Below are 57,671 nucleotides of genomic sequence, written 5' to 3' on the forward strand. Positions count from 1 at the left end.
GGTTCTGTATGGAAGGGCCATCGCTCAACGGATAAAAGGTACGCCGGGGATAACAGGCTGATCATTGCCAAGAGTTCATATCGACGCAATGGTTTGGCACCTCGATGTCGGCTCATCACATCCTGGAGCTGTAGAAGGTTCCAAGGGTTAGGCTGTTCGCCTATTAAAGTGGTACGTGAGCTGGGTTCAGAACGTCGCGAGACAGTTCGGTCTCTATCTGCTGTGGGCGTAGGAGATTTGAAGAGGGCTGTCCTTAGTACGAGAGGACCGGGATGGACGAACCTCTTGTGTTCCAGTTGTCTTGCCAAAGGCACGGCTGGGTAGCGAAGTTCGGTTGTGATAACCGCTGAATGCATATAAGCGGGAAGCACGCTCTAAGATGAGATCTCCCAACCCGTAAGGGAAATGAAGGGCCCAGGAAGACCACCTGGTTGATAGGCTGGATGTGGAAGCGCAGTAATGTGTGAAGCTTACCAGTACTAATCGCCCGTTCGGCTTGTCCATAGAATTTACTCTGCGCAGAAGAATATTCGCGCTAGAGACATTCAATACAAGCTTTGTAGTTATAAAGACTACGTAATACGCAAATTTGGTAAATGTCTGCTCAATCTATTCAGTTGTGGAGTATCGCGCGAGCGAAATTCTCAAGTTTGCCGGTGAGTTTACCGCGAGGGTCACACCCGTTCCCATCCCGAACACGGAAGTTAAGCCTCGTTGGGCCGATGGTACTGCACGCGTAAGTGTGTGGGAGATTAGGTGATCGCCGGCATTATTTTGAAAAGCCCCATCCTTGGATGGGGCTTTTCTGCGTTTTAGTGAAGCGTCCGGGGGGACAGCTAGAAAGTTTTCCCTTGAGGTGTAGTTCATGTCCGAGAAGGTGTGTCGCGCCTTCAGCGCTCTGGTTGATCGTCGGCCTGTAAACCTGGGCCTTCGACCCAGGCTGGTATGTTGGCGGGCCTTCGGCCCTGAAAGCGAGAACTACACCCTATAAGGGAAATACTCTAGTCGAATTCAGGATTGAGTCTCGGTAGCAATGCTGTGGACAAGACTGTTAGCGCCACTTCCCGGCCTAATCGCTTTCCTGCAACATGGTCGAAGCGGAAATGTTGTCCAGCATAGATTCTGCTCAGTCCAGCCTCCTCAGCCGCCTCTGAAAAGCCGGTAAAGTGGCGCGTTACTCCCGGTAGCGATTCCGACGTGACATCGAAGTCCATGCGGCGATGGAGGTATAGCTCCAGCACCTCGGTTGCGGCGGCGCTGATCGCGCTATGAGCGCCGGGGTACGATGGGTCGGGCACGGTTTTGGTTGTAAGTGGAAGCCAGGTCGGATTGGGATCCGTCTCAGGGTTGCCGTCGGTAGCCGCCATTTGAACGGCGGTGACAGGCCTCCAAAAGTCGTAGGTATACTTCGCCTCGAAGAAGGCGATGGTGGTGTCGGCGAGCGTGATATTCAGCAGGGCGAATAGATGAGCTGTTCGCTCCAGATCAAGGTGCTGTTGTAGAGCCGCGGTCTGCGCAATCTCATTCCAGAAGTCCTGAATGTTGCCATTCCAGAACTGCCCGATCTGCGTCTGCTCGGTCGTCCGCGTTGTGCTGTCCACAAACCCGCGGTCTTTGACCTCGTCGAACGAGCGCGTGTACTCATTGCTGTTTAGTTGCGGTGGCGGAAGCGGACGAAACTCGTTGGCGCGCGCGATGGCGAACGGAGTGACCTGGGGCCACTGAATGAAATCCGCCGGCGCATGATTTGGCGGTGTCAATTGGTACTGTCCCGGCCCCTGCTTTGGAACAAATGGAGGAAGCATCAGCTGCGATCCGTCCTTGCTCCGCGATGCCAGCGTCGCTGCAGCAACGGCCTTACCGACCTCGATGCCTTCGTTCTTGTCCTGCCCGTAGGAGATTTGGTCGAGGTCCTGTCGAAGCTCGGAGTCGAGCGTCGCTGCAAACGAAGGGTAGAGCGAGACCAGCACATCGTGAGCGGCCTGCTCTGCCGCGGCAGCAATCGAAGCCCTTCGCGAGGCATGAGGCAGTCGAACGGCATACGGCCTGAAGTCCCTGTCGATACTGTTGACGGCATCGAAGATGGCAATGTGCAGAATGGCGAAGTTGCGCGTTGAGTGGATTGTGGCCGGCTGCGCTCCCGGCGTCCTGACGATCTTCAGTAGTGTCCTGTTCCATTCGATGACTGGATTGACGGGCTGTGTGGATGAGAGCGCATCTGCCGCCACAACCTGGGGAAAGGCGGGGACGGAGATACAGAGACCGGCGCACAGAAGCGCGAAGCCTAACGATCGTTTTGTCATGGGGATACCTCGCTGTTGGATTCAGTGAGAAAGCCAGAGCGGGCCAGATATTGGTTGCAGTGGCAGAATCATTCCCACTACCAGTGGGTAACTGGGAATGGTCGGGTTTATTCCGAAGAATCTCAAGTACTCGTCTTTATCTCTCTATCGTTGGCGATACACCACCCCTGCCAGGTCATCCAGAATGATCCTGGGCGCACAGCCCTCTGGGCATGAAGGTATCCGTAGCAACTCTATGCAGTGAAGTGAGAAAATTCCTGCAAGCCCCGCATCTCAAAGCGGGATGTGGGCACCTGGCAACGATTCGGACGCGGTTCGCGCTTTCGCGCGAATGATCCCACATCTAGCGAAACGCCGCCAGATATGGGGCACCCAAATGTGGTAGATCTGTCAGATGTGGGCCACCCGTCCTGGGATAGTGCTGGCCACTAGAATGTGCCATTGTCCGAGAATGCAGCTTGCACCTGAGGTTGAAGTAGATGCACACGACTGCGGCATACGATAACGTCCAAAGCCAAAACGCTGTCCCGAACAAATTTCCTGAGACATACGAGTTGAACGCCATGGTCAGACACAGGCCCATTATTCGGCGTCCAAGTGGGATTCCTGTCGCGAGCAGGAGTGCCCATCGTGCCCAGCTTTTGAGCTGCCATAAGCCGAACCAATTGCGACAGAAGCACTTGCGACAAAAACCGAAAAGAAGGCGGTTACTGCCCCCTTATATGTATGAATGTCTGGAATCAATCGTTGAAGGGTTTCGACGTCACCTGGCCATATCGCGGGCCGAGCCATTTGAGTCGCCAGAATTAACACGTTGTAGACCGCATTCAAGAGAAGGAGAACAGTTAGAACTGTAACGCCTGCGGGTCTCTTCATAACGCCCTCAAGATACTCCGAGCCAATACCGAGCCAAGAAAATAGCGAGCAGCCAATCGTTCTAGGAATAAGCCAAAATGACACAGGATGCGCGCCTAATCCGAATCTCTCGATAGCCTGGTCTCTCTGTGCGCGAGGTAGGCTTCCATCTCATCTGCGCGCATTGGCTTGCCGAATAGAAATCCCTGAGCGACCTCACATCCTAATCGTTCCAGTAGCCGCGCCTGTTTTTCCGTCTCGACGCCCTCGGAGACGACGGTGATTCCCAGGCTGTGGCCGATGGAGATGACGGCGGTGGCCACGGCCTGCGCGTTGGGGTCTTCCTCGATGTTGCGGACGAAGCTGTCGTCGAGCTTCAGCTCTTTGACCGGCAGCCGCGCCAGCCGCGACAGGCTGGAGAAGCCGGTGCCGAAGTCGTCGATCGAGAGCGCGACGCCGATGTCGTGCAGCGCCATGGCGGTGGCGAGGCTCTCCTGGTTCTGGCCCACCATGACGCCCTCGGTGATCTCAATCGTCAGGCAGCTTGCAGAGAGATGGAACTCCGCAAGAATACCCGCGATGAAGGCCGTCAGGCTGCGGTTGAGAAAGTGCAGCGGAGACAGGTTGACGGAGACATTGGGAACAGCAACTCCTTCCCTGCGCCAGGCGGCCATCTGGCGGCAGGCTTCGCGCAGGCTCCAGTAGCCGATGGCTTCGATCTGGCCGATCTCTTCGGCAAGCGGGATGAACTTGCCGGGCGCGATCTCTCCCAGCAGCGCATCGTTCCAGCGGCTGAGCGCTTCGACGCCAGTCAGCTCCAGGGTTTTGAGCTGCACCTTCGGCTGATAGACGAGGTGGATCGATTCGCTGGCGAACGCCGAACGCAGCGCATTGCCAAGGATGAGACGGTCCTTCGCAATCTGGTTCTGCTCCGGGTTGTAGAAGTAGTAGCAGGCGCGGCCAGCGGACTTTGCCTGCTGCATCGCGGAGACGGCCTGCTCTGCGAAGATTCCCGGCGCCATCTGGTCCTGTGCAATGCTGATGCCAATGCTGGCTGAGGTTGAGAGTGAGAGGCCTGAGACGTTGATGGGCGCTCGAAGAGCATCGAGAATCCTGTCGGCCATCGCCGAGGCGCGCGACACGTTGCAGTTGGGCAGCACAATCATAAAGACATCGCCTTCGGTCCTGCTCACAATGCCGTGCGGGTGCGTAAGCTTCTGCAGGCGATATGCCGCCTCGATGAGAATGCGATCGCCAACGGAGTGGCCCAGCGTGTCGTTGATGTCCTTGAAGTGGTCGAGGTCGAGCGCGAAGAAGGCGGTCTCGTTGCCCTGTTCGACGGGAAGAAGGTCGCTGGCCTTGTCGTAGAGCGACTGCCGGTTGGGCAGGCCGGTCAGGGTATCGAAGTGCGAGAGCTGCGCGATCTTCTGCCGCGCGTCGTCGGTCTCGATCGCCAGCATACTGAGATGAAGACACGCCGAGACCAGCTCCATCTCAAAGGCGCTGGGGCCGCGCTTTTCCTTGTAGTAGAAGGCGAAGGTTCCGGCCACACGGCCGTCGCGCATCTTGATGGGCGACGACCAGCAGGCCTGAAAGCCCAGAAGCAGCGCCTGAGACCTGAAGTCGTCCCAAAGAGGGTCCGTGCCGATGTCGGTCACGATGACCGTCTTGCCCAGGTATGCTGCGGTGCCGCATGATCCGGCGCGCGCACCGATACGCCGGCCGCCGAGCGACGCTGAGTAGGCTTGAGGTAAACTCGGGCCGGCGAGCGGGTGAAGGCGTCCTTCATCGTCGACCAGCAACATGGACGAATACACCCCGGGCGAGATGGCTTCGACGCGGCGGCAGATCAGGTCGGCAACTCCTGCGAGCGGCAGACCGCTGGCCACGGCTTCGAGAACGACACGTTGCAGGTTTTGAATCTGCTTGGTCTCGGTGATGTCGACGAGGACGATGACGAGGTTCGTTGCCTGGCCGTCCTTGTCCCTGATGGGACTTACGCTGGCCGAGACCCAGATCTCGCGCCCCGATTTGCTGTACAGCAGCGTATCGCCATGGACGACCTGATTGTGCCAGGCGCCCTGTCGCAGGCGCTCGAAGGTAGCGGTGTCTGTGTCGGGCCCGGGAAGAAACTCGGAGGGGCGCTTGCCTGTAACCTCATCGCGCGTGTAACCGAAGAGATCGGTGAAGGCGTGATTCGCATAGATGATGCGCCGGTCTTCATCGAGGATCAGGATGGCGCGATTGGTCGCGTCGACGGCGAGCCCCAGAAGTCGAAGCTCCTCCGTTGGCTGCCCCTTCTCTCCAGCGTTGAAAGGAAAATCCATATCGTTTACCCATGGGCACTGCCGTACTTAAAGGAAACGGCAGCGTTGCTGCTCTGCAATTGGAAGGGGGCACCGGAATCTTCTACTGAGGTATTGATATATGTGTCAGGGCCGGGAGGAAAGAAAAATCGTGCAACGCGGCGAGATTCTCCTCTTATGAGATGAAGATGGCCTGATGGGGTTGCAGGAGACGGTCTCATTCCATGCGGTTAAAAGGCAGCTTGGGAAAATGTTCTTTTTGTGACGAATGCCGCAGCCCGTCAGCAGGGTGTACGTCTCAGTTGCCGATAACCTGATGCGATTTCAGGTCGATGGTCACCATATCCACGCGCGACTGCGGAACGGACTGGCCCACCTGATGGAAGCCGATTATAAGGCTGGATGGATCGACGGTAATCCGCAGGTAGCCGTAGTTCGTGTCGTCGTAGTGTTTCAGGATGAGCTGTTTGGTTTTGACGGCAGCAGTTTTTGACTCCATATAGGTGACGTCCGTACCGAAGTTCGGCTCCTGCGCAGGCGCGCCACGGCGGCCCTTCACCATGGTGTTGACATTGTGTCCGGCATCACCGCATACGATGAAGGGCACTTCGATGTCCTTTCCGCCAAAGGTAATGATTCGCGAGTAGCGCTGATAGTTGTGCGCGTGGCCAGAGAGGACCGCGTGCGGATAGACGCCTGCCTGCGCGCAGAGGGTGTCGATCTGCGCCAGCATGTTCGGGCTGCCGCTGTGGTTGCCGCCCGTTCCCGGTGTCTTCGGTGGAGGCGAATAGCTGAAAGGAGGATGGTGCATTGCAAGCAGCACCGCGCCCGCATACTTCTCCTTCTTGATGCGCGCCAGTTGCGCCGCAAGAAAATCCAGTTGCACGTCGGGAACGCCGGGCCACTTTCCTTTCTCGCTGGAGATGACGCCGGGATCTTCCAGCGCATTGCTGAACAGGCCGATGATGCGGACGAAGGGCGCATCGAGCGTGAAGTACACTCCCGGCTGCGTCATCGCCGTGCGATGCAGCGACGCGGCCTCGGGTGTGATGGTCGGCGCCGTGGCGCAGAAGTTCCGCGTAAAGGTGTCGAGCGGCGTGCTTCCCGCCGGTGTGTTCGGAATCACGAATGAGTCGTGATTGCCCGGTATGGCAAAGATCGGTCCGGGGTAGCTGCGGTACGGGTCGTAGAACTGGTCGTAGTAGTACTTCGACTCGCCGAAGTCGTAGACAACATCGCCGAGGTGGAAGAAGAACATGGCGCGATTGGCGGCGTCTGCAGTGCGGCAGTCCTGCGTAACCTGGTCGGCGACGTTTCTTTCGTTGCCGTACTTGCCCTCGTTCGAAGCGCCGGTGTCGCCAGCCGCGTGAAAGACGAGCTTCTTTGCGGCCTTGATGCTGGAGACGATCTCCGGGCCATGCGGGCCGTAGGCCTCCTGCAACGTGAACAGCGCGTCCGGCGCCACGCGCGAGCTCTCGAAGCCGACGGTGTCTTTCTTCAGCAGGTTCTGGATTGCCTTGTACTGCTGCGTGTCCGACGGATGCTTGACCTTGAAGCGCGTTGGGTCGGGGGTGATGTTGCCTTCGTTGAAGACTGGCTGGGGGAGTGTGGTGGAAAGATCTCTGGGCACGTCAAACCTCTTCGCTGGAGCAGATTGAGAGACGGGGCCGGAAGTGTAGGCAAATGTATCACGTCTGCTACGCCCGCGCACTACCTGCGCGAGAGCGGTAGTGCCGTGGGTCAATTTGGTTGTTGACGCCCGGCAACGAATGGGCGCGCTATTTCAGCGTCTCCCAACTGCGCAGCGTGTGCTCGTAGAGCGCCATATTGACGCGCCTGCCGCGAAATTTGACGCCCTCCATCTCCAGCAGCAGGCGCTGTTCGCCTGCTGCTTCGCCGCGCAGTTTGATCTCACCGCCTGCGCCGACAATGCGCTGCCAGGGCAGCCCTTGCAGCGGAGCGTTGCGCAGCAGCTTCGCCACGGCGCGATGGTACAGCGGATAACCCGCCGCCGCTGCAACCTTGCCGTAGGTTGTCACTTTGCCGCGCGGCACAGAGCGGATGATGCGGCGGAACGCATCGTCGCGCTGCTCGTCTTTGCGAAGGGCGTCTTTGAGGATGCGGCGCTTGAGGTCCTGCGAGACAGGCGGGCGTGGCATGAAGAGAACTGTATCAGGAACACAGGTTGGAACTTTCACGCGCATGCTGGTGTCAAAGTGAATCAGGAGGCACGACATGAGCATGTCATCCGGTGGCAGCCGAGGTTTGAGTGCGGAGATCAACGTCACTCCGCTGATCGATGTACTTCTGGTGTTGTTGATCATCTTCATGGTCATACAGCCTGCATTGGTTCAGGGATTGGATGCGTTGGTGCCGCAGCCTCCGAAGAACGAGCGAGTGGAGGCAACTCCTCAGCCTGTTGTGGTTCAGGTTGTCGCGGGCGGCAGCAACGGTGCAACGTACAAGATCAACGGGGTCGCCTTCGATAAAGCAGCGATTGAGCCGAAGCTGACGGAGATCTTCGCAGTCAGAAGCAGTAAGGTCATGTTCGTCAAAGGCGACGCCGGCCTGGACTTCTCAGCGGTTGCGGAGGTGATCGACGATGGTCATCGGGCAGGAGTCGATAATATCGGCATCGTGACTGCGCGCTCGAGTGCTGCGCTCCGTTGATTGGAGATGAATCCCTCGACAGATTGGGCACCGGTTTTGTGCGTCGTCACATTTAGTAGGCCAGAGCCACCGCATCGCAGCGCATCTCGCTGGCGGCGGAGTAGAAGCGGTCGTTGCCGCTCGTGCGGTGCTCGATGCACTCGTAGCGGCCGAAGCCTCCGTCGCTTGCGCCCATGGGCCAGCCGAGCGCGGCGAGCGCCTTCTGCGTGGCTTCGGGGACGCCGTGTTCGAGCTTGAGAATTCCCTTGGGCCCGAGGCCTGCCGGGTCTTCGCCCATCGACTGCGACGAGCCTTCGTGGTGCCAGCGTGGGCTGTCGCCTGCTGCTTGAATGTCGAGCCCGTAGTCGACGCGGTTGATGACGATCTGCGACTGGCCCTGCGGCTGCATGTCTCCTCCCATGACGCCGAAGGACATCCACGGTTTGCCGTCCTTGCAGGTGAAGCCGGGGATGATGGTCTGGAAGGGACGCTTGCCCGGCGCGTAGATGTTGGGGTGGCCGTCCTGGAGCGAGAAGAGCTGGCCGCGGTCCTGGAACATGAAGCCGAGTCCGTCGGCGACGAGGCCCGAGCCCATGCCGCGAAAGTTCGACTGGATCTGCGAGATCATCAGGCCGTCGGAGTCTGCGACGGTGAAGTACGTTGTGTCGCCGTGCGCGGGCGCCTGGCCGGGATAGATGGGCGTGAGGATGCTGTCTGGCTTGATGAGCTTCGCGCGCTCTTTCGCGTACTCCTTCGACTTGAGCCAGTCGATGGGGATCTTCGCGAAGTGTGGATCGGCGTAGTAGCGGGCGCGGTCTTCGTAGGCGAGGCGCTTGGCCTCGATCTGCGTGTGCAGCGACTGCGCGGACTGGAAGCCCATCTCGCGCAGGTCGAAGTTCTCGATGATGTTGAGCATCTGCAGCGTGGCGAGGCCCTGCGTGTTAGCGGGCATGGCGAAGACCTCGACCCCGCGATAGGTGGTGGAGAGCGGGTCGAGCCACTCGGCGTGCTGGTCCTTTAAATCATCCTTCGATAGCCAGCCTCCAATGCGTTTGAAGTAGGCGTCGATGGTGTCGGCGATGGGGCCGTTGTAGAAGGCGTCGCGTCCGCCCTCGGCGATGAGCTTGTAGGTGCGCGCGAGGTCGGGGTTGCGGAAGACGTCGCCTTCGCCGGGGGCCTTGCCGTTGGGAGCCCAGGTGTGGAAGGCGTTGGCGATCTCTTCGATGCCCGCGCCGGGACGCGCGAAGGCGGCCATGTTGCGCTTGATGTAATAGCCGATGGTCTGCGGCACGGGTACGCCCGATGTGGCGAGATGGATCGCGGGCTCGAAGAGATCGGCCCACTTCAGCTTGCCGTAGCGCTGATGCAGGTTCCACCACGCATCGACTGCTCCGGGAGTGGAGACGGCGACGGCGCCGAGCGCGGGCAGCGCGCCGTTCTTTGCGCGAGAGCGTGCAGTCTCAAGCGAGAGAGATTTTGGCGAGCGTCCTGAACCGGCGAGCGCGACGACCTTCGATTGCTTCGGGTCCCACGCGAGCACGTAGCAGTCGCCGCCGACGCCGGAGCTGACGGGTTCGAGGAAGCCGAGGCAGGCGTTGGCTGCGACGGCAGCATCGGCGGCGGAGCCTCCGCGCTTGAGGATCTCGATGGCGGTGAGCGTGGCGATGGGGTGCGCGGTCCCTGCGGCTCCGCTACGACCCATGGATGCGGAGCGCGTGGCGAACGACGCTCCGGAAGGGCGGTCGCCTGCGTGAACGTCGTGGCGCGTGAAGCGCTCTGCATTCGCGGGCTGAAATTTTTCGAGCGGCGGCGAGGCTACGGGCGCGCTGACGCTTTGAGCTTCGACGGACCTGGCGATGGATGCAGCCCCGGCGGCGGCGAGTGGAAGTGTGGCGATGAAGGAACGGCGGCGCATGGGTGCTCCTTGATGGGCGTGTGCAGATGATCTTCGCATAGTTGCGGGCGGGAAGGGGGTTTGGTTTCGAGCTTCGCTCGAATGCCCACTCATGCCGCGATAAAACTGCGTCATGAATGGTGCACCCGACGGAGGTCATACATTCCCACCCTTCGCGATGAGACTGCGAAGGATGGGGCACCCGGACCTAATTGAGGATGTCGAAGTCGATGTGACGAATGGTTCCGGTGAACGGGAACGGGCTCTCGTAGTCGCCGACTGGCGAGGCGCTGTCTTCGCCGATGTCGAAGGTGTCCTCGAAGGAGAAGCCGAGCGGGACGGTGCGCTCGATACGCGCCTTGTCGACGAGCTTGTCGTTGACGTAGAGCGAGGCGGTCGCGCCCTTGCCTATACCGCCGCCGTCGTAGTCGAACTGCATACGAATCTTCGCCGGGCCGGGAGGAAGCGGGTCATGCGCGGCGATGGTCGTGATCGTGCGCTGGAAGAAGTTGTAGGTGTAGGTGGGGCGGCCGTCCTTGAGGAAGAGCGAGAAGCCGCCGCCCTCGGCGCCATCGGCGAGCAGAACGCCGTTCGCTCCACCGGCGGGAATGTCGACGTAGGCGGTGATGGTGTGCGAGTGGTTCTCGTAGACGGGCGTGAGCGAGAGGTAGAGGTGCCCCGTCTTCGCGTAGTAGGTGAAGTGCTTCTGCTTCGGACGCTCCTGCCTTCCGGCGATGCGCGGGTCGAGCGGATAGACGTGGTTCTTCTTCGCCTCGGTGTCGAAGAGCGTCTGCATCGTGTGCAGCCTGGCGGGCATCCTCTGTGCGAGATCGTCGGCCTCGGAGTAGTCGTTGTCGATGTGGTACAGCTCCCAGGGCTGCTTCATCATGCTCTCGGGCTCGGTGGAGTAGACCCACGGCAGCAGGCCGCTGCGCGCGGCGGCGATCCATCCGTCGTTGTAGATAGCGCGGTTGCCCATCATCTCGAAGACCCGCGTTGTGCGCTTGCCGGGCGCGGTGGCCGAGTCGAAGGTCGACGTCATGCTGATGCCGTCCACCGGCTGCTGCTTTACGCCGTTGACGGAGACGGGCTGCGGAACCTTCGCGGCTTCGAGGATGGTGGGCACGATGTCGGTCACGTCCTCGAACTGGGTGCGAATCTCGCCGGCTTTTTTGATGCGGCTGGGCCACGAGATGACGAGCGGGTCGCGCGTCGCGCCGAGGTGCGAGCCGATGCGCTTGCCCCACTGAAACGGAGCGTCGCCGGCCCACGCCCATCCGACGGGATAGTGCGGCGTGGTGCGCGGGCCGCCAAGCTCGTCGAGCTTCGCGAGCATCTCGGCGGTGCTCTGATGGATGCCGTTGATCTCGCTCATGGCGTTGACGGCTCCGTTAAGCCCGCCCTCAAGGCTGGCGCCGTTGTCTCCTGCGATGTAGATGATGAGTGTGTTGTCGAGCTGGCCGGTCGCGGCGATGGCGTCGATGACGCGGCCAATCTCGTGGTCAGTCTGCGCCATGAACCCGGCGAAGACCTCCATCAGCCGCGCGGACACTTTCTTCTGATCGGCGGAGAGCGAGTCCCACGCGGGGATGGAGGCTGGTCGCGGAGTCAGCTTTGTGTCAGGCGGAACGACGCCGAGCTTCTTCTGCCGCTCGAGCGCGAGCTCGCGATAGCGGTCCCACCCCATATCGAACTGGCCCTTGAATTTGTCGATCCATGCCTTCGGCGCTTGCAGCGGCGTGTGCGTTGCGCCGGTCGCGAGGTAGAGGAAGAAGGGCTTGTTGGGCGCGAGCGATCGCTGCGAACTGATCCACTGGATGGCGTGGTCGGCGAGGTCTTCGTTGAGGGTGTAGTCGTCTTTGCGGCCGGGCGGCGCGACCATCTCGACGGGCTGGGTTCCAAGTGTGAGTTCGGGGAACCACTGGCTGGTCTCGCCGTTGAGGAAGCCGTAGTAGTAGTTGAAGCCCTGGTGCGTGGGCCAGTGATCGAAGGGGCCGGAGAGCGTGACCTCGCGCTCGGGGATGAGGTGCCACTTGCCGATGGCGGCGGTCGCATATCCGTTGTCGCCGAGCACCTCGGAGACGAGCGCGGCGCTCTTCGGAATGGCGGCGTCGTAGCCGGGATAGTCGGTGCTCCAGTTGGTGATGGTGCCCATGCCGACGTTGTGATGATTGCGTCCGGTGAGCAGCGAGGCGCGCGTGGGCGAGCACATCGCGTTGACGTGGAAGCGTGTGTAGCGAAGCCCGCTTTGGGCGAGGCGGTCGAGCGTCGGCGTGGGGATGAGGCCGCCGAAGGTGCCGGACTGCGCAAAGCCCGCGTCGTCGATGAGGACGAGTAGAACGTTGGGCGCGCCGGCGGGCGCTTCAACGAGAGGAGAGGACGAAGGCGTTGAAGTCGCGTAGGTGGTGCCGATGGTGCCGCGAAAGGGAGCTGGAGGAATGGGGAGCACAGTGCGGTCGATCTCCTGCGCCGTAAGCCAGGGCTGGTGGAGCGTGCAGAGCGCGGCGGCGGAGATGGATAGTAACGTGCGGAAGGCGCTGTAGGACATCGCTCACCTCAACACGGCGTAGCGCAATGATCGCACATGCCGGTGGAAGGTGATACATCCCACCCTTCGCTGCCGCGAAGGATGGGGTACCCGATCATTCTCGGCAGCACTGGGTGCTCCACACAAGCGGCTTTATCGCATGTGTGGGCATTCGAGCGAAGCTCGAATGCTGCCGTTCTTCTTCATTGAAACCCTGCAAGCCCACCTTAGCGACGATGAAGCCGTCGCGAAGATGAGGCACCCGGCTTATTGTTTTAGTGCCAGCAGCCAGGGGCTTGCGGGTGTTGCCAGCGGCTGGTGGTCGAGGTCCAGCGCGTCGTGCTCCGCTACGCGGTAGGTTGCGAAGAAGCGGTTGAGCACGGCCGTCATCTGCTCGATGCGAGTGGCGTGTTGCGGCTGCGCGTAGAGGTTTTCGGTCTCGCGCGGGTCGGCCTTGAGGTCGTAGAGCTCGTTGGGGAAGCCGACGCCGCGAAACGGATAGCGCAGGATGAGCTTGTAGCCTGCGCTGCGCATCATGCGGGCGTTGCCGTACTCGCAGAAGATGGTGTCGTCGTGGGGCGTGGATTTGCCGCGCAGGTGAGGGAGGTACGACTTGCCCGGCGAGTTGATTGTGCGCGCGGTCTCTGCGTTGGGAGATGCGCCTGCGACTTCGAGCAGCGTGGCGAAGAGGTCGCAGTGATTGACGGCGAGATCGGAGACGAGATCGCGCGGCACACCGCCGTTGGGCCATGCGATGGCGCAGGGAACGCGGATCGACTCCTCGATGAAGTTTTGCGGGATGGTGGCGTTGCCCTTCTCCCAGAAGCCGTGATGACCGGCGTTGAGGCCGTGGTCGCCGGTGTAGACGACGAGCGTGTTGTCGAGCTGGCCGCGCGACTCCAACTCGTCGAGGACGCGGCCGACCTCGCGGTCGATGGCGGAGGCCGCCGCGTAGTATTGCGCGTGCTTCGTCCGCTCGACGGCGGGATCGGACGAGACGGGGATGGCCGTCTTGCCGTGGGCGGCGGCGAAGCGCTCGCGAGGGATGTCGCGGAAGGTTGCATCGTTGTACTTTGCGACGATGTCGGAGGGCATGTCGGTGTGCGGCGAGTGCGTGTCGGTGTAGCCGACGAAGAGAAAGAACGGCTTCGTTTGTGTTTGCCGCTCCGCGTAGTGCGAGCGCAGAAAGTTGAGCGCCTGTTCTGTAAGCAGAGGCGACTGAAGGCCCTCGACGACGACCTGCTTGCCGTTGTCGGAGAACTGCTGCTTGCCGTTGTGCGGGTACTGGTTGATCCAGTAGCTGAACCAGGAGTCGAAGCCGGGGTGCGGCTCGCGCTCTTCGCCGCAGTGCCACTTGCCGACGAGGCCGGTGTGGTATCCGGCGCTGCGCATCAGCTCGGAGATGAGCGTCTGGCCCTTGAGCCAGGGATAGGCGTAGGCCTGCTTCGTCTCCTCGATCCAGTCATGGATGCCGTGCTGCGAGGGCATGCGTCCGGTGAAGAAGCTCGCCCGCGCGGGCGAGCAGACGGGGCACGTCGTAAATGCGTTGGCCATGCGGACGCCGCTGCGCGCGATGCGGCTCATGTTGGGCGTATGAACCTCGGAGTTTCCATACGCCTGCTGGAGCCACTGGCCGTGGTCGTCGGTGAGGAAGACGAGGATGTTGGGTCGCGCGGGAGATGGCGGCCTCTTCTTCGAGGCACTCTGCGCCTGAGTGTTGGCGGCGGCGAGGGTCGAAGCTGCTGCTGCCGCGCCTAACGATTTAAGAAGTTCTCTGCGTTGCACCTTCATGGCCCGCCCTCGATCTTATTCGACCACGATACTACGGAAGAGAAGGCACAGATGCCCGGCCCTCGTTGGGAGCCGGTTTATCTGTGCCTTAATAAGTTACATATCTTTGGGCCAGTGTTTGGTGGCCTCGAGGGCATCTCCGGTTTCGAGCAGGCTCTTGAGGCTCGACAGGATGGCGGGCCAGCCTCCGCCGATGGACTCGAAGAACTTCGGCGTGTTGGCGTCGGCGGCATCCATGGTGCCAAGAGCGTGCGTAACGGTGAGTTTGACGGCATCGGCGGCAGGCTCAAGTTCAAAGGTGCACTGTGAGTGGCCTTTGGTCTTGAACTGGGGCATCAACTCGTGCTGCCAGGTGACGACGAGCCGGCGCGGCGGATCGAACTCGACGACCTTGCCTGTGTCAGCGACGCGGCCGTCGGGAGTCTTGAGCGCCCACGGGGTTCCGGTCTTCCATGTGGTGTCGTGCGTGACCTCACACCAGTAACGGCGGGTGAAGTCGGAGCTGGTGAGCGCTTCCCACAGTTTTTCGGCGGTGGTGCGGATGTAGATGACGTAAACGAAGGGCTGGCCGGCGGCATTTTTGGAACTCATGAGGCATCTCCTTTGCGTGGGCGTGCGGATTCAAGTGAATGTTTGAGATCGGCGAGCGTGCGCAGGGGCATGCGCTCATACTTGTTGATCCAGCGATCGGCGATCTGGTGGATGGGTACGGGGTTGAGGAAGTGGAGTTTGTCGCGGCCACGCTTGCGGGTGACGACGAGGTTCGCTGTCTCGAGGATGCGGAGGTGCTTGGTCACTGCCTGCCGCGTCATGTCCAGACCGACACAGAGTTCGTTCAGCGTCTGACCGTTGCGAGCGAAGAGGCGGTCGAGAAGCTGACGGCGGCTGAGGTCGGCGAGCGCCTTGAAGACGATGTCGGCGTTCATGAGGAGATTTTATGCAACCATTTGGTTGCATGTCAAGGAGGGCAAACTGAATGATCAAAATGACACAAGGTACTGGGATCTCCAGTACCTTGTGTTCAGGTCGAACGTAAGAGCTAGCGTTTCTCTGCGGCGGTCCGTTCGGCGATGGCCTTTTTGACGAGGGCTTCGGCCTGAGCGAGGCGGGCCTTGATCTCGGCGTCCGTCAGCGAGTGACCGTTTGGGCTGGTGGCGTATTTGGAGCCGTCGGCGTTGAGGGTGATGTGTGTGCCGTCTTTGCCGATGTAGACCTTCGATCCGTCGGGGTGGGTGTCGTAGCGGGTGCCGTCAGGGCCGACGTAGCTCTTCGATCCATCGACCTGGGTCGTGAGCTTTGTGCCTCTGTTGATATAGACGCTGGAGCCATCGGGACTGGAGTTGATGCGCAGGCCACTCTTGTCGACGATGACGGCTGATCCATCTTCGCCTCGGATGTTGACGCCGTCTTTGCCGACGTAGACGGAGGCCCCGTTATCGCCGTTGATGGAGATGCGCGGCGGAGGCGGCGGTGCGGGTGGCAGCGGGGCGATGGAGGCCTTCTTCAGGTTGATGTCGCCCTGGCTGGTGGTGATGCGGACCAGCGGGCCGCCCTTGCCGACGGTGCCGGAGTAGGACTTGTGGTTGGAGTCGTCGCCGCCGGTCTGGGCGAGGTCGAAGTCATTCTCCAGGTCGCCGTTGGTGGTCTCGGCCTGAACGGTGAAGCCGGCCTGCTCCGGCAGCATCAGGCTTACCGAGCCGTTGCGGTTCTCGACGGTGACGTTGCCGAGTGGGGGCGCGCTGGTGATGTCGACCGAGCCATTGCGGTTGGTGACGGAGACGTCGCCGGCGACGCGGTCGAACGTGATGTTGCGGTTGCGCGTTGCCAGGGTCAGCGGGCCGACGGCCTGATCGACGGAGAGGTCGGCGTTGGGGCTGATCTCGACTTCGCCGTCGAGGCGTCCGAAGCGGAGGTCGGTGCGGCTGGTGTGGAAGCGGACGTTGCTGGTGATGTGCTGGAGGTGCGTGGTCCCGAAGAACTCGCCGTCCATGGTGGCGGTGCCGGTGATCTCGGAGAAGCTGAGGTCGCGGGCGCGGCCCTGGATAGAGACTGGCCCCGTGACCGAGTGCGCGGAGAAGGAGGAGTCGCCGTTGTTGATGCGGGCCATCACGGGGCCGGTGATGCCGGTGATGGTGATGTCGCCGTGATTGGATGTGACGTTGACTGGCGCTTTGATGGAGGCGACGTGGACGTCTCCGCGGTTGGAGAAGACGGTTGCCGGGGCCGACGCCGGGACGGTGATGGAGATGTCGGCGCGGCTGCCTTCGATGGAAGGCAGCGAGACCTTGACGACGTCGCCATCGGTGTCGATCTTCGGCGAAAGCTGTTGTGCGCGGGAGTCGGCCTCGGAGTCCGAGCGCGTATAGACCTGCTTGTGCACGTCGATGTGGATCTGGTTGTCGTCGCTGGTGCCGGAGACGGTGACATCGCCGCGCGGGTTGTCGACAGTCAGGGAGCCATTGGCGGGAAAGGCCTGCGCGAGGGTCTGATCGCTCTCGTGCTTGTCGCCGAGGAACTGGTCCATGTTGTCGGGATCGATGTGCCACCGGCGCGCCCATGATCCGTCGTGTACGCCGCTGAAGACGATGCCGGTGATGCCGAAGATCAGCAGCAGGGCGAAGACGCCTCCGCCGAGCGTGCGGCGGCGAAACACGGGTTCGTCGCCGTGAAAGTAGCTGTCCCATCCCCACTCCAGCAGCATGATGCCGCCAACGCCGACCAGCAGCAGCGGCCACCAGCGTGAGTACCAGCCCCAGAAGAAGGTCGAGGAGATGTGGCCGGTCTGGATGAGCAGAAAGACGACGCCGACGGCGATCATCAGCAGCGGGCCGACGATGGAGGTGCGGCGGCTGCCGCGCATCTGCGCGCGGTAGGCCTGCTGCTGGGCGCGATAGTAGTCGCGCTGGAGGCGGGCCTGCTCGCGCATGACGCGGCGCTGGTAGCGCCAGTCGCCCTGTGGCGGAGGATACTGACCGGGAGGCGGCGGGTACGGTGGTGGTTGGGTGGCCATGGTCGTCTAGCGCCCTTCCTGGTCGTTCTGGTTCGGATGGCTTTGGCCGGGCGTGTCTTCCAGCGTCGAAGGCGGAACAACGGAGCTCGTGGAAGCGGCGGGAGGCGCCTGGTAGGGAGGGTACGCCGGTGTCGCCGGTACTGAGCTGTAGACCGTCTTCTCCGCGAGAACCATGAGGCCGGCGACGATGATGAACAGCGGCCAGCTTCTTCCAAAGGGCAAGATACGGAACTCGGCGAGGAAGAACATGACGCCGACGAGGATGACCCAGATGGAGCCGCGCAGGGCGCAGAAGAGGCGCATGCGGTAGAAGGCGGAGCCGTCGTTGGCGAGCGTAGAGCCGGTGGCGGTCATCTTGTTGTAGAAGATCCAGACGCCCAGCATGATGAGGAAGAGCGGAAGAAAGATGTGCGGGAAGCCGTGGAAGATTCCGGCGTTGCCGACGAGAAAGAGCACGCCCAGGCCGATGAGCCAGATGGCCCCGACGGGGAAGCGGTTTCGAGGCGCGGGGTATGCACCGGGGTCGAAGACCGGGGGATTCATGTAGGGGTTGGCCGCGGGGGGCGTGTAGCTCTGCCACGGCATCTCCCAGGGCTGCTGCGTTGCGCCCGGTGCGGGGGCGAACGGAGCGGCAGCGGGAGGGGTGTACGGATTGGCCGGGGGCACGTAGGCGTCGGCGGGGGGCGGCACCGGGGTGGAGGTTCCGCCCGAGGCCCACGACTTGCCGAAGCCGAGGCGCTCGCCGAGATCATTCAGGCCGAAGGGATTGGGCAGCGGGGTTCCATCGCGCCGCGCGACGGCGGTCTGATAGGCCTCGAAGACCTGGTAGAAGACCCAGCCAGCGACGAAGATGCCGAAGATGCTGCTGTTGTCGGCCAGCGAGACCAGGACGGCGAAGACGATGAGGTGGACGACTCCCTTGGCGAACTGGCCGTTGTACATGGCGCCGACGCCGGGGATGAAGCCGAGCAGGGCGGCGAGGCCGGGGTTGGGCGCGCCGGTTGGCGGCAGCGGAGGAATCGCGCCGGCGGCGGCATAGTTCGGGCCGGGGTCAGGGTAGGGGCCGGATGAAGGAGGCGGAGCCGCTCCCGAGATCTTCGAGGCGAGGCAGGGCTCGCAGTAGATGGCTGTGCCCACGACGCGGGTGCACTCCTGGCAGAGTGGTTTGCCGCAGTTCTGGCAGAAGGCGGTGCGTTCCCGCTCTGGATGATTGGCGCAGTTCATGCCTGGCCCCCTTGCTGGCGTTGCCTGAAGACGTTGGGAATAGAGACAAATGAGACCTGTTCAAGATGACGGGCCGGCTGGGGGGAGGGGCCGGACTGTTCGTTCTGCGATGCCGATGCCGTAAATTGCAGCGCGTGACGCGGCATGACGCTGCTGGAGCCGGAACGGGGACGCGGTGCGCTCTGCTTCTGCTGGGCGGGGGACTTCTGGTCGTCCTGATCGCCCTGCTTCTGGTCGCCTGAAGGGGCGTTCTTATTGGGAGCAGCTGCTGGCGCGGCGCTGGCCGGGGCTGTGCTGCCGCCGGAGTCGTCGCCGCGCAGGTCCTGCACGCGCGACTCAAGCTCGTAGACCACGCGAAGGTTGTCGACCGAACGCATGACGCGCGCGTTGGTGTCGTAGAAGCTGCGCTTCAGGCTCGAAGGCTTCAGGTCGCTCAGGCGAAGCTGCGTTACATGCACGCCGGTAAGGTTGAGCGTGACCGCAATCGAGAAGAAGGCCATCGCCGCCGTCATGGCCAGCCGTGGCTGCATGAAGGTGTGGCGGACGGACTGGAGGCGGAAGGCATTTGCGACGCGCTGGCGGAAGGGCAGCACGTTGCTCGCGGTGTAGACGGCGGGTGAGGCGGCCGCGGGGGTGAGCATGGGCTGCCCAAAGAGCGGATTGGCCTGCGTGGAGTTCGCGGAGACGGAGTTGGCGGCCGGGCCGGTGGCGGCAAGGATGCGCTCCAGCAGGTCGGCCGGGGGCTCGGGCTGCGGGGTCTTGAGCCGCATCAGCCACTCGGCGCCGCGCCGGGCGTCGATGTACATGCGGGAGCAGTCGGCGCAGGTGGCCAGGTGACGGTCGAAGACGGCCTGCTCGTCGGGCGTGAGGGCGCCGTCGATAACTTCGGCCAGCATGGCCTCGCACTGGGCGCAGATGGCCGAAGCGGCATCACCGAAAGGCTGCGCGTTACCGAATTTGTTGATGTCTGCCACCTTCAACCACCTCTCTTTCTATCACGCCTGTTTTCGACTGCTTTCAGGCTTTCTACATCTGTTTTTCTATACGTTGCAATAATCTTGCAAGTTCCCCGCGACCGCGGCTAATACGGCTTTTTACCGTGCCCTCGGGAATGCGCAGTACCTGCGCGATATCTTTGTAGTCCATATCTTCAAGGTCACGAAGAATCACAGCCTCGCGAAGCTCGGGCGAGAGCTGTTTGAGCGCATCCTGGATGCGTGCTTTTAGCTGAAGAGACGCGACATGCTTCTCCTGGGACTCGCGGGGGTCGGCGAGCCGGTCGGCCATGGTGGGGCCATCTTCTTCGCCGTCGAAGCTCGCGTCGAGCGAGTCGGAGGCGCGGTCGAGGCGGGTGCGGCGGAAGTGATCGACAAGCAGGTTGCGCGCCAGCGTGGTGATCCAGGTCTGAAAGCTGCCCTTTTGCAGGTCAAAGCTCGAAAGATTCTTGTAGAGCTTGAGGAAGACGTCCTGGGTCAGGTCCTCGGCGTCGCTCGAGGAGCCGGTGAAGCGATAGCAGATGCCATAGATGCGCCGGTGCTGGGAGACGACAAGCTGCTGCCACGCCTGGGAGTCGCCGGCGATACATTGGCGGACCAGTTTGGCGAGTGCTTCCTGTGCGGCTTCCTGTTCGGGCGTGCGCTCCAACGTTGCCTCAAATGATCTGGACGGTTGTAAGAGTGTACCGCGCGCAGGGGCTGTTAAAGACTGGGTAGCGACAGGGTTATCCGGGGTGGAACGAAGAACCTGCACCTGTTGTGACGGCCGGGGGGCGCGCCTGGGCCGGATGCTGTGGCCGGGGGCCGGAATCGCCATGTGAAGAACGCCCATGCGGATGGTATACGCATGGGCGACGGGAGTTGTTCACTGAGCTGTAAGATATTGAAAATAAGACGAATAGTAGCTGTTGTAACGAAGAACACCTCAGTTCGTGCCATCCTGAGCGGAGTGGCGTAGCCGTGGAGTCGAAGGACCTGCATTTTCGTTCTTTCCCCAGCGAAAATCTGCCCGCGCACAGGAAAAATGCAGGTCCCTTCGACAAGCTCAGGGCAAGCTCTTCGACTGCGGGTTCGCTAAAGCGCGACCCCTTCACTCAGGATGACACCCTTTAGCTACTCCCCGCCTCTCTGGCTCCGAATCACTTCCGTGTGTCGTCCATCATCGTCGGCGCGGTGATGACGCCGCAGGCGATGCGGTTTCCGGCGTTGCCGGTGGGGTCGGTCTTCATGTCGTCGGCCTTCTCGTGGACCATGAAGGAGGTTCCGCCATTGGCCAGGATGGAGTTAGGCGCATCGGGGGCGAGCGAGATGTAGTCGACGGTGAAGGTCGCCGAGCCGGTGCCATCGCCCGCTACGGTGATGTTCTTGGGCAGGTCGCCGTCGTGATGGCCCATCGGGTTCTGGAGGCCGTGCTGCTTGGTGGTGGGGTTGAAGTGGCCGCCCGCGGACTTGAAGTCGGGAGCTTCGCAGAGGGGCTTCTGGTGGATGTGGACGGCGTGCTCGCCCATGGGCAGGTTCTTGAGATTGACCTTGATGATGACTTTGTCGCCTTTGGAGGTGAAGGCGGCAGTACCGGCGTCCTTGCCGTCGGAGGTCTTGAGGTGGACGACCAGAGGTTTGGTCTTGGCCGCGAAGGCGGGCATGGCTACGAGGCTGATCGCGAGAGCTGCTGCGGAAAGGCGCATGGTGCTTTTCTCCTGAAAAGAGTTCGCTGAAGGTTGAGATGCCGGAAGTTGACGCAAAGAAAGAATAACCGAGTAAAGTCGGGATGGTTTAATAGCTGCGGTTGGGATGACAGAGCTTGCACCTGCGGGTAGGATTCATCCCACCCTTCACTGCGTGAAGGATGGGGCACCCGGGCTTTTGCAATGACTTCGCTCAGGATGACAGTTTTTGGGTGATTTGGAATGGAGGCGGAATGAAAGCGGTTCTGTTCAGCTTGATAACAGCGATGGCAGCGACGACGGCGTGGGGACAGCCTGCGGCCGAGAAAAGATGCGGTGAGCTAACAGGGGTGACGCTCGACCATGCGAAGGTGACGCGGGCGGCGCTGGGCACCGTTGCTGATTTGGAGGAGATGAAGGTCTCTAACGCAGCAAAGATTCCTGCCTTTTGCCGGGTGCAGATCGAGGACACGCCTTCTGCCGACTCAGAGATCAAGACGGAGGTCTGGCTGCCGCTCGCAGGGTGGAACGGCAGGCTACGCGCGCAGGGGAACGGCGGTTTTGCCGGGTCGATCTACTACGGCGCGATGGCCGAGACGGTGCGGCAGGGATATGCGACGGTGGGCACGGACACGGGTCACGTCGGCGGCAAGGGTGACTTTGCGCTGGGGCATCCGGAGAAGGTGAAGGACTTTGGCTGGCGCGCTGTGCATGACATGACAGTGCAGGCGAAGGAAGTCGTCAAGGCGTTCTACGGCAAGGCGCAGGAGAAGGCTTACTTCACGAGCTGCTCGGACGGCGGGCGCGAGGCGTTGATGGAGGCGGAGCGGTTTCCGGCGGACTATGACGGGATTCTGGCGGGCGCTCCGGCGTACAACTGGACGGGGTTGTTGTCGGGCGCGGCGGCGAACAGGCACGTGATCGAGACACACGCAGGGAGCGCTCTGCCTGCAGAGAAGGTTCCGGCGCTGGCGGCGGCGGTGAGGGCGGCGTGCGATACGAAGGATGGTGTGAAGGACGGCGTGCTCAACGATCCGCGTGCGTGCGGGTTCGATCCGGCGGCGATGTTGTGCAAGGCGCGAGATGCGAAGGACTGCCTGACGGCTCCGCAGGTGGAGACGGTGAAGCGGCTCTATCGCGGGACGGTGGATGACGCGGGCAAGGTGGTGTTTCCCGGGCTGCTGCCGGGAGCGGAAGAGGGGCAGAACGGCTGGACGCGGTGGATCACGGGCGACGACAAGGAGGCGGCCATGGTGTTTTACTCCAAGGGCTACTTCTCCAACTTCATCTTCGACGATCCGAAGTGGACGGCGAAGGACTTCGACTTTGACCGCGACTACAAGCTGGCTCTCACGAAGACGGCGGACGCGCTGGACTCGACGGACGCGAACCTGACGCCGTTTGTTGCGCGAGGCGGAAAGCTGGTGCTCTATCACGGGTGGAACGACCCGGGGATTCCAGCGCTGATGACGGTGGACTACTACAACGCCGCGGTGCGAAAGATTGGCCAGGGCGCAGCGGACGGTAGCGTGCGTCTCTATATGGTTCCGGGAATGCAGCACTGTTCGGAGGGTCCAGGAGCGACGGAGTTCGGCGAGGGGATGGGATCGCGCGGCGACGCGGAGCACGATGTGTTTACGGCTCTCGAAGGCTGGGTGGAGAAGGGAAGCGCCCCGGGAGTGCTGACGGCGGCAAAGATCGAAGGCAAAGGCGCGGAGAGGAAGACGGTGATGACGCGCCCGCTGTGTCCTTACCCGCAGGTGGCGAAGTATGACGGCAGGGGAGATGTGGCTAAGGAGGGGAGTTTTGTTTGTGTGGCGAAGTGGAGCCGTTAAAGTCAGACGCTATTCTTTGTCTTCATAAGGGCCGAGGAATCTTTCGCCATTGAAATGGATCAGATGAGTCGGAGCATCTGCGACCCACACCTCGGTCTCCCATGAAATGTCGTTCAGGTATTTCAACATGGCATGCCGGTCGAGGAATGCGGTGACGAAGACAAGGCCCGCGGAGCAATCTTTGAAAAGCTTCTTTAGTTCACCGCGTCGTTTTGGATTGACTGGTCCATGACTGGTGACTGCTTCAATAAGAACAAGCCAGTTTTTCTTCTCTACATAAACCGCCACATCAGGCATCTTGCCGTGAGCTTCGATCGCAACGCCCAGTTTTTTGAGCAGACGGTCGTCAAAGTAAGCCCATTTTTGACCGGTATCTCCAACGTAAATAAGCTTTCCGCCAACGGTAAAGATTTCGCAGAAGTCTTCAATGATCCTCTCGATGAGGATATTTTGCCCGCCTGGGGAAAGGGTGATTGTTTTGCCTTTGGCAACCTGGATAGGGATTCGTTTCATCTCGCGTTCGCGAGCGTATCTCGTCTTCAGGGTTTCAATAGACGCTAGATATGTCTCCAGTCCCTTCCGATATGCAGGTGTCCCGAAGGTTTTGAGCAGTTCGAGAAGGCCGGGCTCTATTCGATAGACCGTCTTTGCGCTATTGGTCGCGCGTTCAAGATCATCTGGGTTGATGGAGACGATTCCAGCGTCGAGGAACTGATGAATGGTTTGGCGGCGCACTGTTTCGCGCGTATTGGGGGCATACACTCTGCCGTAATATTCCCGGAAGTAATCCATCATTGGCGTGATGCCTAGTAGCGGGTCTTCGGCCTTCGACCATGATGTATCCGGCTTGATGTCCAGCAATGAAAGGAGCGTTAGCGCGGAACGCTCGTTCTGTTGTTCTCGCGGCAGGCCAAGATCTTTCAGTATTTCAAGAGCTTCGGCGATCTTCTTTTTTGCTTTGACGGGCTTGAGTTTTGTCATTGCCAAACCGAATATCTCCTGTTGAACATAGTCGTCGATTGTCTGTTGGTTGGGAAATACATCGCCGATTCTGTTGCCCAGTGCTCTGAGTTGGTGAGCGGTTGGGTACCGAAAGCTGCGCAGGTCCGTGGCGTTTACCTGTGTGTGTCCGTTGAACTGGCGGAAATACATGTCAACGAGCGTCGAGTTGAGAAAAGCGGTCAACCCTTTCGCAATGTCGAAGGGGATACCGCCTCCATTGTGATGGAAGTAATTCAGATGATTCTCGAAGCCGATTTGACCGGAGTTGATGCGAGTCGAGTCGTACACTGCGGCCACAATCCGCTTTTGTTCTTCTTTTGCGGAGAACCGTTTTACGAGTGTGTAGACTCCGCTGGGAATCAGTAACGCTTCGGCGCCGGGTAGCATTTTCATGGCCTGCGGTTTTTTGCCGGGTTCCTTTGGCCATTTGACATAACCATTCTCAAGATGCCGAGGATAGATCAGGGGAACGGTGTTCTCAGCAGGTTCCATCTCCAGAAATGAAGTAGCGCGAAAATCGACCACCCGTCCGGTGGATACCTCTAAATCCAGATCATTCAGTGTTGTCTCCAACGACGACATGTGCTCGGCGACTGAGGCTCCGAGCTCATCGGGAACGATATGAATAAAACAATCGGGATCGCCTTTGCGAGCCAGCTTCTCATAGGGAATCTCTCGAATGGTGATCTGCTCGTCTTCCGGGCCCGCGCCTGAAGATATCGTTACATTCGCAGGAGACGCCCCTTTAACACCATAGAAAATAACGTTCTCTTGTAGAACGCTGTCATCTTTGAACGCAACCTGACGGGATTCAAAGACATGAATCCGTTTGAGAGTCAGTGTCTCCAGCAGAAGTTGGCGGAAGGGCTTGAAGTAGGGACCGTTACAGAAACTGCGTGGTGTAATGGCAACAAGTTCGCCGCCTGGAGCAAGCAGTCTTAGCGCCACGGAGAGAAATCCTGTGTACAGGTTAGATGTTTCGATGCCGATTTCACGCAACATCAGCCGGCTCTCTGAGTCGCTCTCAATCTTTTTGTAGGGCGGATTGAGGATGGCGCAGTTGAACTGCCTGACTTCGCCGAACATCTCCTGTCGAAGCTGTCGAACACCATCGTCAATGAAGTCCTTTTCAAGGAGCTTCGACTCAAAAGCTATTCCGGCTTGTTCGCAAGTCGTTCGACATTGCGCGAGCGTGTCCAGCAAGTATCCACTGAGAACGGGATCAATCTCGTAAGTCGTGGATTGAATGGAGCGTGGCTTCTGCTGGCGGTTGCATATCTCACTTATGAACGCCGCCGTGAGGGACCCAACGCCAGCTCCGGCGTCCAGCAGTGTGATGTGGCTTTCTTCTGCATCGAACATGGATGCCATCAGCCGGGCCGTGGCTGGGGCAGTCATGAACTGTCCAAGATCGGTGCGACGTTCAGGCGCAAGTTTCCGATTTGCGTCCAATCGGAAGAAATCAACGCTCTGCACCAGACCTGCGACGCTCATTTGATCACCAGCATGTATTTTATGGTTCAACATCCCGGTCACAAAGCGCTAGTTGGAGTCAGCCGACCGTGGGTAACTCGAGCTGTTCGCTCTGGTGTTCGTCGATGAAGGGTTGGAAGTGGGTGCGGCAGCGGGCTTCGTAGAGGCCGGCGGCTCCTACGACGACGAGTTCCTGGCTTTGGCCGAGGCGCTGGGTGTGGATGGCGGGTGCTCCGCAGGTCATGCAGACGGCGGAGAGCTTCGTGACCTCGTCGGCTAACGCCATCAGGTTGGGGACGGGGCCGAAGGGCTCATTGGCGAAGGTGGTATCGAGGCCGGCGAGGATGACGCGCTTGCCCAGGTGGACCAGCTCGAGCGCGAGCGGGATGACGTCGTTGTCGAAGAACTGCACCTCGTCGAGGCCGATGACGTCGACCTCGCCGATCTTGCCGTTCGAGAAGAGGTCTTCGCGCAGTCGGTCGCTGTTGGGGGTGACGACGGAGGCGTCGTGGGTCTGCGAGCTGTGGCTGGCGATGGCGGTGCGGTGGTAGCGCAGGTCGATGTCGGGCTTATAGCAGGCGACGCGCTGGCGGGCGATGCGGGCGCGCTTGAGGCGGCGGATGAGCTCCTCGGATTTGCCGGAGAACATGGGACCGGTAATGATTTCGATCCTGCCGATCTCGATCCTGCCAATCTCGGTGCGGCCTGTGGTGTTGGGTTGCTGCATGGTGCGCGGTGCGGCCTCTCGCCTGGGGATGTGGCTATCGTAAACGGGCTGGCAGGGGAGAGACGGTGGATAACGGGGGACGAAACCCCCGGGAACTCTTTGTCAACGGGCAGTTTGTGTCGAGTTGTCTTGACATTGTGATGAGACGAAGTTAGCGTTTACGAATTCCAAAGAATAAAAAGCACTACCGATTTCAGGTTTGACCTGTTGCCGTGAGAAGGGTTTTTAAGACGCCCGGTTCTTCTGAACGTTTTTGGTTCTGAGTGCCGGGTTTGTGAGCAATTTAACCGGATTGACGGTTTTTTATGGAGACTACGATGCAATTGCGAAGGCTGTTGTCGTTATGCGTAACGGTTCTGGCGGTCTGTTCGATCGCTATGGGGCAGGGAACCACCAGCCGTATCTCGGGCGTTGTGACGGACACGTCGGGAGCGGTGGTTGCTAATGCTACGGTGACGGCCATCAACGAGGGCACGGCCGCCGTGTTTACGACGAAGTCGTCGACGGCGGGAACGTATGCCTTCGACCTGCTGCAGGTGGGGCGGTACACGATTAAGGCCGAGGGGCAGGGCTTCAAGCAGTATGTCTCGACGGGGAACGTGCTGGCGATCGGCGTGCCGACGAGTGTGAATCCGAGGCTCGAGATCGGCGGCAGCACGGAGACGGTGACGGTCGAGGGCGGCTACGACCTGGTGCAGACGGAGTCGTCGGGTAACTTCGGCGGAATGATCGACAGCGTGACGCTGACAGAGTTGCCGATCGTGGGCACGCGTGGACGCAACCCGCTGGGACTGGTGCAGTTTATGCCCGGCGTCGTGTCGAACGGCGCAAATGCGACGGGGGGCGGAATCAGCGTGAACGGCTCCCGCGACCGCGCGTGGAACTATGTTCTGGACGGCATCGACGCGAACGAGAGCTCGTCGGGCGGATCGAACACCTCGCCGCCGCACCAGAACCCGGACATGCTCTCGGAGTTTCGCGTGATCACGTCGGCTCCGACGGCGGAGTATGGCCGCAACTCGGGCGCGCAGGTGATTATGGTGACCAAGTCGGGAAGCAACCAGTGGCACGGCAACCTGTTCTGGTTCTATCAGTCGCCGTTTTTGCGAGCGAACTCGCCGCAGAACAAGGCGGCATCCCCGCAGTTGGGTCGCTCTCAGTTCGTTCAGAACATTCCGGGGGGCTCGATCGGTGGGCCGATCTGGAAGGACAAGGCGTTCTTCTTCTTCAACATCGAGCTTCTCCACGCGCTCTCTTCGTCGACGGTGACGAGGACGGTGTATACGCAGGCGGCGCGCAATGGGCAGTTCCGGTATGTCACCAGCACGGGCGGAGTTTTAAGGAACGCTCCCGTTGGGACCCCGGTCGTACGTGACAGTTCTAACAATGTCATCTCTGCGCCGTCCGTGGATGCGAATGGAAACCCGATCCAGACGTACAGCACCTATGACATGGTCGCCAACGATCCGTTCCATGTGGGGCTGGACCCGTCTGTGGCGTCGTTTCTGAAGCTGGCGCCGCTGCCGAATACCTACACGGTCGGAGATGGCCTGAACACTGGAGGCTATACGTTCGTCGCTCCTTCGACGGACAAGCAGGTCGACCTGACGTTCAAGGTGGACTATCGCTTCAACGACAAGAACTCGGTGTATGTGCGGTGGATGTCGGGACATCAGAATACCTATGCCGACATTACCAATGCGGGCCAGCAGGTCTTCCCCGGCGGGCCGGCGGTGGTCAATACGTTTCGCCTGCCGCGCAACCTTGCTATCAACTATCGCTGGAGTCCTACGGCGAAGGTGACGAATGAGTTTGTCGTCGGCATGAACCGGTTCGGCTACCGGTTTGAGAATCCGGGTATTGCCCAGGGTCAGCAGATGCCGTTCACCTTCAATACGGTGAACAGCCTGACGCCGGCCTCGCCGCTGAACTCGTTTCTGGGAAATAACCGTTATTTGACGACCTTCCAACTGGTCGATAACGTGACGTTCGTACGCGGAGCTCACATCTTCAAGGCGGGTGTGAACTTCCGTTACGGCCGCGAGATCGATGAGCGCGGCTCGATCGGAAACCTGAATGCGATTCCGCAGGTGAACTTCTCGACCGGCTCGAATGCGCCGGACACGGTGGGATACAACACGCCGAAGGCATCGAGCAACATCAACGCCGCCTTCGATCAGCCCGGCCTGTATGCCGCGCTCAACGATTTGCTGGGAAGAGTCGGTCAACTTCAGGCCGGTTACGTGGCGCAGCGCGACCTCTCCGCGTTCAAGCCTGCGGGGACGGTGAACTACATGGACCACCGCTGGCCGGAGTACGACTTCTACGTGCAGGACTCGTGGCACGCGACGCCGTACCTCGTGCTGGACTTCGGGCTGCGGCTGGATGCGCGGTCGGCGCCGGACTTCCATACGATTCCGGGGCTGGTGCCGAACCAGGTCCCGCGGTATGGGGTTCCGTTTACCTCGCAACTGCAGTTCGTTCACGGGAAGTATATGGATAGCCGGTGGACGAACTTTGGGCCGTCGATTGGCTTTGCCTACGATCCGTTCCACGATGGCAAGACATCGATCCGGGGCAACTTCCGGATAGCGTACGACCGCATCAACTCGTTCTCGTTCTCGTCGACCGTCTTTCAGGGGATGCCGGGGCTGTTGTATCAGATCACCGATGCGACGAGCGGGCAGGACAGCTTCACTGGCGGAGTTCCGACGAAGATGGGTCTGCGCGCGAAGAACTGGGCCCCTCCGGCTCCGGCGGCGACTCCGACGAGCCTGCTGACGCCGCCGACGTACAGCGCCAACTCGTTGACGGTCTCCGATCCGAACATGCAGACGCCGACGGTGCAGATGTGGGGTCTCAGCATTCAGCGTGAGCTGGTGAAGAACACCGTGTTTACGATCTCCTACATCGGAAATCACGGCACGCATCTCTACGGTGGCTACGACTCGAACCAGTCGGAGATCAACTCGAACGGGTTCCTGGCGGCGTTCAAGGACGTGCAGGCGGGCAACGACAACGCGCTGATGACGCAGATCATCTCGAAGGACACGCGGCGGAAGGCGGGTGAGAACGGGAGGGACTTCGTCAATCGCCTTTATAAAGCAAACCTGGTGACCAACAACGTTGGGGGGCTGGCGAACTCGCTGGCGACACGACTGCAACCAGCGACCGGACAGCCGAATGGGCTCCCGATCGTGAATGGAACGGGGCTGCCGGACACGTTCTTCAAGCCCTACTCGCAGTATCTTGGCGGGTTGTTTGTGTTGGAGACGCGGGGCTACTCGAACTACAACGGCCTGCAGCTTCAGTTGGAGAAGCGCTTCTCTTCGGGGCTGCTGACGACGGTGAACTACACGTATTCGAGGACGATGGATACGCGGTCGTTCGACCCAACGTTTACGACGGTCGCTACGGGATCGTCGCAGTCGGCGGCGGGCACGCCGTTCGACTATCACCAGCCACGGCTGAACTACGCTCCGGCGGACTTCGACAACGCACAGGTGATCAGCGGGTATTTCGTCTACTCGCTTCCGTTCGGGCACGCGCGCAAGTATGGCGTGAACTGGAACCGCGCGGTGGAGGCGATCGTTGGCGGCTGGGAGGTGTCGGGAGACGGCAACTGGCAGTCGGGGCGTCCGCTGACGCTGTACTCGGGCTCGAATACGTTTGCGGGAACGGTGCAGTCGACGCCGAACTGCACGGGGAACTGCGACAAACATATGGGCAAGGTCCATCGCGAGTCGAACGGCCAGCTTTATTTCCTGACGGCGGAGCAGAGGGCGATGTTCTCGACGCCCGCTCCCGGACAGATGGGAAATATCGGCCGCAACTGGCTTCGGCAGAACGCGACGTGGAACGCCGATGCCAACTTCTCGAAGTCGTTCCGGACGTTCAAGGAGCAGACTCTGCAACTTCGACTGGAAGGGCAGAACATCTTCAATACGGTCAGCTACGACACGACGGGATCGCAGAACTATACGTCATCGAGCTTCACCAGGCTGAATGCAGCCGTGGATGGCGTGGTCAACACAACGCCGCGGCGGTTTCAACTTGCGGCGAAGTACGTGTTCTAAGGGAAGCATTGTGAGGGCGTGCGAGGGTTTTCGCACGCCCTTTTCTTTTGAAGGAGCGGTTCGCGCTTCGCGCGAATGCCCACTCATGCCGCGATGAAGCCGCGTCATGAATGGGGCACCCGGCACCCGGCTTCACCCCAGGCTGGTATAGGCGGGGCCTTTGACCCCCAAAAGATACGATGCTTTAACGGAAGAGTTCCCTGTACTCGAAGTACATGCTCGCTCTCCAGACCAGGATCATGCCGAAGGCGAGGATGAAGAAGAGCCCGGCGGTCTGCTCGACGGAGATGATCTTTCCGATGTAGCCGCGGGCGAAGTAGCGGATGGCGGCCAAGAACAACACGACGCCGAAGAAGATCTTCGAGCGGCGCATCATGACGATGCCGTCTTCAAGAATGAGCCGGGAGGTGCGGATGAGCGGGACCGACAGCATACAGGCTCCGACGAGGAAGGCCTCGAAGGCCCATGTCCAGTGAACGCGGAAGGCCGGAACCATGAACATGGAGAAGCCGGTGGACATGCCCAGGGGAGGAATGACGATCGTCTTCAGCGTGACCGGACGGCGGCCCTCGCGCAGCCGCCACACGATAACACCGAAGAGGCCAAAGAGAGCAACGACAGCGGATGATCCTAGAGAAAGCGGCACGGTTTTTTATTTTAACGCCAGGGGCGCGGAGGCGTGGGGGAGGCTTGGAACATCTCAGAGTCGAGATGTGGGCACACGCACCCGAAAGTTGGCCGGGAGGGCGTGTTCATCCCACCCTTCGGGATAAAACTCCGAAAGGATGGGGTACCCGGCACCCGGAGGTTTGTGGCGATGCGGAGGAACTACGGAGATTCTTCTCCTTCACTTCGTTCAAGGGTCAGAATGGCGCAGGATATTCAGATGCGCTCGACGGTGACGGCGGTGCCGTAGGCGAGGACCTCGGTGACTCCGTTCATCAGCTCGTTGGCGTCGTAGCGGAAGGCGATGACGGCGTTGGCCCCGAGCTGGGAGGCGTGGAGGGCCATTATGGCGAAGGAGTCCTGGCGGGTCTTCTCGCAGAGCTGGGTGAAGATGGTGATGTCGCCGCCCAGCATGGTCTGGAGGCCTGCGCCGAGGGTCCCGAAGATGTTGCGCGAGCGCACGACGATGCCGCGCACGATGCCGTGGTTGCGGACGATGCGGTAGCCGGGAAGCTCGAGCGCGGAGGTGATGAGGGAAGGGTCGATGGTGAGGTGTGGCGGCGGGTAGGTCGAGGTGGACATGGGGTGATCGCTTCCTCCTGATTGCAAAGCGATGATACGCAATTGTGGGTGAAATGTTCCCCCATCAGGCAAGAGCTGGCGGGGAAGCGGTATACATCCCACCCTTCGCGGTGAGACTGCGAAGGATGGGGCACCCGGTCGTTGGTGGCGGAGGACAAATGCAGGTCCTTCGACTTCGGCTTCGCCTCCGCTCAGGATGACAAGGTATTAGGAGAGAGGCTGATTTGCGAGAGCTTATAGAGCGCGGAGGGCTTCGACGAGTTTCGTGACTGCGCCGGAGTCGATGGTGCGGGCGGCAAGGGAGACTCCGGCGGGGATCGTGGGGGCGAGGTCGGCGGCCACGAGGACGGCGGCGGCGTTAATGAGGACGATGTCGCGGCGGGGGCCGGGTTCTCCGGCGAAGATGGCGGTGAGGATTCGGGCGTTGGTCTGCGCGTCTCCGCCGATGAGCGTGTCCATGGGGGCGCGGGTGAGGCCTGCGTCCTCGGGGGTGAGGGTGGAGAGGGTGACGATGCCGTTGTGGACCTCGGCGATGGTGGTGGGGCCGGAGATGGAGATCTCGTCGAGGCCTTTGATTGAGCCGTCGGGAGCTTCGGCGGTTCCGTGGACGACGAAGGCGTGGCGTGTCGAGAGCAGTGCCATGGCCTCGGCGACGAGCGGGACCGCGTGCGCGGCGTAGACTCCCATGACCTGCGCCGAGGCCCCGGCGGGATTGGTGAGCGGGCCGAGAAGGTTGAAGACAGTGCGGACGCCGAGGGCCTTGCGCACAGGCATGACCGCCTTCATGGCCGGGTGAAGCGAAGGCGCGTGGAGGAAGGCGAACCGGTGCGTGCGGAGCGCGGTGGCGGCGTCGGGAGGATTGAGTCCGACGGGGATGCCGAGGGCTTCGAGCACGTCGGCTGAGCCGGTCTGCGAGGTGATGGCGCGGTTGCCGTGCTTGGCGACGGTGGCTCCCGCGGCGGCGGCGACGAGCGCGGCGGCGGTGGAGATGTTGAAGGTGCGGCTGGCGTCTCCGCCGGTGCCGCACGTGTCGACGAGCTGAAGGCGCTCGTTGGACTCAAGCGGGATGGAGGTGACGTTGGAGCGCATGACGTCGACGAAGCCTGCGAGTTCAGCGGGGGTTTCGCCACGGGCGGCGAGGGCACCGGCGAGGGCGGCGATTTCGATGTCGGAGAGAGCGCCGTCGAGTATCTGATGCAGCAGGTCGCGGGACTGCTCGCGTGTGAGCGTGGCGCGGCCTTCGATGACGTGCCTGAGGTGAGGTTGAAGAGGCATTCCATTTAAAGGTAGCAGGTGGGAGTGTATGTCTTTTCATGGACTGGGCGCGATAACCGCACTGTTGTTCGCGCTTCGCATTGCGGGCGGTTGCGTGGGTTCGCTACACTTTTCGCGCGGGTGGAGTTTCTATCCCAGACGAGTAAGCTCAATGGGACCCTGGAGTTCAGAAGACATCTATGAAAATTCACGAGTATCAGGCAAAAGAGATTCTGCGTAAGTACAGTGTGCCGGTTCCGAGCGGCGAGATGGTGCAGACGCTGGAAGAGGCGGACCGCGCGGCGAAGGACCTGTTCGACAAGGGCAATGCCGTTGTCGTGGTGAAGGCGCAGATTCACGCCGGGGGCCGCGGCAAGGGCGGCGGCGTGAAGGTGGTCAAGTCGCTGGCGGATGCGTCGACGGCGGCGAAGGCGATCCTGGGCATGCAGCTGGTGACGCACCAGACGGGGCCGCAGGGGCAGAAGGTGCAGCGTCTGCTGGTCGAAGAGGGCTCGGCGATCGATCGCGAGCTTTATCTCGGCATCGTGCTGGATCGCGCGGCGGCACGGCTGGTGTTCATGGCATCGCAGGCGGGCGGCATGGAGATCGAGGAGGTTGCTCATGCGACTCCCGAGAAGATCTACAAGGAGTACATCGACCCTGCTCTTGGGTTGCAGCCGTACCAGGCGCGCAAGCTGGCGTTCAAGCTGGGACTGAAGCCGACGCAGATCAATGACGCGGTGAAGTTCATGCTGGGGCTGTACAAGGCATTCGTTGAGACGGACTCGACGCTGATGGAGATCAATCCCTTCATCACGACGAAGGACGACAAGCTGCTGGCACTGGACTGCAAGATCAACTTCGACGACAACGCGATGTTCCGCCACAAAGATTTGAAGGAGCTGCGCGATCTTTCGGAAGAGGACCCGCTTGAGGTGGAGGCTTCGAAGTTTGCGCTGAACTACATCAAGCTCGATGGCTCGATTGCGTGCATGGTGAACGGCGCGGGTCTGGCGATGGCGACGATGGACATCATCGAGTACGCGGGCGGTAAGGCCGCGAACTTCCTCGACGTGGGCGGCGGCGCGAACCAGGAGCAGATCGAGAATGCTTTTGGGATTCTGCTCAGCGACCCGAATGTGAAGGCGATCTTCATCAACATCTTCGGCGGCATTTTGCGTGTGGATGTGCTGGCGACGGCTGTGGTTGCTGCGGCGAAGAAGCTCGGAGTTAAGTTGCCGATCATCCTTCGACTCGAAGGAACCAATGTTGAAGAAGGCCGGAAGATTCTCGCGGAGTCGGGTTTGAAGTTCAGCGTTGGCGCAACGATGAAGGAAGCGGCGGAGTTGGCGGTTGCGGCGGCGAAGGGATAGTGCAGACCCAGGGGCTAAAGCCCCTTGTTTTTTGCTGCGTGTGAGACCCGAGGCTGAAGCCTCGGGCTACCTAGAAGCAAGAGCAAGAAAAGGGTTCGAGAAAGTTAGAGCGGGTTCCGAAGCAAGAGTGGGTTGAGGAGATCGTAATGGCAGTTTTAGTTGATAAGAATACGCGGCTGATCGTTCAGGGTATTACAGGACGCGAAGGCACGTTCCACGCGAAGGCCTGCCAGGAGTACGGCACCAAGGTTGTCGGTGGAGTTACGCCGGGCAAGGGTGGCACGACGCATGAAGGCTGGCCGGTGTTCAACACTGTTGAAGAGGCCGTGAAGGAGACGGGCGCGAATGTTTCGGTGATCTTTGTGCCTCCACCGTTTGCGGCTGACGGAATTCTTGAGGCTACGGCTGCGGGGCTTCCGCTGGTCATCTGCATCACCGAGGGCATTCCGGTGCTGGACATGGTGAAGGCCTGGGAGATCGTGCGGCAGTCTCGGCCTGATGGTTCAAGGACCCGGCTGATAGGTCCGAACTGCCCGGGTGTGATCTCGCCGGGCAAGGCGAAGGTCGGCATCATGCCGGGGCGGATTCATAAGGAAGGCTCGGTGGGCATCGTGTCGAAGTCGGGCACGTTGACCTATGAGGCGGTGTACCAGTTGACGCAGCGCGGGATTGGGCAGTCGACCGCGATCGGTATTGGCGGCGATCCGATTATCGGGACGACGCATATCGATGCGCTGAAGCTGCTGAACGAGGACCCGGAGACCGAGGCAATCATCATGATCGGCGAGATCGGCGGCACGGCCGAGGAGGCCGCTGCGGCGTACATCAAGGCCAATGTGAAGAAGCCGGTGGTCGGGTTTATCGCGGGGCAGACGGCGCCTCCGGGACGCAGGATGGGTCATGCTGGCGCGATCATCTCGGGCGGCGAGGGTACGGCGGCGAGCAAGATGGCGGCGATGACGGCTGCGGGGATTACTGTTGTGAAGTCTCCGGCTGAGATTGGCGATGCCATGGCTAAGGTGCTGGGCAAGGCTTAGTTTGGTGTTTGTTTGGCAGGGGTACGGCTACCGCCGTACCCCTGGTCTTTTAAGGGTGGACGCTTATCATTCTCACCCTTGTTGCACAAGGATGGGGTACCCGGTCAGTTGTGGCTCGGAGATATAAACCGCAGGTCCTTCGACTTCGCTCCCGTTGGTCGCTTCGCTCAGGATGACACTGATTTTGGATTGACACTTCTTCAAGAAGTGGTGAATTTCAGCGCTGCTGGCGGCGGTAGAAGAAGCCTGCGGCGAGGAAGACCATGGCGACGAGGAAGGCCAGTTGGGCGTGCTGCATGGAGTGGTAGTGGAGGCTGATGAGTCCGTCCACGACCCAGGCGGCGAATCCGGCGAACCAAATCCATGCGAGGTTGCGCATGAAGCTATGATGCGCCCGGGTGGAGAGGTTATGCCATGCCCCGTGGGAGTCATCCGTGTGGTGAATTACACTGGTAGAACAGATTTTTCGCGAAAAAACGCAAGGAGAGCTACGTTGTCACAGCGCACATTCAGCATCATCAAGCCGGACGCGGTCAAGAAGGGCCACGCGGGCGCCATCCTGGCCGAGATTGAGAAGGCCGGATTCAAGATTGTTTCGATCAAGAAGGTTTCGATCTCGAAGGCACAGGCGGAGGGCTTCTATTACGTTCACGCGGCACGCCCGTTCTTCGGCGAGCTGACGGAGTTCATGTCGTCGGGGCCGATCTTCCCGATGGTTCTGGAGAAGGACAACGCTATCGCCGACCTGCGCAAGTTGATGGGCGCGACGAATCCTGCCCAGGCGGAAGAGGGGACGATCCGCAAGAAGTTCGCGGCTTCGATCGGCGAGAACGCGATCCATGGGTCGGACGCCGAGGAGACGGCGGCATTTGAGATCGGGTATTTCTTTGCCGGGTATGAGCTGAAGTAGTTTTAGCTTGGTAAAAAAGAAGAGGCGGGAGCTTTGCTCCCGCCTCTTTTGTTTTGCATCCTGCAAACCCACATCTCAAAATCGAGATGTGGGGCACCCGCTGTTATTTTGGTGCTGATGCTGGCTGTGTTCATTCCCACCCATGCCGCGACAAAGCAGCGTCATGGATGGGGCACCCGATTGTTTGTGGCTGTACAGGCAAAAAGCAGATTCCTCGGCTTCGCTCGGAATGACAACATCAAATAACGGCGATCAATTCAAGAGCGCGACCGATTCGATTATTTCGAGAAGAGTTTCAGGTCGATGGAGTCTCCCATGGACTTGTAGCCTGCGTCGCTGGGGTGGAGGTGGTCGCCTCCGTCGGCGAGCACGGAGAGGACGGCGGGGTTGTTCATGTCCTGGGTGGCCTTGTCGAAGTCGACGAAGCCGTCGAGAGTGCTTGAGGTGCGGATCCACTTGTTGACGGCCTGGCGCATGGCTTCGCCGGCGGGCGAGGCGTAACCGGCTCCGACGTAGGGGGTGAGGGTGGCTCCGTAGACCTTGATGCCGTGAGTGTGGGCGCGCGCGGCCATCTGGCTGAAGCCCTGGATGAGGTCGTCGGCGGAGACGACGTCGTAGGGCTTTTTGGGGTCCTGCGCGTGGCCGATGTCGTTGATGCTCTCGAGGATGATGAGGTACTTGACGCCCGCCTGGGCGAGGACGTCGCGGTCGAAGCGGGCGAGGGCGGAGGGGCCGGTCTTGTCGTGCAGGATGCGGTTGCCGCCGATGCCCTGGTTGAGGACGCCGAGTTTGCGCGTCTTCTTGTCGGCCTGGAGGCGCTGGGCGAGGATGTCGGGCCAGCGGCGGTTGGTGTCTTTGGTGCTGTGCGAGCCGTCGGTGATGCTATCGCCGAAGGCGACGATCGAGGCGCTATCGCCGCTGGCCATGACGTCGATGCCTTTGAGGAAGGGCCAGTTGGTGATCTCGGTGGGGGTGTCGAAGGATTTCGCGCTGGTGACGCTGCCGGGCGCGGTGTAGCTGGTGGTGTCGGCGAAGCTGTGCTGCGAGACCTGCCGCAGGGGCTGGGTGGGGACGGTGAAGCTGACGGCGACGTCGGAGAGCGGCGCGAGCTTGAGCGCGGCGGGGTCGCTGATGGCGAGTGCTCCGGGGGGGATGACGATGGAGGTCTGTCCGCCGAAGGTGAGCGGGCGGGCGGTGGCGGTGTCGATCTCGCTGCCTTTGGTGCGGAGGGCGATGGAGGCGGAGTTGATGGTGAGCGTGTCGAGGCCGAACTCGTTGGTGAAGATGACGCGGGAGGCGTTGCCGCCGAGTGAGGTGTGCACGATCTCGCGGTAGGTGGTGTCGGCGGCGCCGTACTTGCCTTCGGGATTGACGAGGGCCATGGGCGAGGCGGCCCAGGTGCCGACCCAGTGGTCGGGCGGAGCGGCGATGGCGGGGAGCGAGAGCAAGAGGGGCAGTACGGACACAGCGATGCGTGCAGCGAGTTTCATGTGCTTCCTTTCGTGGAGAAGTTGGACGATTCATGGTAGCGCAGGAGGGAAAGACGGTTCGAGCTTCGCTCGAATTTCCCATCTTCGCCGCCTGCGGCGGCGAAGATGGGGCACCCGGCCCCGTGATTGCCGATGTTTTGGGTGCCTCATCCTTGCGCATACTGCTTTTCATAGACCTGACTTCGCGCATTGACTGACAATCAACAACTGGTGGTGTATACAGATGCAGAGGAATCCCATGCGCCAAAAGGTTTTGTCACCCACGGATGTGTTGCGAGTCGCTGCGTTTTTTGCGCTCGTGAGCCCTGTCTTTGTCTTTGGTCAGACGCCGCAACCACAGCCGAAGACCGACAGCTCGGGTTTCAATGTTGCTCCGATGAAGGATGAGGTGATGGGGAACGACAAGGCCCCTCTGCTGAAGGGGGGACTCAAGTCGGAGGCGACGAGCCCGGAGCGGACCGTGGGGCCGCAGCAGGACGGTTCGGTTGTTGTCTCGGACAATCAGAAGCTGACGCCGGCGGGAAGGATTGTCGACCTTGGCTCGCCGGTGCGTGCCAAGGCGATCGCGCTCAATCCGAACCCGATGGCTCACAGCGCGGCTGTTCTTCTGATGGGGTCGCCTGAGCCGATTATCATCGTCGACACGGTCACGGGCCAGGTGCTTCAGCGTTTTCTTCCGGATGCCAGCGGCGCCTCCATCAAGGACAGGAGCACGGGATCGTTCGCGGGTATTACGTATTCTTCCGATGGCGGGAAGCTACTCTTCAGCCAGGACAACAACTATGTTGTGGTTGCGAAGGTGGACAAGAAGACGGGCCTGCTGAGCAGCGAGCAGAGAGTGGCCCTGCCTCCCCCGCCCGCGGACGGACGTCCTTATCACAATGCGAAGTCCATCTATCCGGGCGGTATTGCGTTCTCCGCGGACAACAAGCGCGCTTATGTCGCGTTGAATGTGGCGAACACGCTGGGAGTGATCGACCTGACGTCTTCTCCGGCGAAGCTTGTTGCGCAGATCCCGGTGGGGAATGTTCCGCACAGCGTTATCGTTCGCGGCAGGTATGCCTATGTCAGCAATGAGGGCGGAAGGCCGGCGACGAGTGAGGACTTCACTAACTATTCGGACGGAACGCCGATTGTCGTCGACCGCAAGGACGCTTTTGCGATTACGGGTACGGTGTCGGTCGTCGATCTCGCGGCGGGGAAAGAGATCAAGACGATCCCTGTCGGCCTGCACCCGGTGGGAATGACGATGGCCGGATCGAGGCTCTATGTGGCGAATGCCTACAGCGACAGCCTGTCGATCATCGACCTCCAGAACGACAAGGTCATCCGCACGATCAACCTCAGCGCCCCGATTGGCGGCGGGGCCTTCGGCGCAGGGGCGAATGGCGTGGCAGTGACGGACGATGGCAAGGCTTATGTCGCGCTGGGCCAGGCGAATGCTGTTGCCGTCGTCAACCTACAGGGGCGCGATGAGCACCCTGTGATCGGCTATATCCCGACGGGATATTTCCCCACGTCGATCACCTACAACAAGGCGCAGAAGCAACTGGTGGTGGCGGACGATAAAGGGCTGGGTTCGCGCGGGAAGACGACGACGAAGGACGGCGTCGTGGGATACAACACCCACGCCGACATGGGCGTGGTGAACCTGATTCAGGAGCCGAACGCGAGCGAGTTGGCGAGGTTCAGCAAGCAGGTCTTCGACAACAATCACTGGAACCTGACGACGAACATTGAGGTTGGCAAAGAGTTTATCGACCCGAACGCCGCGCCGGTAGCTGTTCCCAAGCATATCGGCGAGCCTTCGCTGATCAAGCATGTCTTTCTGGTCATCAAGGAAAACCGCACCTACGACCAGATGCTGGGAGACGTGCCGTGGGGCAATGGCGCGAAGGAGCTTGCCGTCTTTGCATCGGCGGTTCCGAACCAGCATGCGTTCGTGAAACGGTTCCCTCTGCTCGACAACGTTTATGCGCCTAGCCGTCAGTCTGCGGATGGTCATCCGTGGATTGGGATGTCGGGGTCTTTCTACGCTAACGATATTCTGTCACCTGATTGGATCCGCTCTTACCCAGGAGGCGGCGCGGAGGACCCACTGACATACACGCCAAGGGGCTTTCTATGGACCGAGGTGGAGGCGAAGGGGCTGACCGCCAGAATGTATGGCGAGTGGAGCAGCGGGACGACGATCGCGCGCAAGAAGGATGGCTCGGAGTATACGTGGACGGACTTCTACAACACGTCGCTGTGCAAGGAGGGCAAGGCCCCTGCCTCGAGCTGCATCGTTCCCGACGATGCGATTCATGTGAGCTCGGCGATTCCCTCGGCGGCAAAGATCATGGATCCACACTATCCGCCGTTCAATCTCGGTATTCCCGATCAGTACCGCATGGACTACTGGATCAAGGAGTTCCAGCAGATGGATGCGGCGAACAAGGTTCCGAACCTGACGATCCTTTGGCTGCCTGACGATCACACCGCAGGCAGCTCGAAGGGGCATCCTTATCCCAGCAACTACCAGGCGGACAACGATCTTGCGCTGGGGCGCATGGTGGAAGCGATCAGCCACAGCAAGGTCTGGGGGCAGTCCGCGATCTTTGTGGAAGAGGACGACTCACAGGGAGGGACGGACCATGTGGATGGCCACCGCCAGCCGGTCTACATCATCAGCCCGTACACGGCGGCTCCACAGGCTCCGGGGCAGGGCAAGACGATCCACACGACTTATACGGCTGAAAATATCAATCGCACGATCGAGAACATTCTGGGCACGCAACCGCTGACGCAGTTCGACCTGGTGGCGTCGCCGATGTTCGACGCCTTTCAGAACACGGCTGACCTGACGCCATTCGATTGCCTGCCCGCGGTTCTTCCGCTGGACGATGGCCCCGATCTGCCTGCGGGAAAGGCCGTCTCCTACAGCCCGATGGAGAAGTCATGGATGAAGGCAACGGCCAAGGTGATGAAGGGGAAGTACGACAAGGCAGATGCCGTCGATCCGAACTTTCTCAATCATTCGACGTGGTATGTCACGACGGGATGGAGCAAGCCGTATCCGGGCGAGGACAAGGTGCTCGCTCCCGGCCCGCTGGTGAAAGCCGCGATGAAGTATAGCGGGGATGATGATGACGATTGATGCTGGGCTGGCGTGCTGGGGTTCGCGCATTCGCGCGAATGTTCCCATATCTGGCGATGAGACCGCCAGATATGGGGCACCCGAGCTCTTCTAAACGAAGAACACCTCAACCCTTTGTCATCCTGAGCGAAGCGCAGCGGAGAGCCTGCCCTGAGCGAAGTCGAATGGGAAAGACCTGCATTTGTCCTCTCCCCGACAGCACTTTACGAGGTAAGAGAAAAATTGCAGGTCCTTCGACTACAGGTTCGCAAAAGCGCGAACCCTTCGCTCAGGATGACAGTCTTTGGGGGATGGCGAGAGAGGGCCAAGGGCCCGTCGCTATACCAGCCCAGGGCGTAGCCCTGGGTCATCTTGCAGAGAGATGCGAAGAGGCTGAAAGCCCGTGCCAATCGATAGAGCGGGCTTTCAGCCCTTCAACTCTCTCGGTCCACGATACCTGGGGCGATGCCCCAGGCTGGTATAGGATGGGCCTTCGGCCCTGATTGCCGGGCAGATCATTGGCGCTCATTGCCGCGATAGGAGGCGTTCCGAGAGCCTTCCCGGGCAACAACCTCTTGGCCTTCATGATTCATCCCACCCTTCACTTCGTGAAGGATGGGGCACCCGAGCTCTTGTTACTTTAATCGGAGACCGAGGCTCGAGCCTTCCGAAAGGCCCGGAGGGACAAAGCTCCAAAAGCAACTGAAGTTCCTGTAAGCACGATGCTCATCGCTGCCCTGACAGGATGTCTTGAGTCAGTGACACCGAATGGTCTCGCGGTGGCCCTATGAACCACATGCCGAAGATGCAGATCAGCGACCAAATGGAAAGCGCGATGCTTAGGCATCCTCCGAGAACGAGAGCGATCTTCGATGCGAGTTTCACATCTGCATCTTCCCACATACTCGTTCAAAGTCGCGTTTCCGGTATATTGGCTGGGTTGAGGCGAGGGCCTCGAATGTGAGCAGTTGGCTTGTGCGGGAGTGAAGCGTGACGATACGTGGGTTAGCGGTTATGCTGCTTAGCATGACTATGGCGGCGGCAGAGGCACACGGGCAGGTTTCTAAGGCGGTGTTTGGAAAGATGCCGGATGGCACGGCGGTGGACGTCTATACGCTGAAGAGCGATGCGGTTGAGGCGCGGGTGACGAACTTTGGCGCGCGCATCGTTTCTGTCAGGACGGCGGACAAGACGGGCAAGGTCGCGGACGTTGTGCTGGGGTATGACTCGCTGGCAGGGTATCTCGCCGATAAGAAGACTTATTTTGGCGCGGTGGTGGGGCGGTACGGGAACCGTATTGGCGGAGGGAAGTTTTCGCTGGATGGGAAGACGTATCAGTTGCCGCTGAACAACAATGGCAACTCGCTGCATGGCGGCGACGTTGGGTTCGACCAGCATGTGTGGGCGGCGAAGGAGGTTGCCGGCGGCGTGGAGATGACGCTGGTGTCGAAGGACGGCGACCAGGGTTATCCGGGGACGCTGACGGCGCATGTTCGTTACACGTTGCACCACAATGCGCTGCGCATCGACTACAGCATGTCGACGGACAAGGACACGGTGGTGAACCTGACGAACCACAGCTACTTCAACCTGGGTGGGGTGGGGAGCGGCACGATTCTGCATGACGAGATCATGATCGCCGCGGACAAGTACACGCCGACGAACAGTGGGCTGATTCCGACGGGCGAACTTGCTCCGGTTGAGGGGACGCCGATGGACTTCCGTAAGGCGATGGTGATCGGCAAGAGGATCAACGACCACTTTGAACAGTTGACGATGGCCGGCGGCTACGACCAGAACTGGGTGCTGCGCGGTGCGAACGGCGAGATCAAGACGGCGGCGCGGGTGCACGATCCGGTGAGCGGGCGGGTGATGACGGTGACGACGACGGAGCCAGGAGTGCAGTTCTATACCGGCAACTTTCTGGATGGCAGCTTCAAGGGGCCGGGCGGCGTGGTGTATGCGAAGAACACAGGTCTGTGCCTGGAGACGCAGCACTATCCGGATTCGCCGAACCATGCGAACTTTCCGTCGGCGGAGCTGAAGCCGGGGCAGGCGAGGCACAGCATGACGACGTTTACGTTTTCGGTGGAGAAGTAGAGAAGGTGGCTTGACAGGTAACCGCAGGTCCTTCGACTGCGTCTTTGCTGCGCAAAGACTTCGCTCAGGATGACACCTTAGTTGGAAGGGGGGCTCCTTTTGGGAGGTCGCCTGGGCCAAGGAGAACGCATGAACAAGGTTGTAGCGTCGGCGGATGCGGCGGTTGCGGACATTGCGGCCGGTTCTACGATCATGCTGGGCGGCTTTGGGCTTTGCGGCATTCCGGAGAACCTGATTGCGGCGCTGGTGCGGCGTCGCATCGCGGGGCTCAATACGATCAGCAACAACATGGGCGTGGATGGTTTCGGCATGGGGCTGATGCTGGAGGCGGGAATGATCGCCTCGCACATTGGCAGCTATGTGGGCGAGAATCGTTTGCTGGAGAAGCTGGTGCTTGCCGGTGAGTTGAATCTGACGCTGGTTCCGCAGGGGACGCTGGCGGAGAGGATTCGCGCGGGCGGCGCGGGGATTCCCGCATTCTTTACGGCGACGGGGCTGGGCACGGTGGTGGCCGACGGCAAGGAGACGCGGAAGATCGGCGATCGCACGTATGTGCTGGAGACGGCGTTGCACGCAGATGTTGCGCTGGTGAAGGCGTGGAAGGGCGACCGGCTGGGGAACCTGGTGTATCGGCGGACGGCGCGGAACTTCAACCCGGCGATGGCGACGGCGGCGAAGCTGACGATCGCAGAGGTTGAGGAGCTGGTCGAGCCGGGCGAGCTGGACCCGGACCAGGTGGTGACGCCGGGGATCTTTGTGAAGCGTGTTGTGGTGGGCGAGAAGTATGTGAAGCCGGTGGAGTCGAAGTTTATTGCGGCGATGAAGGCGAAGGCGGGTTCTGGGAGTAGGGGATAGGGAGTAGAGATGCAGGTCCTTCGACTGCGCTCCCTTCGGTCGCTTCGCTCAGGATGACAATTTTCAGGGAACAGGGAACAGGGAACAGGGTGAGTCGATGCAGGCTAAGGAGCTGATTGCCCGGAGGATTGCTCGTGAGGTGAAGGACGGGTTCTATGTGAACCTGGGCATCGGGCTGCCGACGATGATTGCGTCGTATCTTCCGGCGGGCGTGGATGTGGTGTTTCAGTCGGAGAATGGGATGTTGGGCGTGGGGCCTCCGCCGGACGACGCGCATACGGACCCTGACCTGGTGAATGCAGGCAAGCAGCCGGTGACGGAGCTGCCAGGGTGCGCGTACTTCGGCAGCGATGAGTCGTTTGCGATGATTCGCGGGGGACACATGGACATGAGCGTGTTGGGCGCGATGCAGGTGGACGAGCAGGGCGATCTCGCGAACTGGATGATCCCGGGCAAGATGGTAAAGGGCATGGGCGGCGCGATGGACCTGGTGGCGGGAGCACGGCGGGTGATCGTCGCGATGGAGCACCAGACGAAGGAGGGCGAGGCGAAGATCCTGAAGCGGTGCACGCTGCCGCTGACGGGGACGCGCGTGGTGCACGATATCGTGACGGAGCTGGGGTGGATCAGCGTGACGACGGATGGACTGGTGCTGACGGAGATCGCTGAGGGGTTCAGCCCGGTTGAGGTTGAGCGGAGGACGGAGGCGAAGCTGATTGTCTCGCCCGAGTTGCGGAGGATGGTTGTCGCGTAAGAAGCGGTTCGAGCTTCGCTCGAATGACCACCTTAGCGACTTCGTCGCGAAGATGGGGCACCCGATGTTTTGGCATCAAAGAATCTGATGACTTCTTCCGATGAGATGAAGATGGATGACGCGCGGGCGCCGCTGGTGCTGGTCGTCATGCTGAACTGGAACAGTGCAGAGGAGACGCGGACTGCGCTGGATTCGGTGCTGCGGATGCGCTATGCGAACTTTCGCGTGCTGATCGTGGACAACGGATCGCGCGATGGCTCGAATGTTGAGCTGCGCGGGCTTGTGGGCGATAGGGTGGATCTGCTGGAGTCGCCGGTGAATACGGGCTATACGGGCGGCTGCAACCTCGGTTTGGGACGTGCGCTGGAGATTGGCGCGGACTATGTGTGGTTGCTGAATAACGATGCGGTGACGGGGCCGGAGACGCTGTCGTCGCTGGTGGCGCTGGCGGAGAGCGATGCGAGGATTGGGCTGGTGACGCCGCAGATTGCCGCGCTCGATGAAGACAGGGTGACGTTTGCGGGAGGTGTGATCGCGCCGAAGCGGAAGCTCTACGAGGAGACGAGCGATGCGGCGGTCGCGGCCGCGTGGGAGAGGGAGTATCCCGACGCCGGGCTGGTGATTGGCACGGCGATGCTGGTGCGGGCGGAGGTGATTCGCAGGATCGGCGTACTGGACGCGGCGTTCTTCGCGTACTTCGAGGACATCGATTACTCGGCGCGGAGCGCGGCGGCGGGGTTTCGCAATGTGGTGGATGCGAGATCGGTGGTGCGGCACTTTGAAAAGAACCGCAACACGAGGCCGCTTGAGATCAGGCCGCACTACTGGTATTACATGGCGCGCAACGAGAGCCGGTTCTGGAGAAAGCACCTTGGGCTTGCGGGGGGGCTGAAGCTGATGTGGCATAGCTGCAATGGATTTCTGCGGCATCGTAACCGGCTGCGCGAGAGGCCGGAGAGCCAGCGCGCGATTCTCACGGGGTTGTGGCATGGATGGCTGAACCGTGGAGGCGAGTACGATTCCGCGGCCCGTATGCCTGCGTTGGTTGCTGCGGTGGTGGAGGTGTATGGCAGGCGCGGGGCTTTGCGGGTGGGGTCAGTTGCGTAAGGCGGTTCGCGCTTTGGGCGAATGATCCCATATCTGGCGATGAGACCGCCAGATATGGGGCACCCGAAGTGTCGGGGGGATTCGGGTTCATAACCCATGGCGCACTGTACGGCGGTTTGACGATGGTTGAAGCGTTGCCCTAAGATTTTTTCGACTCGCGTATTGGCGAAGTGGCGGTAAGGCGGGTTTCTACGAAGCGGCATACCTGTTGAATCTTTCAAAACATGCAGTTCGATGTCGGGTGAGGCGATCCGGCATCGACTTGATGTTTCCCAGGAGATCTGGCGTTGACATGGCAGCAGACGTATCTTCTCTTTGGCTTTGGGCGCAACGTTTCTTTTCTGCTTGCCGCGCTTCCGATCTTTACGATGCTTCTGCTGCTGGGGGTTCTGCGCAAGCCCTCGTGGATGGCGGGTCTGTGCGGGCTGGCGGTTACGTTTCTGCTTGCGGTCTTCGGCTACCACATGCCTGTGGTGACGGCGCTTAGCGCATCGGCGTATGGAGCGGCGTTCGGTCTGTTTCCCATCTGCTGGATCATCTTCTGGGCGATCACGCTGTTTCGCGTAACGGTGGAGACGGGGCGCTTTGAGATCATCAAGGATTCGATTGGGCGGCTGACGCCGGACCCGCGCCTGCAGGCGCTGTTGATCGCGTTTACATTCGGCGGATTTCTGGAGGGAGCTTCTGGGTTTGGCACGCCGGTGGCGATTGCTTCGTCGATGCTGATTGGACTTGGGTTCTCGCCGTTCAGCGCGTCGGCGCTGTGTCTGCTGGCGAACACAGCCCCGGTTGCGTTCGGCTCGATTGGCATTCCGGTTGTGACGCTAGCGGGGACGACGGGTCTGCCGCTGGACCAGATCAGCCGCGCCGTGGCGGCGATCTGTTCGCCGCTGGCGGTGATCGTACCGCTGTACCTGGTGATGGCGATTGGCGGCGCGGGCGCTCTGTCGGGCGTGGTTGTACCTGCGCTGCTTGGCGGTGCGGTGTTTGGCGGGATGCAGTATGTTGTGGCGGCGTACTTCGGCCCCGCGCTGACGGACATTTTGGCCGCGATTGCGACGATGTGCGTATTGGTCGCTTACCTGAAGCTGACCGCGCCGGCGGATGCGGCAGAGCCCGATGCGGCCCAGGCCGCGATGCTGCGGCGGTTTGCGCGCATGGGCGAGGATGAAGAGAGCGCCGCGCCTGAGGTGGAGCGCATCGTACCCGACTATTCGTTCCGGGAAGTGCTTCATGCGTGGATGCCGTATGGGCTGCTGGTGGTGTGCGTGCTGTTGTGGGGATGGCCGCCGCTGCAACGGCTGCTCAATGATGCGACGGTCGTTATCCAATGGCCGTTTCTGCACGATGTGGTGCAGCGGATGCCGCCGATCGTTGCGAGCGAGACGCCTTACCACGCGCTGTTCAGCCTGAACTGGCTGTCGGCTTCGGGGACGGCCTGCATGGTGGCGACGCTGCTGTCGGTGGTTGCGCTGCGCATGAGTGTGGCGGAGTTTGCGAGAGTGCTGGTGGCGGTCGCTCGCCAGTTGAGCCTGCCGGTTGTGACGATTGCGTCGGTGCTGGGAATTGCGTTCCTGATGAACTACTCGGGCGCGACGGCGACGCTGGGGCTGGCGTTTGCCGCAACGGGCGTCATGTTTCCGTTCTTCAGCGTGCTGCTGGGCTGGATCGGCGTGTTTCTAACGGGATCGGATACTTCCTCGAACGCGCTGTTTGGGAACTTGCAGGTGGTGACGGCGAACAGCCTTGGTTTCTCGCCTGTGCTGATGGCCGCCGCGAACTCTTCGGGCGGCGTAATGGGCAAGATGATCAGCCTGCAGTCGATCGCGGTGGCCGCGGCGGCGACGGGGCTTACCGCAGGGCAGCAGGTGAAGCTGTTCCGTTTCACACTGCGGCACAGCGTTCTGCTTATCATGGTGACAGGCGGGGTCGCGTTGTTGTACGCGTATGTGTTTCATTTTTGACTTAGAGCGTTTTGGCGTTGGTAGTGCAATTTTCCGTCGGGCGTGGTTTTTCGGCATGGATTTATGTCGCGCTTTCAGCGCTCGGAGCATCGCTTACCTGGGCCTTCGGCCCAGGCGGGTATATGTTGGGCCTTGGCCCCTGGACTACCCATGACTGAAGAATGCTCTAGTGCTTTCCGAAGTGAAGAGCGGTGCAGTCGCGGGGGAAATACAGGGATTCTTCGCCTTCGGCTCAGAATGACGACAGGTTCATCGTAATGACGGCGGTTTCATAAATCTCGGCAAGAGGAAAAACAACGGAAGGGGAAACACATGGCGAATCTGGGATTTCTTGGCCTGGGCATTATGGGCGGCCCGATGGCGAAGCACCTGATTGATGCGGGCCACGCGGTGGCGCTGTGGTCGCATAACGCGGAGAAGGCGACGCGGCTTGCGGCTAAGGGCGGGACGGCGTGCAAGACGCCGGCGGAGGTTGCTGCGGCGAGCGACTGTATCTTTCTGTGCGTGGGCGATACGGCGATGTCGCGCGAGGTGATCCTGGGCAAGGACGGGCTGATCGAGCGGGCGCGGCCGGGGACGATCATCGTGGATTGCAGCACGGTTTCTCCTTCGGAGAGCCGCCGCATCGGCGCGGAGCTGGCGAAGAAGGGCGTTGAGTTTCTCGATGCGCCGTGCACGGGATCGAAGGCGGGAGCGGAGAATGGTCAGCTTACGTTTATGGTTGGCGGCAAGAAAGAGATATTCGAGAAGGTTAAGCCGTATTTTGAGCTGATGGGGAAGCTGCTGTACTACTGCGGCGGCGCGGGTATGGGGCTGCACGCAAAGCTTTCGCAGAACATGGTTCTGGGCAGCCTGCTGCAGGCGTTCAATGAGAGTCTGGTGCTTTCGACCAAGGCGGGCGTGGACCCGGAGCTGATGCTGGACATATTGAACAACAGCGCGGCGCGGTCGGGCTTTATCTCGGCGAAGGCGCCGATGGTGTTCAAGCGAGACTTTTCGACGAACTTCTCGGTGAAGTGGATGGAGAAGGACATGCGGCTGATGCTGGAGTCGGCGGCGGAGCTGGATATTCCCGCGCCGGTGACCTCGGTGGCGCAGCAGATGCTTCGCGCGGCGATTGCGAAGGGTTACGGCGAGGACGATATCTGCGGCTCGATTCGCGTGCTGGAGGATTTGACGGACACGGTGGTGAAGGGCTCAGGCAAGCCGCCGGCGTGAGCTTTCCGGCTGATGTATTTGATTGGGAGTTCGGGGCGTCCTTCTGGACGCCAATCCACGCAATCTGTTTGAATCGTTTCTGGTGTGGTGAATCGGACGGGTTTCAGCCCTCGGCTTTTGGCCCGAACATAGCCTGGGGCTATGCCCCTGGCTGGTATAAAGTGGGCCTTCAGCCCATGGCGGGTGGAACGATTAAGACCTCCCACACAAGCGAGGCTCGCCCGGAGACGAGAGTGAGATGCGAATTGCAGACATAAAAGCCGGGTTTCTTCAGGCCACATTGCTGGTGCTCGTTGTGTTTTTTCCCCTTTGCGGGTTGGCTTCAGCGCAGGGTACGTCCAAGCCGGGCAGCGATTCATCTGCGAAGCAAACCGCACAGCCCGCAGCGAAAGCTCCGATGACGGAGGCCGAGAAACGCAAGGCGGACCTGGAGGCGGATACGGAGAAGCTTTACAAGCTGACTCAGGAGCTGAAGGCCGAGGTGGATAAGAGCAACAAGGACACGCTCTCTGTCTCGGTTGTAAAGAAGGCGCAGGAGATTGAGCGCCTGGCGAAGAGTATCAAAGAGCGTTCGAAGGCGCAGTAATAGACACATCCTGTTTCGGGCCGGTTGCATCCAACCTGATACGCTGCTCAACTGCCTTTCTGTACTGATTCTGCAAATTCCTGGCTATTCCCATAGCTTTGCCCGCATAAGTTATGTACTGGATTTTTTTCACGGAAGTTTCAGCGTGACGGTGGACCGCGCACAGGGCGGCTGGCCACCCGTTGTCGTTGCCAGCGTCTTTCAAACCGGGCTGAACCTGATGCGCGACCTGTTGCGCCGGGGTGTTCAGGTGGTGGGCATCGATTGCGATGCTTCGCACGAGGGGTTCCGCTCGGCTTACGGGAAGTCGCATCTCTGCCCCAACCCCGATACGCATCCTGAGGCGTGGGTCGTCTTCATGATCGATCTTGCGCAGCAACTTGGCGGCAGGCCGGTCATGATTCCGGCGGCGGACATCTTCGTCTCCGCGCTGGGCAGGCATGCTGAAGAGTTGGAGAAGCACTATATTTTTTCGCGCGATTCAATTGCGGTGCAGGCGGCGCTTGCAACCAAGGAGCAGCAGTATGCGCTGGCAGCGCAGCATGGGTTGCCGATTCCGCGCACGGCGTATGTACAGTCGCGTGCCGATCTGGAGCGGTTTGCGGCGGATGCGCGTTTCCCTTGTCTTGTGAAGCCGCGCCATCAGCGCGAGTGGGATGCACTGCCGGAAGATAACAAGCTGCGGGGGCTGAAGCTGGTTACGGCGGGTGATGCTGCGTCTCTTCTTGCCGACTATGCTCTGGCCGAGCCGTACCGTCCGGAGGCGGTGGTGCAGGAGATTATTGCCGGAGGCGATGACGCGAAGTATTGCTACCTCTCTGTTTATGGCTCGGGCAGCCGCCGCATAGGCTACTGTGTAGTGCATGAGTTGCGCGCGCACCCGATCTTGTTTGGTTCGGGATCGATGGTTGAGCCCGTAGTCGACGATGAGATAGCTGCCATGTGCGACAGGTTCCTGCGTGGAATCAATTACGTCGGCATCTGCGAGATCGAGGTGAAGCGCGATACGCGCGATGGCGTGGTGCGATTGATCGAGGCGAATCCACGCTACAGCGTTACGGCAGACGCCTCCATCTATGCGGGAGTAGATATTGGGTGGCTTCATTACCTTGACCTGATCGTCCAACCTGTTGATCCAGCGGAAGCTACGAAGCTCGATTTCCGCCACGTAGTTTTGCGGCGCGATGTCCCGGCGCTGCCGCGCTATGTCGGTCGCGGTATTCTTACGTGGAAGGCGATTCGTAAGACTTATAGCGGTAAAATCGCTTACTTCGATTTTGACCTTCACGACCTGCGGCCGACTGCGCAAACACTGAAGGGCTGCGCTCGTGTTGCCGCCGGCGCATTGTTGCGTATGGTTGGTATTCTGCCGAAGCTGGACTAGCAGCCACTTTTTGCAATTGAGCATCGAATGATTTGAGCCATGTTGATATCAGCGACCAATTCGAAGAGGCGCCGACGCCATGTCTAAGAGATCATTGGCCTCAAATGTTCTTCGGAGGCTCGGTGTCCTGAAGGCCCTCGAATTTCTTCGGTCGAAGCCGGGGATTCTGGTCGTTACGCATCACCGTATCGGGAATGCAGAGGCATCGCGCTTCGATCGGGCCGTCTTTAGCGCCTCGTCGGATTCTTTCAATGAGCAGATCCGATATTTCAAGCGATATCTGAACATCATTGGCAGTGAGGAGCTTGCGGCGCTGGTGTCGGGGAGGCAGAAGCTCACGCGCATGCACGTGGCGATAACATTTGACGATGGTTATCTCGAGGACTACCGCAACTCGTTCGACATTCTGAAGGCCAACGGGTGCAGTGGAAGTTTCTTTCTGGTGCCGGAGTACGTAGGGACGGCGACGGTCCCGTGGTGGGATGAGATCGCGTATCTTGTGCGCAACACGAAGAAGCCGCGCATTCTGTTTGAGTACCCGGCGCCTCTGACAGTTGAGATCGCGGACGATCGCGAAGGCGCGATTCGCGCGGTGCTTCGCCACTATAAGAGAAATGACAATCACGATGGAGAGCTTTTGCTGCGCGAGCTTCGCGACCAGGCAGGGTGCGAGTTGCCGCCAGTCGAGCGGCGCTTCGTGAGCTGGGAAGAGGCGCGTGAGATGAAAGCGGCGGGAATGACGATCGGCTCGCACACGCTGACGCACCGCATCCTCGGCCAGCTTCCTGAAGAAGAACAGCGATGGGAGATGCAGCAGTCCAAAAGGATCATCGAGGAAAATATCGGCGGCAGCATCGACAGTATCGCCTACCCAGTGGGTATCCGCGGCGCATTCGACCAGGTAACCGAACGGATTGCGTCGGAGCTTGGCTACAGCACGGGATTTTCGTTTTATGGCGGCGTCAATACCCTGGAGCGTCTTCGGCCTACGAACCTTCTTCGCGTGGCCGCCAATCCTGACCCATTATTGTTCCGGGCGGAGACGATGTTCCTTTCGCGGGCCGGGTGGCTGCCTTATTAGTGCAAAATGAAGTGATATGTCTGAAACACTTCGTGAGATAGCCCTCGACATTTTTACCGAAGCGATGGACGCCTGCTCGGTAAACAGCGCGTTTGCAGTGAAGGTCAGAATGGCGGGCCGCAATGCGCTCGAACTCGGTGGGCAAGAGCGCGTGGACCTGTCGCGTGTGAAGCGCCTTGTGATCGTAGCGATGGGCAAGGGCGCGGCCAGCATGCTGGATGTGTTTCTCAAACAGAGAGAGATGATGGAGGGCCGAGAGGTTGCCGGTGTTTTAGTTGCGCCGAAGCCTCTCGTCGACCAGCCTGCGACGATTTCTTACTTTGCAGGCGGTCATCCTCTGCCCAATGCGCAATCGATGGCGGCGGCGCGAGCTGTGCTTGAGCTGTTGGCGAGCGAGTCCGCGAGGCCCTCGGCCGATGAGACATACTGCTTCTTTCTGATCAGTGGTGGAGCGTCCGCCATGGTGGAGCTTCCCCTGGATGCAGCGATAACGCTCGAAGATACGGTCCAGTTTCATCGCGCGCTGGTTCACAGCGGAGCGTCGATCGCGGAGATCAACTGCGTCCGCAAACATTTTTCCGCGGTAAAGGGCGGCAGGTTGGCGCTTGCCGCAGGCAGGTTGCGGACACTTACGCTGGTTGTATCGGATGTGCCGGCTGCGCAACTTGATGCGCTTGCCTCCGGGCCGACGGTGCCGGACTCCTCGACCGTTGACGATTGCAAGAAAGTCCTGGAGAAGTATGGGGTTCTTGCAGAGTTGCCTGAATCGGTGCGGAGGTATTTTGAGTCGGGCGCGATGAAGGAGTCTCCCAAACCGAATGAGGTTGAGGCGCGGATCTATTCGCTGCTCTCATCGGAAGACCTTGCGCAAGCGGCTTGTCAGAGTGCGGAGCGGCGTGGGTTCAGGACATTTGTCGATAACACATGCGATGACTGGGACGTTGTCGCGGCCGCAGACTACCTGACTGAGCGGCTGAATGCGCTGCGACGACAGCATGGCCGTGTCTGCCTGATCTCAGCCGGAGAGGTCACTGTGCGCGTTGCTGCGGAGAAGAAGGCCGGCGTGGGAGGGCGCAATCTTCATTTTGCCTTGTACAGCGCGTTGCAGATGCAAGCGCCGGCAAAGGTGACGGTGCTTTCAGCGGGATCGGATGGGGTGGACGGCAACAGTCCGGCGGCGGGCGCCGTTGTGGACGAGACAACGGTCATTGGCCGGCGCGAGGAAGCGACGAAGGCGTTGGACGACTTCAATTCGTTTGAGTTTCTGCAAGAAGCAGGAGCGGCGATTGTCACAGGGCCGACAGGCAACAACCTGCGCGATCTGCGGATACTTCTCGCGGACGGCGAGTGATGCGATTACAGGGCCTGCGCCTGGAGCAAAAGAACTCCGGAGTATGTGGCTGCCGGGAGCTGAGGCAGCGAGGTGAGGTCTATCTCGAGGGTGAGATTGTCGACGTGGTTGCCGCCCAGGCTAAGAATAGAACTCGTTGAGTAGAGTTGAAGGCTGGCGCCGCCGACGGGGATGCTCTGAGTGAATGAGGTAAATGAGGTGGGAATCCCCGTAGTGTCTTTTCCCAGCACATTTGCCGATGGGATGTTCACGACCGGCGTGCTTCCAGAGAGCGCGGCAGTTGAGCTGGTAAAGTACGCATAAAGATTTAAGGACGACAGCAGTGACACGCCTGACCACGTTGTTGTCACGACGATAGGGCTTGACGCCAGTGCGACCCCTTTTGAGACCAGAAGAAAGGTGACGGCAGAGGGCGAAGCTGAGACGGTAATGGTATCGCCGATCGTCAGCTTCGGACTCGGTCTTGCCGGTCCAATTTTTGCGACCTGCGCATGCGCCGCCAGAGAAACGATCAGCAGTAGAGGCAGCGCGAGGCGAGAGGCTGACGAAACCATGCTAGCTCCTTGCCGAGGTGACGCGTTGGACAACGACGAGGGTTGCCGCCCGATCATCGGGGCTGCTTTTCGCTTCCGTTGGGGCGGAGACCACCCTGTACAGACCTCCATCAAGAAACTGATCGACCAGGACTGCGAGCGGGTGTTGATGCGGTTTTCGTTCGCGGACGTAGAAATATCCCTGAGAGTCTGTATAGACCGTCAGTTGATCGATAAGGAGGGCCGCCCCCATGATGGGTTGTCCAGTGGAATCGACGACGCGACCACGCAGGACCATCTGGCCCATGATGTGGCGAGGCGCGACGGTGGAGTTGCCGGCGATCTCGGGAGAGATGGTGCCCTCTGCCTCAGTGGTATAGAGAAGGCTGCCATCGGGCGCTACGAAGGTCCCTCCGTTCAGTGTGAGGCGGCCAAAGAGATGGACTTGCGCGTTGAGGATGAGCGCTTCCTCAAACGGCTTGTCGATCCTGGATGGGACGTAGAAGGTCTGGTAGTCGGCGCTAAAAGTTGCGAGGTTCGATAGAAATGATCCGCCAAAGCCAAAGGTGCTGCGACCGCCTGATGTGTTGACCATTTGCGAGACGCTCCACCTGGGAGTAAGTGTCTCCTGCACTGTTGTAATCAGACTCTCGCTCTTCTGTGAACTATCGGGCTTGCTTATCAGGTAAGAGGCTTGCGTGTGGACCCTTGGGCCGATAGAACGGGTGGCCGTATACGCGGTTGCGAGGTTATGTCCGCCGCCATATGCCGACTGAAATATGCTGGCCGACAACGATGTGCCGGCGATCTGAAGGTTTGCCGAGGCCTGATTGACAGAGCTGCGAATCGTAAGGTTGGACTGATAGACGGGAGTCAGATAGTTTTGCCGTCCTACGCTGAAGCTGGACCACTTTGTCGGCCGCACGGTAAGCAGGGTATTGTCGCGGTCCGGTTCCGCGGTAAGCGGTACGGCAATGTTTGCCCGTCGAAACTGGGATGACGATTCGATGTAAGCAGCTTTCATGTCGAATTTTGGCCGCGCAATCGACACGCTGGATGCGAGGTACAACTGGCCCGTTCCCATGCCTCCCGCCACTGCGAACTTCGTTCCGTGGTCGGAGTCATAGCCGAAGCTATGGATGATCGTTGCCCGAGTTGAGAGCGGCACCAGGACTTTGGTCGCGGCGGTCCACTGTGGGGCCACTTTGCCGGATGCGAAGATCATCACCGCAGGTTTTTCCGCGTGCGTGCCGAGAAAGAATGGACTGTTGAAGCTGGTCGACGTTTCACCAAGGAACCCATATACGTTTGCATTGCCGTACCGGGAGTGCATGCCAAGCCCTACCACCGTGATGTAGTGTCCGGTTTCGAAGATGTCTGTTGGGAGGTCGAAGGGGACATTGTCGGTACCCAGGATGAGCGTGCGTTGTTCGAAGCTCTTGACGAGTTGTCCTCCACTGTAAAATTTGCCGCCAATAGTGCCGGCGCCTGCCGACGCGGCATAACCTCTGGCGTGAACAGTTACGGTGCCGCCCTGCGACTGAAACAAAGTTGAGGTGCCTCCACTGAGTTCGATCACCTGTGCGCAGAGGGGTGCGGCGCTTGCAGCAAAAAAGAATACGGCCGCAATCCCCTGCGTGAGGACGGAATGCAATACTGTTCGCATCAATTGATGGCTGCTGGAATGGGGCGCTTTAGATGGAAGCGATCGAAGCGAAGGTCAAGCTCGGTGGGCGGCGAACTTTCCTTCCAGCTCATTTCAATACGTCTTGAAGCTCCGGGCAGAAGCGGAAAGCCGGACAGGTCGCCTGAGCTGTGATCTCCCACCGCCTGCACGGACTGAACGCGCGTCAGCGCCGCACTGTCGTTGCTGATGTTGCAAGTCAGCCTGCGGGTCTCGACGTTGTAGGAGAGATCGCTTACGGCGATGCTGGATTGTGCGATCGGCTGCTTCTGATAGAGATAGACCGTATGCGGAAGCATGAGCCTTACGTCAAGGCCTTCGCTGTGTTTGGGCGACGAAAATGTTGCGTACAAGGTGAACCATGCAGGAAGCTGGTCGGCCGTGGCTTTGTAGAAGACATAGTAAGTCTGTTTGGGTTGCAGGCGGACGCTCATGGCCGATAGCTCGACATGAATGTTGCTGTCGAGATCTCTAAAGACGCCTTTTCCTTCTGGGGTGATGCTGAAGCTTTTTGGCTCCAGCACCACGACCATGGGCGACATGGTGTTGTTTGTCAGGGCGACTTTGCCGTCAGCCTTTCCTTTGTACTCAACGATGACAGGCTGAACGCTTTGAGCGAGCATGCTTCCGGACAGCAACAAGACAGCGGGAAATATCCGCAGATACATAGGCACCTCTCTGTAGGTCTCAAGAATTAATTCTCTGGTTTAGAGAGCCTGCGCCTGAAGAGTTAGCGTGCCCGTATAAGTCGCTGAAGGTAGCTGCGGGATGGAAGATAGATCAATTTCGAGATTTAGATTGTCGGTGCGCGACGAAGCCCGGTTTGTGGAGCTGAGCGACTGCGTAAAGAGCGTAAGACCGGCGCCGGCGGTTCCCAGTGCCGCTGTCTGGGTGAAGGCCGTGAAGGTTGTTGGAGTTCCAGTTGTCATTTGCCCGAGGACGGCAGAGGTAGGGATGTTCGCAACCGGCGGACCCGCAAACGTAAGAGCATTGGCACTGGCGAAGTAAGCGTCCAGCACAACATTGGCGCGGCCCGATCCGAGGACCCAGGTTGTGGTGATCGCTACGGGGGCGCTGCCGGCGGCGACTCCGCCCGAGATGAGTGCGAAGTTGACGGCATTGGGTGTGGCCGAGATGGTCAGGGTTTCACCCAGGGTTGCTGTGAGCGAGACGCTTGCCGTGTTTGAGTTTATTGCTTGAGAGAACGAGGCGGGAGAAGAAGCGGCAAGGATGACAAGGGCACATAGCGTGCCCAACGAAAGTGAACTCTTGATGCTCAACATATGAGTTGCTCCGAGTACTGCTCTGGTTCGGCTTTCGGATGCGACCAGCCAGCGGATGTCTTTTGGACTTAGTCGCAGGCGAAGGCGGATTTATAAGTAAGTCAACAAGTTACGAAAGTAATTCTTCGTAAAAGTCAACCACGATTGTTTACCGGGTAGATGCTAGGCCCGTGGTTGCTTTTAGAGACATACAACTTTAGTTGTAACTAACGCTCGGATGTAGGGATGTTTACCGCCAATTCGAGGGACCTATGCTCCCACTGTGTAGCTATAAGCCTTATGCCTTTATTCCTTCGATTTCGTTACGCGGTGTTTCTACTATTACCGGGTTTGCTGGCAGTACCTGGAATGTTGATCTCCCAGACAGTAAGCGCAACAGAGTCTGTTGAAAGTCTTAGTGTGCCGGAGTTTGGGTTCTACGATAAGTATGTAAGCTGCGGTGGAGTTACATTCAGAAGCTCCAAGCACACCAAGGACCATGAACTGAGTGGCCTATGCGTCAGGCTGGACAGGATGCTGGCGAAGCAGGACGATGCGCGACGAAATATGGCACAACGCGGCGTCGAGTTCCATGTGGTTGCCGCGGATGAGCAGGTCGCCTCCCTGCCTGAGTATCGCGGAGTTGGTCGCGATGGGAGAGCGCTCGACGTTGGCGTGTATGGCAGTTGCGTCGAGTCGAAACAGGGTGGCAGCGATGGAAGTTGTTCGCGTCAACTGGCGATCAGTATCTTCCTTTTCGGTTTTGACGAGCAGATGCGCAGGCATATCGAAGAGCAGTTTCGCAGCGCCAGGCTAAAGGGTCTTTGGCGAGACGATGCCGCCGGGGAGAGCGCGAAGGAGTATTGGGCGCAGCTTTCCGTGCGGTACTTCGGATGGGGGCGAGCGACCGCCGTTGAGCTTCGCGCGTATGATCCGGGCGGGTACGCCTTGCTCGACCATATCTACGGCGGGTTCGAGCGGCCTCGCGCGATCGAGGTGATTCGCGCCAGAAGCGTGTCGAAGCTGGCGAT

General features: G+C 60.3%; 43 protein-coding genes and 2 rRNA genes (1 of these 45 running past the window's edge). 20 read left to right on the plus strand and 25 right to left on the minus strand.

Translation table 11 applies throughout. The features are described 5' to 3' along the window. Both JSS95_11910 and rrf read left to right on the plus strand, forming a co-directional pair. Positions 1-504: ribosomal RNA gene (locus JSS95_11910) — 23S ribosomal RNA — on the plus strand; the annotation flags it as partial. Between the two features lie 148 nt (positions 505-652). Further along, positions 653-769, plus strand: a 5S ribosomal RNA gene (gene rrf / locus JSS95_11915). Positions 770-1,001: 232 nt separating this feature from the next. Here the strand turns inward: rrf and JSS95_11920 are convergent. The 4 genes from JSS95_11920 to JSS95_11935 form a co-directional block, all read right to left on the minus strand. Further along, the gene (locus JSS95_11920; GenBank protein MBS1800517.1) at positions 1,002-2,303 is read right to left on the minus strand and encodes a phosphatase PAP2 family protein; all 1,302 of its coding nucleotides are present in this window, start codon (positions 2,301-2,303) and stop codon (positions 1,002-1,004) included. A 971-nt stretch (positions 2,304-3,274) separates the two neighbouring features. Continuing rightward, complete coding sequence (locus tag JSS95_11925; protein MBS1800518.1) at positions 3,275-5,485, minus strand: EAL domain-containing protein; 2,211 nt, start codon at positions 5,483-5,485, stop codon at positions 3,275-3,277. 277 nt (positions 5,486-5,762) lie between these two features. After that, positions 5,763-7,094: a metallophosphoesterase gene (locus tag JSS95_11930; GenBank protein ID MBS1800519.1), complete on the minus strand. Its 1,332-nt coding sequence runs from the start codon at positions 7,092-7,094 to the stop codon at positions 5,763-5,765. 148 nt (positions 7,095-7,242) lie between these two features. Further along, a complete protein-coding gene (locus JSS95_11935) occupies positions 7,243-7,623 on the minus strand; it encodes an MGMT family protein (protein MBS1800520.1) in 381 nt (126 codons plus the stop codon). Positions 7,624-7,699: 76 nt separating this feature from the next. On the opposite strand from JSS95_11935, the gene JSS95_11940 reads away from it, so the two are divergent. Further along, the gene (locus JSS95_11940) at positions 7,700-8,134 is read left to right on the plus strand and encodes a biopolymer transporter ExbD (GenBank protein ID MBS1800521.1); all 435 of its coding nucleotides are present in this window, start codon (positions 7,700-7,702) and stop codon (positions 8,132-8,134) included. 52 nt (positions 8,135-8,186) lie between these two features. Here JSS95_11940 and ggt read toward each other — a convergent pair whose 3' ends face one another. The 10 genes from ggt to JSS95_11990 form a co-directional block, all read right to left on the minus strand. Continuing rightward, a complete protein-coding gene (ggt, locus tag JSS95_11945) occupies positions 8,187-10,028 on the minus strand; it encodes a gamma-glutamyltransferase (protein ID MBS1800522.1) in 1,842 nt (613 codons plus the stop codon). A 187-nt stretch (positions 10,029-10,215) separates the two neighbouring features. Further along, positions 10,216-12,555: an arylsulfatase gene (locus JSS95_11950; GenBank protein MBS1800523.1), complete on the minus strand. Its 2,340-nt coding sequence runs from the start codon at positions 12,553-12,555 to the stop codon at positions 10,216-10,218. Positions 12,556-12,801: 246 nt separating this feature from the next. Continuing rightward, on the minus strand, positions 12,802-14,319 hold the full coding sequence (locus JSS95_11955; GenBank protein ID MBS1800524.1) for a sulfatase-like hydrolase/transferase: 1,518 nt from the start codon (positions 14,317-14,319) through the stop codon (positions 12,802-12,804). Positions 14,320-14,421: 102 nt separating this feature from the next. After that, on the minus strand, positions 14,422-14,916 hold the full coding sequence (locus JSS95_11960; GenBank protein ID MBS1800525.1) for an SRPBCC family protein: 495 nt from the start codon (positions 14,914-14,916) through the stop codon (positions 14,422-14,424). After that, the gene (locus JSS95_11965; protein ID MBS1800526.1) at positions 14,913-15,251 is read right to left on the minus strand and encodes a helix-turn-helix transcriptional regulator; all 339 of its coding nucleotides are present in this window, start codon (positions 15,249-15,251) and stop codon (positions 14,913-14,915) included. The genes JSS95_11960 and JSS95_11965 overlap by 4 nt, the downstream gene beginning before the upstream one ends. A gap of 113 nt (positions 15,252-15,364) precedes the next feature. Beyond that, positions 15,365-17,335 carry a DUF4097 family beta strand repeat protein gene (locus JSS95_11970; GenBank protein MBS1800527.1) on the minus strand — a complete coding sequence of 657 codons (1,971 nt, stop codon included), beginning with the start codon at positions 17,333-17,335 and terminating at the stop codon, positions 15,365-15,367. A 6-nt stretch (positions 17,336-17,341) separates the two neighbouring features. Further along, on the minus strand, positions 17,342-18,559 hold the full coding sequence (locus tag JSS95_11975) for a B-box zinc finger protein (GenBank protein MBS1800528.1): 1,218 nt from the start codon (positions 18,557-18,559) through the stop codon (positions 17,342-17,344). Further along, positions 18,556-19,533 (minus strand): zf-HC2 domain-containing protein, encoded by a 978-nt coding sequence (locus tag JSS95_11980; protein ID MBS1800529.1) that lies wholly within the window; start codon positions 19,531-19,533, stop codon positions 18,556-18,558. The genes JSS95_11975 and JSS95_11980 overlap by 4 nt, the downstream gene beginning before the upstream one ends. A 52-nt stretch (positions 19,534-19,585) precedes the next feature. Next, complete coding sequence (locus JSS95_11985; protein ID MBS1800530.1) at positions 19,586-20,386, minus strand: RNA polymerase sigma factor; 801 nt, start codon at positions 20,384-20,386, stop codon at positions 19,586-19,588. A gap of 307 nt (positions 20,387-20,693) precedes the next feature. Continuing rightward, positions 20,694-21,239: a superoxide dismutase family protein gene (locus tag JSS95_11990; GenBank protein MBS1800531.1), complete on the minus strand. Its 546-nt coding sequence runs from the start codon at positions 21,237-21,239 to the stop codon at positions 20,694-20,696. A gap of 233 nt (positions 21,240-21,472) precedes the next feature. Between JSS95_11990 and JSS95_11995 the strand changes: the two genes are divergently transcribed. Then, positions 21,473-23,053, plus strand: coding sequence for a tannase/feruloyl esterase family alpha/beta hydrolase (locus JSS95_11995; protein ID MBS1800532.1), 1,581 nt, complete (start codon positions 21,473-21,475; stop codon positions 23,051-23,053). Between the two features lie 9 nt (positions 23,054-23,062). Here the strand turns inward: JSS95_11995 and JSS95_12000 are convergent, their stop codons facing one another. After that, the gene (locus JSS95_12000; protein ID MBS1800533.1) at positions 23,063-25,582 is read right to left on the minus strand and encodes an Eco57I restriction-modification methylase domain-containing protein; all 2,520 of its coding nucleotides are present in this window, start codon (positions 25,580-25,582) and stop codon (positions 23,063-23,065) included. Between the two features lie 25 nt (positions 25,583-25,607). Beyond that, positions 25,608-26,255, minus strand: coding sequence for a thymidine kinase (locus JSS95_12005; protein MBS1800534.1), 648 nt, complete (start codon positions 26,253-26,255; stop codon positions 25,608-25,610). 317 nt (positions 26,256-26,572) lie between these two features. Between JSS95_12005 and JSS95_12010 the strand changes: the two genes are divergently transcribed. Continuing rightward, the gene (locus JSS95_12010) at positions 26,573-30,331 is read left to right on the plus strand and encodes a carboxypeptidase regulatory-like domain-containing protein (protein ID MBS1800535.1); all 3,759 of its coding nucleotides are present in this window, start codon (positions 26,573-26,575) and stop codon (positions 30,329-30,331) included. A 184-nt stretch (positions 30,332-30,515) separates the two neighbouring features. Here JSS95_12010 and JSS95_12015 read toward each other — a convergent pair whose 3' ends face one another. The 3 genes from JSS95_12015 to trpD all read right to left on the minus strand — a co-directional run bounded on the left by JSS95_12015 (position 30,516) and on the right by trpD (position 32,854). Continuing rightward, a complete protein-coding gene (locus tag JSS95_12015; protein ID MBS1800536.1) occupies positions 30,516-30,977 on the minus strand; it encodes a cytochrome c biogenesis protein CcdC in 462 nt (153 codons plus the stop codon). A 236-nt stretch (positions 30,978-31,213) separates the two neighbouring features. Then, positions 31,214-31,579 carry a YbjQ family protein gene (locus JSS95_12020; protein ID MBS1800537.1) on the minus strand — a complete coding sequence of 122 codons (366 nt, stop codon included), beginning with the start codon at positions 31,577-31,579 and terminating at the stop codon, positions 31,214-31,216. Positions 31,580-31,813: 234 nt separating this feature from the next. Further along, positions 31,814-32,854, minus strand: coding sequence for an anthranilate phosphoribosyltransferase (trpD, locus tag JSS95_12025; GenBank protein MBS1800538.1), 1,041 nt, complete (start codon positions 32,852-32,854; stop codon positions 31,814-31,816). Between the two features lie 179 nt (positions 32,855-33,033). Between trpD and sucC the strand changes: the two genes are divergently transcribed. Both sucC and sucD read left to right on the plus strand, forming a co-directional pair. Further along, a complete protein-coding gene (gene sucC, locus JSS95_12030; GenBank protein ID MBS1800539.1) occupies positions 33,034-34,206 on the plus strand; it encodes an ADP-forming succinate--CoA ligase subunit beta in 1,173 nt (390 codons plus the stop codon). 146 nt (positions 34,207-34,352) lie between these two features. Further along, positions 34,353-35,243, plus strand: coding sequence for a succinate--CoA ligase subunit alpha (gene sucD / locus JSS95_12035; protein ID MBS1800540.1), 891 nt, complete (start codon positions 34,353-34,355; stop codon positions 35,241-35,243). A gap of 217 nt (positions 35,244-35,460) precedes the next feature. Here sucD and JSS95_12040 read toward each other — a convergent pair whose 3' ends face one another. Next, the gene (locus JSS95_12040) at positions 35,461-35,622 is read right to left on the minus strand and encodes a hypothetical protein (GenBank protein MBS1800541.1); all 162 of its coding nucleotides are present in this window, start codon (positions 35,620-35,622) and stop codon (positions 35,461-35,463) included. Positions 35,623-35,736: 114 nt separating this feature from the next. Here JSS95_12040 and ndk point away from each other — a divergent pair, with 114 nt between their 5' ends. After that, positions 35,737-36,153, plus strand: coding sequence for a nucleoside-diphosphate kinase (gene ndk / locus JSS95_12045; protein ID MBS1800542.1), 417 nt, complete (start codon positions 35,737-35,739; stop codon positions 36,151-36,153). A gap of 278 nt (positions 36,154-36,431) precedes the next feature. Here the strand turns inward: ndk and JSS95_12050 are convergent, their stop codons facing one another. Next, positions 36,432-37,643 carry an SGNH/GDSL hydrolase family protein gene (locus JSS95_12050; GenBank protein MBS1800543.1) on the minus strand — a complete coding sequence of 404 codons (1,212 nt, stop codon included), beginning with the start codon at positions 37,641-37,643 and terminating at the stop codon, positions 36,432-36,434. 238 nt (positions 37,644-37,881) lie between these two features. Between JSS95_12050 and JSS95_12055 the strand changes: the two genes are divergently transcribed. The 11 genes from JSS95_12055 (at position 37,882) to JSS95_12105 (ending at position 53,161) form a co-directional block, all read left to right on the plus strand. Then, positions 37,882-40,782, plus strand: coding sequence for a bifunctional YncE family protein/alkaline phosphatase family protein (locus JSS95_12055; GenBank protein ID MBS1800544.1), 2,901 nt, complete (start codon positions 37,882-37,884; stop codon positions 40,780-40,782). 993 nt (positions 40,783-41,775) lie between these two features. Next, positions 41,776-42,861, plus strand: a complete 1,086-nt coding sequence (locus JSS95_12060; GenBank protein MBS1800545.1) for a galactose mutarotase — start codon at positions 41,776-41,778, stop codon at positions 42,859-42,861. Between the two features lie 129 nt (positions 42,862-42,990). Beyond that, positions 42,991-43,716 (plus strand): CoA transferase subunit A, encoded by a 726-nt coding sequence (locus JSS95_12065; GenBank protein MBS1800546.1) that lies wholly within the window; start codon positions 42,991-42,993, stop codon positions 43,714-43,716. A 97-nt stretch (positions 43,717-43,813) separates the two neighbouring features. Then, entirely contained in the window at positions 43,814-44,470 is a 657-nt protein-coding gene (locus JSS95_12070) for a CoA transferase subunit B (GenBank protein ID MBS1800547.1), read from the plus strand. Positions 44,471-44,557: 87 nt separating this feature from the next. Continuing rightward, on the plus strand, positions 44,558-45,577 hold the full coding sequence (locus tag JSS95_12075; protein ID MBS1800548.1) for a glycosyltransferase family 2 protein: 1,020 nt from the start codon (positions 44,558-44,560) through the stop codon (positions 45,575-45,577). Positions 45,578-45,864: 287 nt separating this feature from the next. Continuing rightward, positions 45,865-47,541, plus strand: a complete 1,677-nt coding sequence (locus JSS95_12080) for a lactate permease LctP family transporter (protein ID MBS1800549.1) — start codon at positions 45,865-45,867, stop codon at positions 47,539-47,541. Between the two features lie 312 nt (positions 47,542-47,853). Beyond that, a complete protein-coding gene (locus JSS95_12085) occupies positions 47,854-48,759 on the plus strand; it encodes an NAD(P)-dependent oxidoreductase (GenBank protein ID MBS1800550.1) in 906 nt (301 codons plus the stop codon). A 238-nt stretch (positions 48,760-48,997) separates the two neighbouring features. Then, on the plus strand, positions 48,998-49,345 hold the full coding sequence (locus tag JSS95_12090; GenBank protein MBS1800551.1) for a hypothetical protein: 348 nt from the start codon (positions 48,998-49,000) through the stop codon (positions 49,343-49,345). Between the two features lie 145 nt (positions 49,346-49,490). Beyond that, positions 49,491-50,729: a hypothetical protein gene (locus tag JSS95_12095; GenBank protein MBS1800552.1), complete on the plus strand. Its 1,239-nt coding sequence runs from the start codon at positions 49,491-49,493 to the stop codon at positions 50,727-50,729. Between the two features lie 79 nt (positions 50,730-50,808). Next, positions 50,809-51,810: a polysaccharide deacetylase family protein gene (locus tag JSS95_12100; GenBank protein MBS1800553.1), complete on the plus strand. Its 1,002-nt coding sequence runs from the start codon at positions 50,809-50,811 to the stop codon at positions 51,808-51,810. 16 nt (positions 51,811-51,826) lie between these two features. Continuing rightward, a complete protein-coding gene (locus JSS95_12105) occupies positions 51,827-53,161 on the plus strand; it encodes a DUF4147 domain-containing protein (GenBank protein ID MBS1800554.1) in 1,335 nt (444 codons plus the stop codon). A gap of 5 nt (positions 53,162-53,166) precedes the next feature. Here JSS95_12105 and JSS95_12110 read toward each other — a convergent pair whose 3' ends face one another. The 4 genes from JSS95_12110 to JSS95_12125 form a co-directional block, all read right to left on the minus strand. Continuing rightward, the gene (locus JSS95_12110) at positions 53,167-53,715 is read right to left on the minus strand and encodes a hypothetical protein (protein ID MBS1800555.1); all 549 of its coding nucleotides are present in this window, start codon (positions 53,713-53,715) and stop codon (positions 53,167-53,169) included. Between the two features lies 1 nt (position 53,716). Continuing rightward, positions 53,717-55,360 carry a hypothetical protein gene (locus tag JSS95_12115; protein MBS1800556.1) on the minus strand — a complete coding sequence of 548 codons (1,644 nt, stop codon included), beginning with the start codon at positions 55,358-55,360 and terminating at the stop codon, positions 53,717-53,719. After that, a complete protein-coding gene (locus JSS95_12120; GenBank protein MBS1800557.1) occupies positions 55,360-56,001 on the minus strand; it encodes a hypothetical protein in 642 nt (213 codons plus the stop codon). The genes JSS95_12115 and JSS95_12120 overlap by 1 nt, the downstream gene beginning before the upstream one ends. Positions 56,002-56,085: 84 nt before the next feature. Then, complete coding sequence (locus JSS95_12125) at positions 56,086-56,634, minus strand: hypothetical protein (protein ID MBS1800558.1); 549 nt, start codon at positions 56,632-56,634, stop codon at positions 56,086-56,088. Between the two features lie 375 nt (positions 56,635-57,009). On the opposite strand from JSS95_12125, the gene JSS95_12130 reads away from it, so the two are divergent. Beyond that, positions 57,010-57,671, plus strand: the 5' portion of a protein-coding gene (locus JSS95_12130) for a hypothetical protein (protein MBS1800559.1). Its footprint extends 241 nt past the window's final position; the window shows 662 of its 903 coding nt (coding positions 1-662); its start codon is at positions 57,010-57,012; its stop codon lies off the right edge, out of view.

The sequence above is a fragment of the Acidobacteriota bacterium genome (assembly GCA_018268895.1).
Lineage (GTDB): Bacteria > Acidobacteriota > Terriglobia > Terriglobales > Acidobacteriaceae > Edaphobacter.

Coding starts and splice junctions, on each gene's coding strand:
- JSS95_11920 (MBS1800517.1), bottom strand. CDS start 2,303: ATGACAAAACGATCGTTAGGCTTCGCGCTTCTGTGCGCCGGTCTCTGT.
- JSS95_11925 (MBS1800518.1), bottom strand. CDS start 5,485: ATGGATTTTCCTTTCAACGCTGGAGAGAAGGGGCAGCCAACGGAGGAG.
- JSS95_11935 (MBS1800520.1), bottom strand. CDS start 7,623: ATGCCACGCCCGCCTGTCTCGCAGGACCTCAAGCGCCGCATCCTCAAA.
- JSS95_11940 (MBS1800521.1), top strand. CDS start 7,700: ATGAGCATGTCATCCGGTGGCAGCCGAGGTTTGAGTGCGGAGATCAAC.
- ggt (MBS1800522.1), bottom strand. CDS start 10,028: ATGCGCCGCCGTTCCTTCATCGCCACACTTCCACTCGCCGCCGCCGGG.
- JSS95_11950 (MBS1800523.1), bottom strand. CDS start 12,555: ATGTCCTACAGCGCCTTCCGCACGTTACTATCCATCTCCGCCGCCGCG.
- JSS95_11960 (MBS1800525.1), bottom strand. CDS start 14,916: ATGAGTTCCAAAAATGCCGCCGGCCAGCCCTTCGTTTACGTCATCTAC.
- JSS95_11965 (MBS1800526.1), bottom strand. CDS start 15,251: ATGAACGCCGACATCGTCTTCAAGGCGCTCGCCGACCTCAGCCGCCGT.
- JSS95_11970 (MBS1800527.1), bottom strand. CDS start 17,335: ATGGCCACCCAACCACCACCGTACCCGCCGCCTCCCGGTCAGTATCCT.
- JSS95_11975 (MBS1800528.1), bottom strand. CDS start 18,559: ATGAACTGCGCCAATCATCCAGAGCGGGAACGCACCGCCTTCTGCCAG.
- JSS95_11985 (MBS1800530.1), bottom strand. CDS start 20,386: ATGGGCGTTCTTCACATGGCGATTCCGGCCCCCGGCCACAGCATCCGG.
- JSS95_11990 (MBS1800531.1), bottom strand. CDS start 21,239: ATGCGCCTTTCCGCAGCAGCTCTCGCGATCAGCCTCGTAGCCATGCCC.
- JSS95_11995 (MBS1800532.1), top strand. CDS start 21,473: ATGAAAGCGGTTCTGTTCAGCTTGATAACAGCGATGGCAGCGACGACG.
- JSS95_12000 (MBS1800533.1), bottom strand. CDS start 25,582: ATGTTGAACCATAAAATACATGCTGGTGATCAAATGAGCGTCGCAGGT.
- JSS95_12005 (MBS1800534.1), bottom strand. CDS start 26,255: ATGCAGCAACCCAACACCACAGGCCGCACCGAGATTGGCAGGATCGAG.
- JSS95_12010 (MBS1800535.1), top strand. CDS start 26,573: ATGCAATTGCGAAGGCTGTTGTCGTTATGCGTAACGGTTCTGGCGGTC.
- JSS95_12020 (MBS1800537.1), bottom strand. CDS start 31,579: ATGTCCACCTCGACCTACCCGCCGCCACACCTCACCATCGACCCTTCC.
- trpD (MBS1800538.1), bottom strand. CDS start 32,854: ATGCCTCTTCAACCTCACCTCAGGCACGTCATCGAAGGCCGCGCCACG.
- sucC (MBS1800539.1), top strand. CDS start 33,034: ATGAAAATTCACGAGTATCAGGCAAAAGAGATTCTGCGTAAGTACAGT.
- sucD (MBS1800540.1), top strand. CDS start 34,353: ATGGCAGTTTTAGTTGATAAGAATACGCGGCTGATCGTTCAGGGTATT.
- JSS95_12040 (MBS1800541.1), bottom strand. CDS start 35,622: ATGCGCAACCTCGCATGGATTTGGTTCGCCGGATTCGCCGCCTGGGTC.
- JSS95_12050 (MBS1800543.1), bottom strand. CDS start 37,643: ATGAAACTCGCTGCACGCATCGCTGTGTCCGTACTGCCCCTCTTGCTC.
- JSS95_12055 (MBS1800544.1), top strand. CDS start 37,882: ATGCGCCAAAAGGTTTTGTCACCCACGGATGTGTTGCGAGTCGCTGCG.
- JSS95_12060 (MBS1800545.1), top strand. CDS start 41,776: ATGCTGCTTAGCATGACTATGGCGGCGGCAGAGGCACACGGGCAGGTT.
- JSS95_12065 (MBS1800546.1), top strand. CDS start 42,991: ATGAACAAGGTTGTAGCGTCGGCGGATGCGGCGGTTGCGGACATTGCG.
- JSS95_12070 (MBS1800547.1), top strand. CDS start 43,814: ATGCAGGCTAAGGAGCTGATTGCCCGGAGGATTGCTCGTGAGGTGAAG.
- JSS95_12075 (MBS1800548.1), top strand. CDS start 44,558: ATGACTTCTTCCGATGAGATGAAGATGGATGACGCGCGGGCGCCGCTG.
- JSS95_12085 (MBS1800550.1), top strand. CDS start 47,854: ATGGCGAATCTGGGATTTCTTGGCCTGGGCATTATGGGCGGCCCGATG.
- JSS95_12090 (MBS1800551.1), top strand. CDS start 48,998: ATGCGAATTGCAGACATAAAAGCCGGGTTTCTTCAGGCCACATTGCTG.
- JSS95_12100 (MBS1800553.1), top strand. CDS start 50,809: ATGTCTAAGAGATCATTGGCCTCAAATGTTCTTCGGAGGCTCGGTGTC.
- JSS95_12105 (MBS1800554.1), top strand. CDS start 51,827: ATGTCTGAAACACTTCGTGAGATAGCCCTCGACATTTTTACCGAAGCG.
- JSS95_12110 (MBS1800555.1), bottom strand. CDS start 53,715: ATGGTTTCGTCAGCCTCTCGCCTCGCGCTGCCTCTACTGCTGATCGTT.
- JSS95_12115 (MBS1800556.1), bottom strand. CDS start 55,360: ATGCGAACAGTATTGCATTCCGTCCTCACGCAGGGGATTGCGGCCGTA.
- JSS95_12120 (MBS1800557.1), bottom strand. CDS start 56,001: ATGCTCGCTCAAAGCGTTCAGCCTGTCATCGTTGAGTACAAAGGAAAG.